The organism is Azospirillum sp. ST 5-10, from assembly GCF_051225715.1.
In the GTDB taxonomy this organism is placed as follows: domain Bacteria; phylum Pseudomonadota; class Alphaproteobacteria; order Azospirillales; family Azospirillaceae; genus Azospirillum.
In genome coordinates this window covers 27,042-80,181 of the sequence record NZ_JBPJSP010000019.1, presented here as the reverse complement: position 1 = coordinate 80,181, position 53,140 = coordinate 27,042, and the positions used below count along the sequence as shown (strand labels likewise).

The 53,140-nt window shown below is 73.1% G+C and carries 58 protein-coding genes, 1 pseudogene and 1 riboswitch (1 of these 60 running past the window's edge); of the genes and pseudogenes, 33 read left to right on the top strand and 26 right to left on the bottom strand.

Features of this window, described 5'->3' with window-relative positions:
* The 3 genes in view from ACSBPG_RS20195 to ACSBPG_RS20185 are tightly spaced (at most 1 nt apart) and all read right to left on the bottom strand, a layout consistent with a single transcriptional unit that may run on beyond the window.
* Positions 1–705, bottom strand: partial view of an MFS transporter gene (locus ACSBPG_RS20195; protein ID WP_435539006.1) — the 5' end (the start) only. The gene continues 795 nt to the left of window position 1, outside the view; 705 of the gene's 1,500 nt are visible here — the first part of the coding sequence; its start codon is at positions 703–705; the stop codon falls past the left edge of the window.
* Complete coding sequence (locus ACSBPG_RS20190) at positions 702–1,613, bottom strand: sigma-70 family RNA polymerase sigma factor (protein WP_435539005.1); 912 nt, start codon at positions 1,611–1,613, stop codon at positions 702–704. Before ACSBPG_RS20190 ends, ACSBPG_RS20195 begins: the two co-directional genes overlap by 4 nt.
* Before the next feature lies 1 nt (position 1,614).
* Complete coding sequence (locus ACSBPG_RS20185; protein ID WP_435539004.1) at positions 1,615–2,046, bottom strand: carboxymuconolactone decarboxylase family protein; 432 nt, start codon at positions 2,044–2,046, stop codon at positions 1,615–1,617.
* Positions 2,047–2,263: 217 nt separating this feature from the next.
* Between ACSBPG_RS20185 and ACSBPG_RS20180 the strand changes: the two genes are divergently transcribed.
* The 3 genes from ACSBPG_RS20180 to ACSBPG_RS20170 all read left to right on the top strand — a co-directional run bounded on the left by ACSBPG_RS20180 (position 2,264) and on the right by ACSBPG_RS20170 (position 4,597).
* Entirely contained in the window at positions 2,264–2,704 is a 441-nt protein-coding gene (locus tag ACSBPG_RS20180) for a hypothetical protein (RefSeq protein ID WP_435539003.1), read from the top strand.
* A 138-nt stretch (positions 2,705–2,842) separates the two neighbouring features.
* On the top strand, positions 2,843–3,265 hold the full coding sequence (locus tag ACSBPG_RS20175; protein ID WP_435539002.1) for a YciI family protein: 423 nt from the start codon (positions 2,843–2,845) through the stop codon (positions 3,263–3,265).
* A gap of 72 nt (positions 3,266–3,337) precedes the next feature.
* Positions 3,338–4,597 (top strand): RNA polymerase sigma factor, encoded by a 1,260-nt coding sequence (locus ACSBPG_RS20170; RefSeq protein ID WP_435539001.1) that lies wholly within the window; start codon positions 3,338–3,340, stop codon positions 4,595–4,597.
* Between the two features lie 82 nt (positions 4,598–4,679).
* Here the strand turns inward: ACSBPG_RS20170 and ACSBPG_RS20165 are convergent, their stop codons facing one another.
* The gene (locus ACSBPG_RS20165) at positions 4,680–5,801 is read right to left on the bottom strand and encodes a 2-aminoethylphosphonate--pyruvate transaminase (RefSeq protein ID WP_435539000.1); all 1,122 of its coding nucleotides are present in this window, start codon (positions 5,799–5,801) and stop codon (positions 4,680–4,682) included.
* Positions 5,802–6,118: 317 nt separating this feature from the next.
* Here ACSBPG_RS20165 and ACSBPG_RS20160 point away from each other — a divergent pair, with 317 nt between their 5' ends.
* The 4 genes from ACSBPG_RS20160 (at position 6,119) to ACSBPG_RS20145 (ending at position 11,122) form a co-directional block, all read left to right on the top strand.
* A complete protein-coding gene (locus ACSBPG_RS20160) occupies positions 6,119–7,144 on the top strand; it encodes a putative 2-aminoethylphosphonate ABC transporter substrate-binding protein (protein WP_435538999.1) in 1,026 nt (341 codons plus the stop codon).
* 7 nt (positions 7,145–7,151) lie between these two features.
* Complete coding sequence (locus ACSBPG_RS20155) at positions 7,152–8,264, top strand: putative 2-aminoethylphosphonate ABC transporter ATP-binding protein (RefSeq protein WP_435538998.1); 1,113 nt, start codon at positions 7,152–7,154, stop codon at positions 8,262–8,264.
* Entirely contained in the window at positions 8,261–9,970 is a 1,710-nt protein-coding gene (locus tag ACSBPG_RS20150) for a putative 2-aminoethylphosphonate ABC transporter permease subunit (RefSeq protein ID WP_435538997.1), read from the top strand. Before ACSBPG_RS20155 ends, ACSBPG_RS20150 begins: the two co-directional genes overlap by 4 nt.
* Positions 9,971–10,016: 46 nt before the next feature.
* Positions 10,017–10,124: riboswitch (SAM-I-IV-variant riboswitch) on the top strand.
* A 56-nt stretch (positions 10,125–10,180) separates the two neighbouring features.
* Positions 10,181–11,122, top strand: a complete 942-nt coding sequence (locus tag ACSBPG_RS20145; protein ID WP_435538996.1) for a homoserine O-succinyltransferase — start codon at positions 10,181–10,183, stop codon at positions 11,120–11,122.
* A 24-nt stretch (positions 11,123–11,146) separates the two neighbouring features.
* Here the strand turns inward: ACSBPG_RS20145 and ACSBPG_RS20140 are convergent, their stop codons facing one another.
* On the bottom strand, positions 11,147–12,019 hold the full coding sequence (locus ACSBPG_RS20140) for a LysR substrate-binding domain-containing protein (RefSeq protein ID WP_435538995.1): 873 nt from the start codon (positions 12,017–12,019) through the stop codon (positions 11,147–11,149).
* A gap of 89 nt (positions 12,020–12,108) precedes the next feature.
* On the opposite strand from ACSBPG_RS20140, the gene phnX reads away from it, so the two are divergent.
* Positions 12,109–12,936, top strand: a complete 828-nt coding sequence (gene phnX / locus ACSBPG_RS20135; protein WP_435538994.1) for a phosphonoacetaldehyde hydrolase — start codon at positions 12,109–12,111, stop codon at positions 12,934–12,936.
* The gene (gene pbfA / locus ACSBPG_RS20130; protein ID WP_435538993.1) at positions 12,933–14,294 is read left to right on the top strand and encodes a (R)-1-hydroxy-2-aminoethylphosphonate ammonia-lyase; all 1,362 of its coding nucleotides are present in this window, start codon (positions 12,933–12,935) and stop codon (positions 14,292–14,294) included. Before phnX ends, pbfA begins: the two co-directional genes overlap by 4 nt.
* Positions 14,295–14,484: 190 nt before the next feature.
* Here pbfA and ACSBPG_RS20125 read toward each other — a convergent pair whose 3' ends face one another.
* The gene (locus ACSBPG_RS20125) at positions 14,485–15,684 is read right to left on the bottom strand and encodes a hypothetical protein (RefSeq protein WP_435538992.1); all 1,200 of its coding nucleotides are present in this window, start codon (positions 15,682–15,684) and stop codon (positions 14,485–14,487) included.
* A gap of 75 nt (positions 15,685–15,759) precedes the next feature.
* Positions 15,760–16,476 (bottom strand): GntR family transcriptional regulator, encoded by a 717-nt coding sequence (locus ACSBPG_RS20120; RefSeq protein WP_435538991.1) that lies wholly within the window; start codon positions 16,474–16,476, stop codon positions 15,760–15,762.
* Positions 16,477–16,895: 419 nt separating this feature from the next.
* Here ACSBPG_RS20120 and ACSBPG_RS20115 point away from each other — a divergent pair, with 419 nt between their 5' ends.
* The 8 genes from ACSBPG_RS20115 (at position 16,896) to ACSBPG_RS20080 (ending at position 24,391) form a co-directional block, all read left to right on the top strand.
* On the top strand, positions 16,896–17,900 hold the full coding sequence (locus ACSBPG_RS20115) for a TRAP transporter substrate-binding protein (RefSeq protein WP_435538990.1): 1,005 nt from the start codon (positions 16,896–16,898) through the stop codon (positions 17,898–17,900).
* Positions 17,897–18,448, top strand: coding sequence for a TRAP transporter small permease (locus ACSBPG_RS20110; RefSeq protein WP_435538989.1), 552 nt, complete (start codon positions 17,897–17,899; stop codon positions 18,446–18,448). The genes ACSBPG_RS20115 and ACSBPG_RS20110 overlap by 4 nt, the downstream gene beginning before the upstream one ends.
* Positions 18,445–19,725, top strand: a complete 1,281-nt coding sequence (locus ACSBPG_RS20105; protein ID WP_435538988.1) for a TRAP transporter large permease — start codon at positions 18,445–18,447, stop codon at positions 19,723–19,725. Before ACSBPG_RS20110 ends, ACSBPG_RS20105 begins: the two co-directional genes overlap by 4 nt.
* Before the next feature lie 12 nt (positions 19,726–19,737).
* The gene (locus ACSBPG_RS20100; RefSeq protein ID WP_435538987.1) at positions 19,738–21,132 is read left to right on the top strand and encodes an amidohydrolase family protein; all 1,395 of its coding nucleotides are present in this window, start codon (positions 19,738–19,740) and stop codon (positions 21,130–21,132) included.
* Positions 21,129–21,875, top strand: a complete 747-nt coding sequence (locus tag ACSBPG_RS20095; protein ID WP_435538986.1) for an aspartate/glutamate racemase family protein — start codon at positions 21,129–21,131, stop codon at positions 21,873–21,875. Before ACSBPG_RS20100 ends, ACSBPG_RS20095 begins: the two co-directional genes overlap by 4 nt.
* A 79-nt stretch (positions 21,876–21,954) precedes the next feature.
* Positions 21,955–23,403, top strand: a complete 1,449-nt coding sequence (gene hydA, locus ACSBPG_RS20090) for a dihydropyrimidinase (RefSeq protein WP_435538985.1) — start codon at positions 21,955–21,957, stop codon at positions 23,401–23,403.
* Between the two features lie 101 nt (positions 23,404–23,504).
* Positions 23,505–23,897: a DUF6152 family protein gene (locus tag ACSBPG_RS20085; protein WP_435538984.1), complete on the top strand. Its 393-nt coding sequence runs from the start codon at positions 23,505–23,507 to the stop codon at positions 23,895–23,897.
* Between the two features lie 8 nt (positions 23,898–23,905).
* Positions 23,906–24,391, top strand: coding sequence for a hypothetical protein (locus ACSBPG_RS20080; protein WP_435538983.1), 486 nt, complete (start codon positions 23,906–23,908; stop codon positions 24,389–24,391).
* Positions 24,392–24,398: 7 nt separating this feature from the next.
* Here ACSBPG_RS20080 and ACSBPG_RS20075 read toward each other — a convergent pair whose 3' ends face one another.
* The 11 genes from ACSBPG_RS20075 to atpD form a co-directional block, all read right to left on the bottom strand.
* On the bottom strand, positions 24,399–24,761 hold the full coding sequence (locus ACSBPG_RS20075; RefSeq protein ID WP_435538982.1) for a hypothetical protein: 363 nt from the start codon (positions 24,759–24,761) through the stop codon (positions 24,399–24,401).
* The gene (locus tag ACSBPG_RS20070) at positions 24,758–25,045 is read right to left on the bottom strand and encodes a toxin-antitoxin system TumE family protein (RefSeq protein ID WP_435538981.1); all 288 of its coding nucleotides are present in this window, start codon (positions 25,043–25,045) and stop codon (positions 24,758–24,760) included. Before ACSBPG_RS20070 ends, ACSBPG_RS20075 begins: the two co-directional genes overlap by 4 nt.
* Before the next feature lie 75 nt (positions 25,046–25,120).
* On the bottom strand, positions 25,121–25,945 hold the full coding sequence (locus ACSBPG_RS20065; protein ID WP_435538980.1) for a F0F1 ATP synthase subunit gamma: 825 nt from the start codon (positions 25,943–25,945) through the stop codon (positions 25,121–25,123).
* A gap of 109 nt (positions 25,946–26,054) precedes the next feature.
* Positions 26,055–27,566 (bottom strand): F0F1 ATP synthase subunit alpha, encoded by a 1,512-nt coding sequence (locus tag ACSBPG_RS20060; protein ID WP_435538979.1) that lies wholly within the window; start codon positions 27,564–27,566, stop codon positions 26,055–26,057.
* Complete coding sequence (locus tag ACSBPG_RS20055; RefSeq protein WP_435538978.1) at positions 27,541–28,299, bottom strand: F0F1 ATP synthase subunit B family protein; 759 nt, start codon at positions 28,297–28,299, stop codon at positions 27,541–27,543. Before ACSBPG_RS20055 ends, ACSBPG_RS20060 begins: the two co-directional genes overlap by 26 nt.
* 4 nt (positions 28,300–28,303) lie before the next feature.
* On the bottom strand, positions 28,304–28,546 hold the full coding sequence (locus ACSBPG_RS20050; RefSeq protein ID WP_435538977.1) for a F0F1 ATP synthase subunit C: 243 nt from the start codon (positions 28,544–28,546) through the stop codon (positions 28,304–28,306).
* A 10-nt stretch (positions 28,547–28,556) separates the two neighbouring features.
* Positions 28,557–29,228 (bottom strand): F0F1 ATP synthase subunit A, encoded by a 672-nt coding sequence (locus ACSBPG_RS20045; RefSeq protein WP_435538976.1) that lies wholly within the window; start codon positions 29,226–29,228, stop codon positions 28,557–28,559.
* Positions 29,225–29,500 (bottom strand): N-ATPase subunit AtpR, encoded by a 276-nt coding sequence (locus ACSBPG_RS20040; protein ID WP_435538975.1) that lies wholly within the window; start codon positions 29,498–29,500, stop codon positions 29,225–29,227. The genes ACSBPG_RS20045 and ACSBPG_RS20040 overlap by 4 nt, the downstream gene beginning before the upstream one ends.
* Positions 29,497–29,802: an AtpZ/AtpI family protein gene (locus ACSBPG_RS20035; RefSeq protein ID WP_435538974.1), complete on the bottom strand. Its 306-nt coding sequence runs from the start codon at positions 29,800–29,802 to the stop codon at positions 29,497–29,499. Before ACSBPG_RS20035 ends, ACSBPG_RS20040 begins: the two co-directional genes overlap by 4 nt.
* Positions 29,799–30,245: a F0F1 ATP synthase subunit epsilon gene (locus ACSBPG_RS20030; RefSeq protein ID WP_435538973.1), complete on the bottom strand. Its 447-nt coding sequence runs from the start codon at positions 30,243–30,245 to the stop codon at positions 29,799–29,801. Before ACSBPG_RS20030 ends, ACSBPG_RS20035 begins: the two co-directional genes overlap by 4 nt.
* Complete coding sequence (gene atpD / locus ACSBPG_RS20025; protein WP_435538972.1) at positions 30,242–31,672, bottom strand: F0F1 ATP synthase subunit beta; 1,431 nt, start codon at positions 31,670–31,672, stop codon at positions 30,242–30,244. Before atpD ends, ACSBPG_RS20030 begins: the two co-directional genes overlap by 4 nt.
* A 123-nt stretch (positions 31,673–31,795) precedes the next feature.
* Between atpD and ACSBPG_RS20020 the strand changes: the two genes are divergently transcribed.
* The 3 genes from ACSBPG_RS20020 (at position 31,796) to ACSBPG_RS20010 (ending at position 33,975) form a co-directional block, all read left to right on the top strand.
* Positions 31,796–32,197: a hypothetical protein gene (locus ACSBPG_RS20020; protein WP_435538971.1), complete on the top strand. Its 402-nt coding sequence runs from the start codon at positions 31,796–31,798 to the stop codon at positions 32,195–32,197.
* An 11-nt stretch (positions 32,198–32,208) separates the two neighbouring features.
* The gene (locus ACSBPG_RS20015) at positions 32,209–33,135 is read left to right on the top strand and encodes a L,D-transpeptidase family protein (protein ID WP_435538970.1); all 927 of its coding nucleotides are present in this window, start codon (positions 32,209–32,211) and stop codon (positions 33,133–33,135) included.
* 138 nt (positions 33,136–33,273) lie between these two features.
* Positions 33,274–33,975 carry a class I SAM-dependent methyltransferase gene (locus ACSBPG_RS20010; protein WP_435538969.1) on the top strand — a complete coding sequence of 234 codons (702 nt, stop codon included), beginning with the start codon at positions 33,274–33,276 and terminating at the stop codon, positions 33,973–33,975.
* Positions 33,976–33,993: 18 nt separating this feature from the next.
* Here the strand turns inward: ACSBPG_RS20010 and ACSBPG_RS20005 are convergent, their stop codons facing one another.
* The 6 genes from ACSBPG_RS20005 to ACSBPG_RS19980 form a co-directional block, all read right to left on the bottom strand.
* Positions 33,994–34,233: an alanine-zipper protein gene (locus ACSBPG_RS20005; RefSeq protein WP_435538968.1), complete on the bottom strand. Its 240-nt coding sequence runs from the start codon at positions 34,231–34,233 to the stop codon at positions 33,994–33,996.
* 218 nt (positions 34,234–34,451) lie between these two features.
* Positions 34,452–35,156 carry an SDR family oxidoreductase gene (locus tag ACSBPG_RS20000; RefSeq protein WP_435538967.1) on the bottom strand — a complete coding sequence of 235 codons (705 nt, stop codon included), beginning with the start codon at positions 35,154–35,156 and terminating at the stop codon, positions 34,452–34,454.
* Positions 35,157–35,311: 155 nt separating this feature from the next.
* Positions 35,312–36,310, bottom strand: a complete 999-nt coding sequence (locus ACSBPG_RS19995; protein WP_435538966.1) for an MBL fold metallo-hydrolase — start codon at positions 36,308–36,310, stop codon at positions 35,312–35,314.
* A 13-nt stretch (positions 36,311–36,323) separates the two neighbouring features.
* The gene (locus ACSBPG_RS19990; protein WP_435538965.1) at positions 36,324–37,634 is read right to left on the bottom strand and encodes a TRAP transporter large permease; all 1,311 of its coding nucleotides are present in this window, start codon (positions 37,632–37,634) and stop codon (positions 36,324–36,326) included.
* Positions 37,631–38,176: a TRAP transporter small permease subunit gene (locus ACSBPG_RS19985; RefSeq protein ID WP_435538964.1), complete on the bottom strand. Its 546-nt coding sequence runs from the start codon at positions 38,174–38,176 to the stop codon at positions 37,631–37,633. Before ACSBPG_RS19985 ends, ACSBPG_RS19990 begins: the two co-directional genes overlap by 4 nt.
* 51 nt (positions 38,177–38,227) lie before the next feature.
* Positions 38,228–39,301, bottom strand: a complete 1,074-nt coding sequence (locus ACSBPG_RS19980; protein WP_435538963.1) for a C4-dicarboxylate TRAP transporter substrate-binding protein — start codon at positions 39,299–39,301, stop codon at positions 38,228–38,230.
* Positions 39,302–39,410: 109 nt separating this feature from the next.
* On the opposite strand from ACSBPG_RS19980, the gene ACSBPG_RS19975 reads away from it, so the two are divergent.
* From ACSBPG_RS19975 to ACSBPG_RS19915, 13 genes and pseudogenes are all read left to right on the top strand, one after another.
* Positions 39,411–40,094 (top strand): TetR/AcrR family transcriptional regulator, encoded by a 684-nt coding sequence (locus ACSBPG_RS19975; protein WP_435538962.1) that lies wholly within the window; start codon positions 39,411–39,413, stop codon positions 40,092–40,094.
* Between the two features lie 20 nt (positions 40,095–40,114).
* A complete protein-coding gene (locus ACSBPG_RS19970) occupies positions 40,115–41,080 on the top strand; it encodes a fumarylacetoacetate hydrolase family protein (RefSeq protein WP_435538961.1) in 966 nt (321 codons plus the stop codon).
* Between the two features lies 1 nt (position 41,081).
* Positions 41,082–42,239 carry a thiolase domain-containing protein gene (locus tag ACSBPG_RS19965; protein ID WP_435538960.1) on the top strand — a complete coding sequence of 386 codons (1,158 nt, stop codon included), beginning with the start codon at positions 41,082–41,084 and terminating at the stop codon, positions 42,237–42,239.
* Positions 42,236–43,747: a class I adenylate-forming enzyme family protein gene (locus ACSBPG_RS19960; protein ID WP_435538959.1), complete on the top strand. Its 1,512-nt coding sequence runs from the start codon at positions 42,236–42,238 to the stop codon at positions 43,745–43,747. Before ACSBPG_RS19965 ends, ACSBPG_RS19960 begins: the two co-directional genes overlap by 4 nt.
* An 87-nt stretch (positions 43,748–43,834) precedes the next feature.
* Positions 43,835–44,911, top strand: a complete 1,077-nt coding sequence (locus ACSBPG_RS19955; protein WP_435538958.1) for a LacI family DNA-binding transcriptional regulator — start codon at positions 43,835–43,837, stop codon at positions 44,909–44,911.
* 135 nt (positions 44,912–45,046) lie between these two features.
* A complete protein-coding gene (locus ACSBPG_RS19950) occupies positions 45,047–45,718 on the top strand; it encodes an amino acid ABC transporter permease (protein ID WP_435538957.1) in 672 nt (223 codons plus the stop codon).
* Positions 45,719–45,734: 16 nt separating this feature from the next.
* The gene (locus tag ACSBPG_RS19945; RefSeq protein WP_435538956.1) at positions 45,735–46,388 is read left to right on the top strand and encodes an amino acid ABC transporter permease; all 654 of its coding nucleotides are present in this window, start codon (positions 45,735–45,737) and stop codon (positions 46,386–46,388) included.
* 23 nt (positions 46,389–46,411) lie between these two features.
* Positions 46,412–47,218 (top strand): transporter substrate-binding domain-containing protein, encoded by an 807-nt coding sequence (locus ACSBPG_RS19940; protein WP_435538955.1) that lies wholly within the window; start codon positions 46,412–46,414, stop codon positions 47,216–47,218.
* 22 nt (positions 47,219–47,240) lie between these two features.
* Positions 47,241–48,044, top strand: coding sequence for an amino acid ABC transporter ATP-binding protein (locus tag ACSBPG_RS19935; RefSeq protein ID WP_435538954.1), 804 nt, complete (start codon positions 47,241–47,243; stop codon positions 48,042–48,044).
* A gap of 135 nt (positions 48,045–48,179) precedes the next feature.
* Positions 48,180–49,121 carry a 2-hydroxyacid dehydrogenase gene (locus ACSBPG_RS19930; RefSeq protein WP_435538953.1) on the top strand — a complete coding sequence of 314 codons (942 nt, stop codon included), beginning with the start codon at positions 48,180–48,182 and terminating at the stop codon, positions 49,119–49,121.
* Entirely contained in the window at positions 49,121–49,771 is a 651-nt protein-coding gene (locus ACSBPG_RS19925; protein ID WP_435538952.1) for an HAD family hydrolase, read from the top strand. The genes ACSBPG_RS19930 and ACSBPG_RS19925 overlap by 1 nt, the downstream gene beginning before the upstream one ends.
* 100 nt (positions 49,772–49,871) lie before the next feature.
* The gene (locus tag ACSBPG_RS19920; protein WP_435538951.1) at positions 49,872–50,423 is read left to right on the top strand and encodes a cytochrome b; all 552 of its coding nucleotides are present in this window, start codon (positions 49,872–49,874) and stop codon (positions 50,421–50,423) included.
* Positions 50,420–51,010 (top strand): annotated as a pseudogene (locus ACSBPG_RS19915) (MlaA family lipoprotein); the annotation flags it as partial. The gene ACSBPG_RS19920 and the pseudogene ACSBPG_RS19915, both read left to right, overlap by 4 nt.
* A 56-nt stretch (positions 51,011–51,066) precedes the next feature.
* Here ACSBPG_RS19915 and ACSBPG_RS19910 read toward each other — a convergent pair.
* Entirely contained in the window at positions 51,067–52,449 is a 1,383-nt protein-coding gene (locus ACSBPG_RS19910) for a sensor histidine kinase (RefSeq protein ID WP_435538950.1), read from the bottom strand.
* Positions 52,446–53,105: a response regulator transcription factor gene (locus tag ACSBPG_RS19905; RefSeq protein ID WP_435538949.1), complete on the bottom strand. Its 660-nt coding sequence runs from the start codon at positions 53,103–53,105 to the stop codon at positions 52,446–52,448. The genes ACSBPG_RS19910 and ACSBPG_RS19905 overlap by 4 nt, the downstream gene beginning before the upstream one ends.
* Positions 53,106–53,140: the final 35 nt, after the last annotated feature.

Genomic DNA, 53,140 nt, shown 5'->3' with positions numbered 1-53,140 from the left:
TGACGGATCCGTGCCCACCCCGCCCGCCGACAGGACCAGCACGGCGAGGGAGAGCAGCAGCAGTTGGCCGGCCGGGAGCGCTCCGTCCGGCCGTGCCCCGTCCTCCCGTGCGCCCGCCGTTCCGGGAAGCGTCGCCCACGCCAGGGCGGCGAACAGGGCGGTGGCCGGCAGCAGCGTCCAGAAGGCGGCGCGCCAGGCCCCGGCCGCGGCGAACACGCCGCCCAGCGCCGGTCCGATGAGCGTCGCCACCCCCCACAGGGTGGAGATCAGGCCGATGGCGCGGGCCCACAGCGGTTCCGGAAAGACGAGGCGGACGACGCCGTAGGCCAGCGCGTAGAGCAGCCCGCCGCCCAGCCCCTGGACGAAGCGGCCGGCCAGCAGCACGGCCATCGACGGCGCCGCGGCGCAGGCGAGCGAGCCGGCGCCGAACAGCAGCGCCGCGACGGCATAGGCGCCGCGCCCGCCGGAGCGGCGCAGCAGCCGTGCCGACACGGCGGCGCCGAGGATGGACGCGACGACGAACAGGGTCGTGCTCCAGGCGTAGTAGTCGAGGCCGCCGATGTCGCGGACGACCGACGGCATGATGGTGGCGGCGACGTAGATGTTGACCGCCTGGAGCAGCACCCCGCCGCCGAGCACCAGGGAGTGGGCGGCGTTGCGTCCGGCGAACAGCGCCGCCCAGCCGGCGGGCACCGCGGCGGTCATCGGATCGGCTCCCCGGCGAGCGCGGCGAGCTTGTCCGGGTTGCGGACGATGAAGACGTCGGTCGCCCGGCCGGCCTCGTCGAAGGCGAAGCCGACGCTGGCCGCGACGCCGCCCACTCCCTGGTGCTTGGCGGACCGCAGCAGGAAGCCGCGCCCGCCGTTGATGTCCGCCGGCACCCAGCGGTAATCGGCCCAGTAGCCGCCGAGCCGGTCGGTCAGGAAGGACAGGACCGCCGTCTTGCCCTGCAGCACGTCCAGCAGCGTGGCCACCTTGCCGCCGCCGTCCGCGCTGAGCCGCACGTCGTCGGACAGGAGGGCCGCCAGCGGGGCGGTGATCCCGTCGGTGACGGCGGTCCGGAACGCGTCGAGCAGGCGGTCCTGGCGGTCCGGAGCGACCACGTGCCGGACCTTCGTCCGGTCGACGTTGGCCTTGGCGCGCTGCACCAGCTTGCGGCACGCCGCCTCACCGACGCCGAGCGCCGCGGCGACCTCCGGGTAGGGGCGGTCGAAGACCTCGTGCAGCAGGAAGGCGGCCCGTTCCTTGGGTGCCAGCCGCTCCAGCATCAGGAGGAACGCGGTGGTGAGCGAGGCCGCCAGCTCGCGCCGGTCTTCCGCGTCGTCGACCGCGGTGGGGACCGCGGTGTGGACCGGCTCCGGCAGCCACGCGCCGACATAGTCGACGCGGGCGCGGTGGGCGGCCCGGAGCAGGTCGAGGCAGCGGCGGGTGCAGGCGGTCGTCAGCCATCCCGCCGGATTGTCGATCGCGGCGCGGTCGGCCGCCTGCCACTTGAGGAAGGTGTCCTGCACGGCGTCCTCGGCGTCGGCGCGCGAGCCCAGGATGCGGTAGGCCAGCCCCAGCAGCGTGGGGCGGGCCTCCGCGAACGCCGCGACGGGGTCGCGTCCGTCCATCTCAATGCCCCGAGATCTGGATGCGGTTCCACAGATTGATCATCGCGACCGTCCCGGTGATGATGCCGATCTCCGCCTCGGTGAAATGGCGCCGCAGCTCGGCGCGCAAAGCCCCGAGGTCGGCCCGGCCGTCGAGGACGGTCAGCGCCTCGGTCCAGGCCAGCGCCGCCTTCTCCCGCGCGGTGAAGTCGCCCACCTGGTCCCAGACGATGATCCGGTCCAGCCGCTCGTTGGTTTCGCCGTCGTCGCGGGCCTCGCGCGTGTGCATCTTGACGCAGAAGGCGCAGCGGTTGATCTGCGAGGCGCGCAACTGGACCAGGTGGTGGATGGTCCGGTCGAGCCCGCGGGCGTCCATCGCCTGGTGGACGGCGGCCAGCGCCTTGAGGACGTCGGGGATCTCCAGATCGTAGCGGATTGCCCTGGTGTCGTTCATGGTCCGTCTCCGTGGCGGTCGGCCGATCCGACCTTCGTTCCGGTGACGAACGGCGGCACCGCCCTGTGACGTGCCCGACGCTTTTTCCCGATGGGGCGACCGGCGCCCGGCCGCCGTCACGGCGAACGCACTTGCCGCCGTTCCATGAAGGGCGATGTTCCTGTCGTCGCCCGGAGACCGCCCGGGGGGCGGACGGAACGGTTCGGGAGGCTCTGCCATGGCCGCACTCAGGACGCTTGCCCTCGTGCTGGGCGCCGTCATCCTCGTGCCGGCGGGCGCGCACGTCCTCGAACTGCCTGGCAAGATCGGGATGGACCGGGATGCCTACGCCCTCGTCCAGTCCATCTACCGGGGCTGGGCCCTGTTCGGCATCCCGATCGTCGCGGCGGTGCTGGCGAACGGCGCCCTTTTCGTCGCCCTGCGGCGCCGGGAACCGGCGCAGGCCCGCTGGGCGCTGGCGGCATGCCTGCTGATCCTGGCGAGCCTCGGTGTCTTCTTCGTCTGGGTCTTCCCGGCCAACCAGGCGACGGCCAATTGGACCACGCTGCCGGACGTGTGGGAGAACCTGCGGCGGGACTGGGAATACGGCCACGCCGCGGCCGCGCTGCTCGTCGCCGCCGCGTTCCTGGCGACCGTCATGGCGACGGTGCGGCGGTAGGGCGGTTTCCGACCGGACCCGACCGCCGGCGTCGCGATGCCGGAGAGAAATTCCGCCGCCCTTGTCGAATCCGCCGGGGCCCGTTCGTCGTGGAGGCAGGGAGGCCATCGGGGCCGCCCACGCAAGGGGAGACAGACGATGCGCGTGATGGTGATGGTCAAGGCGACGCAGGACAGCGAAGCGGGCGCGATGCCCTCCGCCGAGCTGGCCGAGGCGATGGGCAAGTACAACGAGGAACTGATCGCCGCCGGCATCATGCTGTCCGGCGAAGGCCTCAGGCCCTCCGCGCAGGGCAAGCGCGTCGCCTTCGACGGGCCGAGCCGCACCGTGATCGACGGTCCCTTCGCGGAAACGCGCGAGCTGGTCGCCGGCTACTGGTTGTGGGAGGTTAAGGACATGGACGAAGCGGTCGCGTGGGTGAAGCGCTGTCCCAACCCGATGCCGGGGCCGAGCGAGATCGAGCTCCGCCCGGTGGTGGAGATGGCCGATTTCGCCGAGGTGCTGACCCCCGAGGTCGCCGAGCTCCACGAGCGCAACCGCAAGCAGCTCGAGAGCCGCTGACGGCCGCCGATGGCGTCCGGTCGCCGCCGGGTCTTGTCGAACGGGGGGACGCGTCCCCGGTCTGGAGGTGTGGTGGCGACCGAGGTCCATCGGACGGTCGAGACGGTCTTCCGGATCGAGCGGGCCCGGCTCATCGCCGGCCTCGCCCGGATGACGCGCGACGTCGACCGGGCCGAGGAGCTGGCGCAGGACGCGCTGGCGACCGCTCTGGCCGAATGGCCGGCGACCGGCGTTCCCCGCAACCCCGGCGCCTGGCTGCTGGCCGTCGCCAAGCGCCGCGCGATCGACGCCGGGCGCCGTGAGCGGATGCGCGACCGCAAGCACGCCGAGATCGCCCGGCACATCGAGGCGGACCGCGATGGCGGCGTCGCGGCGCTGGAGGCGGCGATGGACGACGACATCGGCGATCCCCTGCTCGGGCTGATCTTCACCGCCTGCCACCCGGTGCTGTCCAGGGAGGCGCGGGCGGCGCTCACGCTCCGGCTGGTCGGCGGCCTCACCACCGGGGAGATCGCGCGCGCCTTCCTGACGAGCGAGCCGACGATCGCCCAGCGCATCGTCCGCGCCAAGAAGACGATCCGCCAGGCCGGCCTCGCCTTCGAGGTGCCGCGCGGCCGCGAGCGCGCCGCACGGCTCGCCTGGGTGCTCGAGGTGGTCTACCTCATCTTCAACGAGGGCTATGCCGCCACCGCCGGCGAGGACCTGGTCCGCCCCGCGCTGTGCGCGGAGGCGCAACGGCTCGGACGCATCCTCGCCGGGCTCGCGCCGGCGGAACCCGAGGTGTTCGGCCTGCTCGCGCTGATGGAGATCCAGGCCTCCCGCCTCGCCGCGCGCCAGGACCCCGACGGCGGCTTCGTCCCGATCACGCGGCAGAACCGCGCGCGCTGGGACCGGCGGCTGATCCGCCGCGGCCTCGCCGCGCTCGCGCGGGCCGAGGCGCTGGGCGGCGCCGACGGACCCTATGCGCTCCAGGCGGCGCTGGCCGCCTGCCATGCGCGGGCGCGGAGCGCCGAGGACACCGACTGGCTGGAGATCGCCGGCCTCTACGACCGGCTCGCCGCGGTGGCGCCCTCGCCGGTCGTCGAACTCAACCGCGCGGTGGCCCACAGCATGGCCCACGGCCCGGACGCCGGCCTCGCGCTGCTCGACGCGATCGTCCAGACCGCCGCGCTGGAGGACTACGCGCCGCTGCCGGCGGCGCGGGCCGACTTCCTCTTTCGCGCGGGGCGGCTCGCCGAGGCCCGCGGCGAGTTCCTGCGGGCCGCCGCGCTGACCGGCAACGCGCGGGAGAGGCAGTGGCTCCTCGCCCGCGCCGCCGCCTGCGCGCCCTGAAGCGGCCGCCGGCCGGCCGAACGCCGCGGGCGTGTTTGGAGCAAGACCGCGTTTGACCGGATCGGCCAAGCGCGGTCTTGCTTTAGGCGCCGGGCAGCGCCACGCCCATCTCCGCCATCGCCTCGGCGCAGGCCGCCGCACAGCCCCGCATGACCTCCGCGTCGACGGCGCCGATGCAGCCCAGGCGGAAGCTCTCGACCGCCGTCATCTTGCCGGGATAGATGACGAAGCCGCGGCGCTTCATGGCCTCGTAGAAGGCGGGAAAGCGGTAGGCCGGGTCGTCGGGGGCGAGGAAGGTGACGATGATCGGCGACTGCAGGGCGTCGGGCAGCAGGGTGCGCAGGCCGAGCCGGCGCATCGCCGCCACCAGGGCGTCGCGGTTGGCGGCGTAGCGGGCCAGCCGCGCCGGCTGCCCGCCCTCGGCGTCGAACTCGTCGAGCGCCTGGCGGAACGCCGCCAGGACGTGGGTGGCGGGGGTGAAGCGGAACTGCCCGGTGCGCTCCATGTAGGCCCATTGCGCCGCCAGATCGAGGCTGAGCGGGGCGGTGCCGTGCCGCGCCGCCGCCGCCAGGGCGTCGCTGCGGACGATGACGAAGCCGAGGCCGGGCACGCCCTCCAGGCACTTGTTGGTGGAGAAGACGATCGCCTCGTAGGGGTGGCGCACGGGGTCGAGGGGCAGGGCGCCGAAGGCGCTCATGGCGTCGACGATCAGGCGCACGCCGCGGGCGGCGGCGAGGTCGGCAACGGCCGCGGCCTCGTTGAGGATGCCGGTCGAGGTCTCGACCTGCACCACCGCCAGGTGGGTGACGTCGGCGTGATCGTCGAGCGCGCGGTCGACGGCGGCGGCGGTCAGCGGCTCGCCCTCGTCCAGCCCCAGCGCGGCGTGGGCGATCCCGGCGCGGCGGCAGATCTCCACCATGCGCTGCCCGTAGGCGCCGTTGACGCCGATCAGCACGCGGCCGCCGCCGCCCGCCAGGGTCAGCAGCGCCGCTTCCACCGCGAAGGTGCCGCTGCCCTGCATCGGCACGCAGGCGTAACGGTCTTCCGGCGCCGCGGCGATGGCGAGCAGGCGGCGGCGCACCTCGGCGGTCAGCGCGCGGAAGTCGCCGTCCCAGGAGCCCCAATCCTCCAGCATCGCCCGCTTGACGCTGTCGGTGGTGGTCAGTGGGCCCGGGGTGAGCAGCCAGCGGCGTGGGCCGGTCATGATGGATCGTCCTGCGGTCTGTGGTCGGGACGGAGCCTGCCGGACCCGATCCCATCAGTCAAAACGCGTTCTACGATGCTCGCATAGACAAAACCTATGGATCGCTGCTCCCGGAAAAGCCGAGCCCGCCCAGCGGCTTGGGCGCGGCCGGGCGGTGCCCGGGGGTGGCCGGGCGGGTGCCGGGCGCGGGAATCCGGCCGTCTTTGGTCGTGGAACGTCACGAAAACATACGGGCCCGGTCATCAAACGGTCGTTCGCCGTCCGGATGATGCCGACGCACCGCGACCACGCCGTCGCCACAGGAACCGGGGGAAGAGATGGGGATCAGGACGCTGCTGGCCGCCACCGTGGCGGCGGCCGCGCTCGGCATCGCGCCGGCGCACGCCAAGACCGAGCTGACCGTCTACACCGCGGTCGAGCCGGAAGAGCTGGACGGGTTCGAGAAGGCCTTCGAGGCCGCCCACCCCGACGTCGACATCCGCTGGGTCCGCGACAGCACCGGCATCGTCACCGCCAAGCTGCTGGCGGAGAAGGACAACCCCCGCGCCGACGTGATCTGGGGCCTGGCCGCCACCAGCCTGCTGGTGATGGACAAGGAGGGCATGCTGGAGCCCTACGCGCCCAAGGGGGTGGAGGCGCTCGACAAGAAGTATCTCGACACCCGCCACGACACGCCGCACTGGGTCGGCCAGCGCGCCTGGATCGCCTCGATCTGCGTCAACACCGCCGAGGCCGAGGCGAAGAAGCTGCCGATCCCGGCCTCCTGGGACGATCTGGCGAAGCCGGTCTACAAGGGCGCCATCGTCATGCCCAACCCGAACTCCTCGGGCACCGGCTTCCTCGACGTCTCCTCGTGGATGCAGATGTGGGGGGCGGACAAGGCCTGGGCCTACATGGACAAGCTGCACGAGAACGTGGCGGTCTACACCCACTCCGGCTCCAAGCCCTGCAAGATGGCGGCGAAGGGCGAGTTCCCCATCGGCATCTCCTTCGCCTACGTCGGCGCCCAGCTGAAGGAGAAGGGCGCACCGCTGGAGGTGGTGGCGCCGTCCGAGGGCGTGGGCTGGGACCTGGAATCCTTCGCCCTGGTCAAGGGCTCGAAGAACCTGGAGGCGGCCAAGACGCTGGCGGACTGGTCGGTCTCCCGCCAGGCCAACGAGATGTACAACGAGGCCTACGCCGTCGTCGCCATGCCGGGCGTCGCCAAGCCGGTGAAGCATTTCCCGGCCGGCATCCAGGACCGGATGATCGACAACGACTTCGCCTGGGCGGCGGAGCACCGCGCCGACATCCTGAAGACCTGGCAGGAGCGCTACGGCGCCAAGAGCGAGCCGAAGAGCTGAGGCCGGCATGACCCGCTCCCCCCCGCCACCGGCCCTGCACGTCGAGGACGTCGTCAAGAGCTACGGGCGCTTCCGGGCGCTCGACGGCGTGTCACTCGCGGTGGCGGAGGGGGAATTCGTCTGTTTCCTCGGCCCGTCGGGCTGCGGCAAGACCACGCTCCTGCGCGTCGTCGCCGGGCTGGAGCGGCAGAGCGCCGGCCGCGTCTTCCAGCGCGGCGTCGACGTCTCCGACCGGCCGCCGGCGGCGCGCGACTTCGGCATCGTCTTCCAGTCCTACGCCCTGTTCCCCAACCTGACGGTGGCGCGCAACGTCGCCTACGGGCTGGAGCACGGGCCGCGCGCGGCGCGGCGCCCGCGCGGCGCGATCGCCGCCCGCGTCGACGAGCTGCTGGACCTGGTCGGGCTGGCCGACCAGGCCGCCAAGTACCCGGCGCAGCTCTCGGGCGGGCAGCAGCAGCGGGTGGCGCTGGCCCGTGCCTTGGCCTCGTCGCCGGGCCTGCTGCTGCTGGACGAGCCGCTGTCGGCGCTCGACGCCAAGGTGCGCCAGCGGCTGCGCGGCGAGATCCAGAACCTGCAGCGCCGCCTCGGCGTCACCACCGTCATGGTGACCCACGACCAGGAGGAGGCGCTGTCGGTCGCCGACCGCATCGTCGTCATGAACCGCGGCCGCATCGAGCAGGTGGGCACGCCGGCCGAGATCTACGCCCGGCCGGCGACGTCCTTCGTCGCCGGCTTCGTCGGCGCCGCCAACTTCCTGGCGGGCCACCGGACGCCCGACGGGCGGCTGCGCCTCGGCCCGCCCAACGGCGCCGGCGGCGAGCCGCTGACCCTGTGCCTGCGGCCGGAGGACGTCGCCTGCGAGCCGGCCGACGAGGGCGCGGCCGGGCCGGACGTCCTGATCGGCACCGTCGCCGGGGCGGAGTTCCTCGGCCCCGTCTACCGCACCCGCGTCGCCGTGCCGCGGCTGGCCGCCGAGCCCATCCTCGCCGACCTGCCGGCGGCCCACGCGCTGGGCCTCGGGCTGGAGCCCGGGCGGCGGGTGCGCATCCGGGTGGCCGAGGACCGGCTGCGCGCCTTTCCCGTGGACGCGGGGCCCGTGGACGCGGGGCCCGTGGCGTGACCGCCCAGGCCGACACGGCGCCGCTCGCCACGGCTCCCGCGCCCGCGCGGGCGCACGACGGCGAGCTGTGGGCGCTGCGGGCGGCGCTGCTCGCCGTCGCCGGCTTCCTCGCCGTGTTCGTGCTGCTGCCGCTCGGATCGCTGCTGGTCCGCGCCGTGCTCGACCGCGGCGGCGCCTTCGTCGGGCTGGCCAACATCCGCGACTATCTCGCCTCGCCGGCCCTAGCGGTGTCGCTGGGCAACTCCCTCCTCGTCGCCGGGGCGACCACGGCCCTGGTGGTGCCGCTGGCCTTCGTCTACGCCTACGCCCTGACCCGCTCGCGGCTGCCGGGGCGGGGGCTGCTGCGGCACGTCGCGCTCTTGCCGCTGCTGGCGCCGTCGCTGCTGCCGGCGATCGCGCTGGTCTATCTTTTCGGCAACCAGGGCGTGCTGCGCGGCCTGCTGATGGGGCACAGCGTCTACGGCCCCATCGGCGTGGTGATGGGGATGGCGTTCTACGTCTTCCCCCACGTGCTGATGATCCTGGTGACGGCGCTCGCCACCGCCGACGGCCGGCTCTACGAGGCGGCCGAGGCGCTGGGGGCGGGGCGCTGGACGGTGTTCCGCACGGTGACCCTGCCGGGTGCCCGCTACGGGCTGGTCAGCGCGTCGGTGGTCGCCTTCACCCTGGCGATCACCGATTTCGGCGTGCCCAAGGTGATCGGCGGCTCCTTCGACGTGCTCGCCACCGACGTCTACAAGCAGGTGGTGGGGCAGCAGAACTTCTCCATGGGCGCGGTGGTGGGGCTGGTGCTGCTGGTGCCGGCCGTGGTCGCCTTCGCCATCGACGTGGCGGTGCAGCGCCGGCAGAGTGCGGCGGTGAGCGCCCGCTCGGTGCCGCTCGTGCCGCGCCGCAGCCGGCGGCGCGACGCCGCCCTGCTGGCGGTCTGCCTGCCGGTGGCGGCGGCGGTGCTCGGCATCCTCGGCACCGCCGCCTGGGCCTCGACCATCAGCTTCTGGCCCTACAACCTGGCGCCGACCTGGCGCCACTACGACTTCGCCGCGAACTCCCCGGACGGCTGGCTGCCCTACCTCAACAGCCTGGAGATGGCGGGCTGGACGGCGCTGGCCGGCAGCGCGGTGATCTTCACCGGCGCCTATCTCATGGAGAAGGGGCGGGGGCACGCGGCGCTGCGCCACGGCATCCGGGCGCTCGCCATGGTGCCGCTGGCGGTGCCGGGGCTGGTGCTGGGCATCGCCTACATCTTCTTCTTCAACGCCCCGGCCAACCCGCTGGGGTTCCTCTACGGCACCATGGCGATCCTGGTGCTGTCGACCGTCGCCCACTTCTACACCGTCGCCCACCTCACCGCCGTGACCGCGCTGAAGCAGGTGGATGCGGAGTTCGAGGCGGCCTCGGCGTCGCTCAAGGTGCCGTTCTGGACGACCTATCTCCGGGTGACGGCGCCGGTGTGCCTGCCGGCGATCCTCGACATCGCCGTCTATCTCTTCGTCAACGCCATGACGACGGTGAGCGCGGTCGTGTTCCTCTATGCCCCCGACACCAAGCTGGCCTCCATCGCCGTCCTCAACATGGACGACGTCGGCGACACCGCGCCGGCCGCCGCCATGGCCATGCTGATCTTCGCCACCGCCTTCGCCGTGCGCGTGCTGTTCCTCGCCGCCGCCCGCACCCTGGTGGCGCGCACCCAGGCATGGCGGGGATGACCGCGGGCGCGGGCGTTGCCAAACGGCGCGGCGTGCTGTAGAACCGCTTCCGCATCGAGAGTTGGGGCGACGCCCAACGCCAACCTGCCGATCCGGGCAAGGTGGCGCTTCCGCAAGGAAGGATGTGGCCGAGCCGGCAACCAAACGGACAAGGGCCACGGCGTCCACCCCAATGAAGGGGCCCAGTAAAGGGGAAGGACGCACGCGACCATGCCGATCAAGATTCCCGACGATCTGCCCGCCCGCCGCACGCTCCAGGCGGAAGGCGTCGTCGTGATGCGCGAGACCGACGCGGTGCGCCAGGACATCCGGCCGCTGCGCATCGGGCTGCTCAACCTGATGCCGAACAAGATCAGCACGGAAACCCAGCTCGCGCGCCTGATCGGCGCCACGCCGCTGCAGGTGGAGCTGACGCTGGTGAGGATCACCAACCACGTCGCGCGGAACACCCCGGCCGATCACATGGAGTCCTTCTACCGGCCCTGGTCCGACGTCCGCACCGAGCGCTTCGACGGCTTCATGATCACCGGCGCGCCGGTGGAACGGATGCCGTTCGAGGCGGTGACCTACTGGGACGAGCTGCGCCGCATCCTCGACTGGACGCAGAGCCACGTCCACCACTGCCTGACCATCTGCTGGGCGGCCCAGGCGGCGCTCCACCACTTCCACGGCATGCCCAAGCACGACCTGCCGCGCAAGGCCTTCGGCGTCTTCCGGCACCGGACGCTGGTGCCGACCTCGCCCTATCTGCGCGGCTTCTCCGACCGCTTCCCGGTCCCCGTCTCGCGCTGGACCGAGGTCCGCCGCGAGGACATCCCGGCCGGCTCCGGCCTCACCGTGCTGGCCGAGAGCGACGAGACCGGGCTGTGCCTGGTCGACGACCCGGCGCATCGCGCGCTCCACATGTTCAACCATCTCGAATACGACACGTCGTCGCTGGCCGACGAGTACCGCCGCGACCTCGCCGCCGGGGTGGACATCGCGGCGCCCTCCGGCTATTTCGCCGGCGACGACCCGCGCCAGCCGCCCGAGAACTCCTGGCGGGGCAGCGCCCATCTCCTGTTCGGCAACTGGATCAACGAGATCTACCAGACCACGCCGTTCGACCTCGCGGCGATCGGCCGCGAGACGGCCGAGGCGTGCCGGGCGTGACGGGACACGGCGCGGGACGGCGGGTCACCCGCCATATTCCCGCGCCACGTCCATGAAGGCGCGCACGGTGCGCAGGCGGCGGCGCTCGCGCAGGCACACCGCGTACTCGGTCATGCTCAGCTGGGCGCCGGTGATCGGCAGCTTCACCAGCCTGGTGTCCTTGCCCATCTCGCTCTCCACCACCACGCCGGCGCCGAAGCCGGCGGCCACCGCCTCGCGCGCCGCCTCGCGGGTGTTCACCTCCATCACCACGTCGGGCTCGATGCCGCGCTCGGCCAGCGCTCGCTCGATCACCCGGCGGGTCACCGAGCCGCCGCTGCGCCACACCACGGGCTGGCCGGCGAACTCCTCGATGTCCACCGAGCGGCGGCCGGCCCAGGCGTGGTCGAGGGGGACGAAGGCGACCACCTTCGGGCTCGCCAGCGGCACCGCCACCAGCCGCGGGTCGCCGTAGACGTCGGCCAGCACCGCCACGTCGGTGCGGTAGTCGTAAAGGGTCTGCAACACCTCGGCCGAGCTGCCCAGCGCGATCTCGTAGCGCAGGTCGGGGTGGCGCCGCCGCAGGCGGCTGAGCAGCGGCATCACCGCGAAGGGGCTGTCGGCGCCGAGATGCAGGCGCCCGCCGTCCAGCTTCATGCGCGCGTCCAGCAGCTCCTCCGCCTCCTCCTGCAGGGCGAACAGGCGCGAGGTCACGGAGAAGAGCTGCCGGCCGAGGTCGGTCAGCGCCACCTTGCGGCCCTGGCGCTCGAACAGGCGCACCCCCGACGCCTCCTCCAGAGCCCGCACCTGGCCGGAGATGGTCGGCTGGGTGACGTTCAGCGCCTTGGCCGCGCGGGTGAAGCTGCGCTCCGTCGCGACCATGTGGAAGGCGCGGAGCTGGGCGGTGTTCATAGGCATGGATCTATGGAAGGCGCCGATTTCCCGATTTGATTTATGGTATCGCGGGTGGTTCGCTGGCGCCAACAGATTGTCCGGGAGGCCCGCCGATGACGCCCTTCGCCTATCGCCGCCGCTACGTGGGACCGCTCCGCCTCGTCGTCTTCGACTGGGCCGGCACCTGCATCGACCATGGCTGCCGCGCCCCGGCCGCCGTCTTCCAGGCGGCCTTCGCCGAGCTCGGCGTGACCATCGACGAGGCCGAGGCGCGCGCCCCCATGGGCCTGCCGAAATGGCAGCACATCCGCGCCATCGGCAGCGCCATCGACGCGCGCTGGCGGGCCGCCACGGGGGCCGGCTTCGGCGACGCCGACGCCGACGCGGTGTACGAGCGCTTCCTGCCGCGCCAGATCGCCGTGGTCGCCGACTACGCCGACGTCATCGCCGGCGTGCCCGAGGCGGTGGCGGCGCTGCGGGCCAGGAGGATGCGCATCGGCTCCACCACCGGCTACACCCGCGACATCATGGCGGCCTGCGTCGGCAAGGCGGAGGCCCAGGGCTACGCCCCCGACGCCATGGTGTGCGCCGGCGACCTGCCGACCGGCCGACCCGGCCCGCACATGGTGTTCCGCCTGATGGCCGAGTTCGACGTCTACCCCCCGGCCGCCGTGGTCAAGGTGGGCGACACGCCGGTCGACGTGGAGGAGGGACTGAACGCCGGCGCCTGGACCGTCGCGGTCGCCGCCACCGGCAACGAGGTCGGGCTGACCGCCGAGGCGCTCGCCGCCCTGCCGGCCGCCGAGCGCGAGGGGCGCATCGGCCGGGCCGCGGCGAAGCTGGCCGCCGCCGGCGCCCATTACGTGATCCCGTCGGTGGCCGACCTGCCGCCCGTGATCGCCGACATCGAGGCGCGGCTGGCCCGCGGCGAGACGCCGTGAGCGTCCGCCAGGAGCGGCAGGAGGGCGACACCAACCGCTCCGGCCGGCGCGCCGCCTGGGCGGCGGAGCACGTCGGCCCGCGGGCCGCCGGGCTGGTGGCGCGCGACGCCGCGGCGTTCCTCAGCCAGTCCCTGTCGACGCCCTGCCTGTCGGCGGTGCGCAAGGCCGAGGGCATCTGGATCGAGGACGCCGACGGCCGCCGCTTCATGGACTTCCACGGCAACAACGTCCACCACCTCGGCTACGGCCATCCCCGCCTGAGGCGGGCGCTGGCCGGGCAGCTCGACGACCTCACCTTCAGCCCGCGCCGCTTCACCAACGCCGTGGCGGTGGAGCTGGCGGAGACCCTGACGGCGCTGGCGCCGGGCGGGCTCGACCGGGTGCTGTTCGCCACCGGCGGCTCCGACGCGCTGGAGATCGCGCTGAAGCTGGCCCGGGTGGCGACCGGCCGGCACAAGACGGTGAGCTTCTGGGACTCCTTCCACGGCGCCGGCTTCGGCGCCGCCAGCGTCGGCGGCGAGGCGCATTTCCGCAGCCACGGCCTGGGGCCGCTGCTGGCCGGCGCCGAGCACGTGGCGCCGTTCGCCTGCTACCGCTGCCCCTACGGCCATCCCGGGCCGGCGGCCTGTGGGCTGGCCTGCGCCGGCATGGTGCGCTACGTGCTCGAGCGCGAGGGCGACGTCGCCGCCGTGGTGGCGGAGCCGGTGCGCTCGGTCCCCTACCTGCCGCCGCCGGGATTCTGGCCGGCGGTGCGCGCCGCCTGCGACGCCGTCGGCGCGCTGCTGATCTTCGACGAGATCCCCAACGGCCTGGGCAAGACCGGCCGCCTCTTCACCGCCGAGCACGTCGGCGTGACGCCGGACCTGCTGGTCCTCGGCAAGGCGCTGGGCGGCGGCATGCTGCCGATCGCCGCGGTGCTGGCGCCGGCCCGCCTCGACGTCGCCGGCCACCTCTCGCTCGGCCACTACACCCACGAGAAGAACCCGCTGACGGCGCGGGCGGCGCTGACCACCCTGGAGATCATCCGCGACGAGGGGCTGGTGGAGAACGCGGCGCGGGTCGGCGCCCACGCGCTGGAGCGGCTGCACGACCTGCGCGACCGCCATGCGCTGATCGGCGACGTGCGCGGCCTCGGCCTGCTGATCGGCGTGGAGCTGGTGCGCGACCGTGCCAGCCGCGCGCCGGCCGACGACGCGGCGGAACGGGTGCTCTACGCCGCCCTGGCGCGCGGCCTGTCCTTCAAGACGACCATGGGCTCGGTGCTGACCCTGACGCCGCCGCTGGTGACCACCATCGCCGAGATGGACCGCGCGATCGACATCCTGGACGCCGCGCTGGCGGAGGTGGGATGCCGTTAGGCCCCTCCCCCGGCGCCGCCGGGGGAGGGTGGCGCCACAGGCGCCGGGTGGGGGCAAGGCCCGGCAAGACCATCGGACGCCCATCGGTTCTCAGCGGGAGCGCCGGCTCACCCGCCTGCACCTTGCCCCCACCCTCCCGGCCTTCGGCCGGGCCCCGCCCTCCTCCGGCGGGGCCGGGGGAGGGGTGCGATCATTGCCCCTGCGCCGGCTGCTGCGCCGGCTGCTGCTCCGGTTGTTGTTGCTGCTGCCCCTGGGCCGGCGCGTCGGCGTCGTCGGGCTGCGCCTGGCCGGTCTCCTGCTGCACCCGCTCCAGGTCGGCGATGGCCTGGCGCAGGGTCTGCTCCTTCTCGGTGATCGCCTGCAGGTTGGCGGAGGCCTGCTGGTAGGTCTGGCTCAGCTCGGCGAGCACCTGGCGCTGCTGCTGGATCTCGGTCTTCAGGGTGTCGAGGTTCTGGCTGGCCTCCTGCTCCCCCTGCCGGGCCTGGCTCAGGCGCTGCTCGGTCGCGGCGAGCTCGTCGCTGCGGGCGGCGACGTTCTGGCGCAGCTCGCTCAGCGCCTGGCGCTGCTGCTGGACCTCGGCGGTCAGCGACTCCAGGGCCTGGTTGGCCTCCTGCTCCGCCTGCTGGGCCTGGGTCAGGCGCTGCTGGATGGTCGACAGCTCCTCGGTGCGTCCCGCCAGGTCCTGGCGCAGACCGGTCAGCGATTCCTGGAGCTTCGCCTGCTCCTCGCGCAGGCCGCCCACCTGGTCCTGCAGGCTCGCCACCTCCTGGTTGCGGGTCTGCAGGGTCTTGGTCGCCTCGTCGATCTGCCCTGTCAGCGTCTCCTGGGCCTTGCGCAGCTCCTCCAGGCGGGCCGCCGCCTGCTCGACCTGGGCGGTGCGGTCCTGGAGCTGCTTGTCGAGGCCGCCGGTCTGCTCCTGGAGGGCGGCGAGGCGCTGCTCGGTCTCGGGAACGTCCTGGTGGAGCTTGTCGCGCTGCTGGCGCAGCAGGTCGAGCTCCTGCTGGGCGCTGGCGGTCTCGGTGCGCAGCGTCTCCAGGTCGCCGGTCAAGGCATCGCGCTCGCCGACCTGCCGGCGGAGCTGCGCCATCTCGTCGGCCACCCGGTCGCGCTCCTGGGTCGCCGCCAGCACCTCGTCCTGGAGCCTGGGGATCTGCTCCTCGCGCAGGGAAGTGGCGGTCGCCACCGCCTCGTCGCGGGCCGAGGTCACGGTGGTCAGCTCCTGGCGCAGGGCGGCCGCCTCGTCGCGCGCGTTGCCCGCTGCCGCCCAGCCCCACACCGCGGCGATGATGGCGACGGCCGAGACGGCGCCGAGACCGTAGACGGTCCAGCGGTTGGCCCAGGACGGATGCTCGGGATCGATGGTGGGGGTCGTGTGCGGTGCGTCGCTCATGGCGCGTGGCCCTCCCGTTCGCGTGACGTCAGCCTTGGACAAGCACAACGGCCGAGGTCACGCCCGGTTCCGGACCTATCCCGAGGGGAGGGGCGCCTCCGCCTCCAGGCTGGCGCGGACCACCTCGCCGGTCTTCAGGACGTGGTTGAAGAGGATGTCGCCGGCCGAGCGGCTGTCGCGGATCTCCAGCGCCGCCATCAGCAGCTCGTGCTCGCGCACGGACTCGTCCCAGCGCTCCTGGGAGGTGATGGCGATGTAGCGCGGCCGGCGCGCCCGCGTCATCAGGTCGGCGTGGGTGCGGATCAGCACCGGGTTGCCGGTCAGCGCGATCACCGTCTCGTGGATGCGCTGGTTCAGCGCGAAGTACTCCTCGCGCCGGCCGGCGCGGTACATCCGCACCATCTCGTCGTGGTCGGCGCGCAGCATCCGGAGGTCGGCCGCCGGGGCGGAGGCCGCCGTCAGCTCGGCCGCCAGCCGCTCCAGCGCGGCGATCACCTGGAACAGGCGGGCGATGTCGGCGCCGCTGGGCTTGGCGACGCGGGTGCCGCGGTTGGGCAGCAGCTCCACCAGCCCCTCCACGGCCAGCACCTTCAGCGCCTCGCGGATCGGCGTGCGCGACAGGCCGAAGGCCTCGCACAGGCCGCGCTCGTCGATGCGCTCGCCGGGCTTGAGCTGGCCGGTGACGATCATCTCGCGCAGGCGCTCGCGCGCCTCCAGGTGCATGGCGGTCGGCCCCGTGCGCTTGCGCCGCCGCCCGCCGCTGCCCTTCCCGTCGTCCACCGTCGTCAGCAACCGCCACCTCCGCCCGAGCGGGCGTCTCCGAATCCGGCCGCCGACCATACGGGCTTTTCCCAGCCGGGAGAAGCGCGTGCGCGTCAGAGGCCGACACCCGCAAACATAATTCAAATCGCCCCAGACCTCAACCTCATCCGGACCCGCCGCCGGTCCCGGGAACGTGCGCCCAGGCGATTGCGGGAGGGAAAAGCTCCGCAAGAATCCGTGAGATCCGGCCGAAATTGCCGCATCTGCACAGCGCGTGCGCAGACCGGTGCACAATGAGAAGGCAAGCGGTTCAATCGGTCATCATAATTATATTTTGCTTGCGAAGGGCTGCCCCCTTGCGACACGATCCCGGTGGCGCGGCCCTTTCCGGAGAGCGGCACGCCGCCATCGCCCATCCATCGATCGCCCGCAGCAGACTGGAGGACCCGATGCTCAGCAAACGCCGCCTTCTCTCCACCATCGCCGCGCTGGCCTGTGGCGCCGCCCTGTCGCTCGCCACCGGCGCGGCCGCGGCGGCGGAGCATCTCCGCCTTGCCGGCAACTTCCCGGTCGACCACACCGCCAGCCAGGCGATGGAGATCTTCAAGACGGAGTTCGAGGCCGCCACCAACGGCGCCTTCACGGTCGACCTGTTCCCGGCCATGCAGCTCGGCGGCGCCCAGGAGAACGTCGACCAGGTGCGCTCCGGCACCATCTTCGGCGTCGTCACCTCCATCGCCTACTTCACCCGCACCGTGCCGGAGTACGAGGCGGTCAGCCTGCCCTTCCTGTTCGACAGCCGCGAGGACGCCTTCCGCGTCATGGACGGGGAGGCCGGCCAGCTCTTCGACGCCAAGATGGCCGAAAAGGGCTTCGTCAACCTGGGTTACGGCGAGCTGGGCTTCCGCCACGCCACCAACAACGTGCGCCCGCTGGAGAGCGCGGACGACTTCAAGGGGCTGAAGATCCGCCTGCAGCCCAACGAGGTGCATCTCGAGACCTTCCGCGCCCTGGGCGCCAATCCCATCGCCATGGACGTCAAGGAGCTCTACGCCGCCCTGCAGCAGGGTGTGCTGGACGGCCAGGAGAACCCCTACAACATCATCGCCACCCGCCGCTTCAACGAGGTGCAGAAGCACCTGTCCAACAGCGGACACTTCTACGACTTCATCAACGTCGTGGTGAACAAGCGCCAGTTCGAGAAGCTGTCGCCGGAGACCCAGACGGCCATGCGCGCCGCCATGCGCAAGGCCATGCTGTGGCAGCGCGAGGAGGCGGCCAAGCGTGACGACGGCTGGCGCCAGGAGCTGATCAAGAGCGGCATGGTGTTCACGCCGATCACCGACGAGACCCGCGCGGCGCTGCGCAAGGCGACCGCCTCGGTGGTCGACGGCGTCAAGAAGCGCGTCGATCCGAAGGTGGTCGACATGGTCCTGGCCGAGGCGGCGCAATGACCGACCGGCCGGCCGCCGGCGTGGCGGAGCAGGGGGAGGGGCCGGCGCCCGCCGCCGGCCTCGCTCCCGTCAAGGCGGCTCTGGGATGGCTCGACCGCCTGACCTACGGGGTGATCGTCGTGGTGATGGCGGCGATGGCGATCATCGTCTCGCTGCAGGTGTTCTGGCGCTACGTGTTGGGCTCCTCCATCGATTCCGCCGACGAGTTGTCCCGGCTGTTCTTCGTCTGGGCGATCTTCCTGGCGATCCCCCACGGCGTGAAGTACGGCATGCACGTGGGCATCGACCTGCTGGTCACCCAGCTGCCCCGTGCCGCCCAGGACGCCCTGTTCCGCGCCGTGGCCGCCGCCGGCGCGCTCCTCATGCTGGTGGTGCTGACGGTGGCGTGGACCGCCACCCTCGACAAGTGGCCGGAGCTGATGCCGACCCTGCCCGTCTCGGCGGGCATCTACTACGTCGCCGTGCTGGCATGCACGGTCCATTCCTTCCTGCACCTGTCGCTGCTGGCCTGGGGCGGCCCCCGCACCTGGGAGGGAGACACCCTATGACCGTGATGGTGATCGCCGTCTTCCTGGCGCTCTCGGCGCTGGGCATGCCGCTGGCCTTCGCGCTGGGCTTCGCCTCCCTGGGCGCGCTGTGGTTCGCCGATTTCGAGCTGGTGGTGCTGCCCCAGCGCATGCTGCACGCGGTGGACAACTTCCCGCTGATGGCGATCCCGCTGTTCATGCTGGCGGGGGAGCTGATGGTGCGCGCCGGCATCATGGACCGGCTGGTCGCCTTCGCCAACAGCCTGGTCGGACGGGTGCACGGCGGGCTGGCCCACGTCACCGTCCTCTCCGGCATGATCCTCGCGGCCGTGAGCGGCGCCGCGGTCGCCAGCGCCTCGGCGCTCGGCTCTTCGCTGGTGCCGGCCCTGCGCAAGCACTATCCCGACACCTATTCCAGCGCGGTCATCGCGTCCGCCGCCAATCTCGGGCCGGTGATCCCGCCGTCCAACGCCATGATCGTCTATGCCCTGATGGCCGGCTCGTCCGTGTCGGTGGGTGGGCTGTTCATGGCCGGCATCGTGCCGGGCATCATCCTCACCGTCGGCTTCATGGCCCTGGCGAGCTGGATCTCCTGGCGCCGGGGCTACGCCCTGACCGGCGAGGCGGTTTCCCTGCCCAACGTGCTGCACCAGGCGCGCCGGGCGCTGGTCATCCTGCTGATGCCGGTGATCGTCGTCGGCGGCATCGTCGGCGGCATCTTCACGGCGACCGAGGGGGCGGCCATCGCGGTGGTCTACTCCGCCGCCATCGGTTTCTTCGTGACCCGCCAGCTCCGCCTGTCGGACCTGCCGGTCTGCCTGTTCCGCGCCGCGGTGACGGCGGCCATGGTGGGGGCGCTGATCGCGTTTGCCGCCACGGTCACCTTCATCTTCACCATCGACATGGTGCCCCAGCGCCTGTCCGAGGCGATCCGCGACCTGACGTCGGATCCCATGACCTACATCCTGCTGACCATGGCGCTGCTGGTGGTGGTCGGCATGCTGATCGAATCCAACGCCGCCTACATCATGCTGGTGCCGCTGTTCGCGCCGGTGGCGCTCAACTACGGCATCGACCCGCTCTATTTCGGCTTCCTCTTCATGTACAACCTCGTGGTCGGCATGATGACGCCCCCCGTCGGCGTCCTCTTCTTCGTCATGAGCGGCATCACCCGCGTGCCGATGATGACGCTGGTGAAGGAGGCCACCCCCTTCGTGATCCTGCAGTTCGCCGTGCTCGGCCTGTGCATCGCCTGCCCCTGGCTGGTGAAGGCGCTGCCGACGGCGCTCGGCTATTAGGAGAGACCCGTCATGACGGCCCCCGATATCGCCGATCTCGTCCTGCACGGGGCGACGGTTCTCACCGCCGACCCCGCCCGGCCGCGCCTCGACGACGCGGTGATCGTGGTGCGCGGCGGCCGGCTGGCGGCGGTGGAGCCCCGCACCCCCGGCACGCCGCTGCCGCCGGCCCGGCGCACCCTCGACCTGACCGGCCACCTCGTCACCCCCGGCTTCGTCAACGTCCACACCCACGCCATCCTCACCATGGTGCGCGGCGTCGCCGAGGACATGGGCTTCGCCCCGGCCTACACGCCGGGCGTGCCGCACGGCCACGAGGTGACGCCCGACGAGGCGGTGGCGCTGGCCCGCCTCGGCGCCCTGGAGGCGCTGCTGTTCGGCTCCACCCTCATCAACGACAGCTACGTCCACGCCGACCGCATCCTGCCGGCGATGGGGGAGCTGGGGCTGCGCGTGGTCGCCTGCGGGCGCATCCACGACGTCGACTTCTCGCGCGTCCACGAGGGGGTGTGGGAGCACCGCGACGCCATCGGCGCGCAGACCCTGGGCGAGGCGGTCGACCTGCACACCGCCTTCCACGGCGCCATGGACGGGCGGCTGAGCGTGCACCTCACCCCCCACGCCCCCGACACCTGCTCGGCCGCCCTCCTGGGCCGGGTGCGCGAGGAACGCGACCGGCTGGGCGTACGGGTCAACACCCACCTGTCGCAGAGCCGGCTGGAGAACGAACGCATCGCCGCCCGCGACGGGCGCACGCCGACCGAGCTGCTGGACGAGGTCGGGCTGCTCGACCACCGCCTCACCGCCGCCCACTGCATGCACGTGACCGACGACGACATCCGCCGCATCGGCGCCGCCGGGGTCAGCGTCGCCCACGTGCCCAAGGGCAACGCGACCGGCGGCCGCATCGCCCCGACCGCCGCCCTGCGCGCCGCCGGCGCCAACCTGGCGCTCGCCACCGACAACATGCACGCCGACATGATCGAGGTGATGCGCTGGGCCCTCAACGTCGGCCGCGTCCAGGCCGGGCGGATCGACGACGTCTGGCAGTCGGCCGACGTCTTCCGCATGGCGACCATGGGCGGCGCCGAGGCGCTGGGCATGGAGGGGGAGATCGGCTCGCTGGAGGTGGGCAAGCGCGCCGACCTCGTCGCCATCGACCTGCGCCGGCCGCACCTGGTGCCGGTGCTCGAGCCGCTCGGCACCCTGGTGCACACCGCCCAGGGGCGCGACGTCGTCCTGGTGGTGGTGGACGGCCGCGTGGTCGTCGAGGACGGCCGCGCCGTGCACGCCGACACCACCGCCATCCTGGCCGACGCCCAGCGGGCCGCCGAGGCGCTGTGGGCGCGCGCCCGCGCCTCGGTCGGGCGGACGGGCGGACGGCCGGCCGGGGGAGCCGCGGCATGAGGCTGCTGATCGTCAACCCCAACATCTCCGACAGCGTGTCGGCGCTGATCGAGGCGGAGGCGCGCCGCGCCGCCTCCCCCGGCACGGCGGTGACGATGCTGACCGCCCCCTTCGGCGTCGCCTACATCGAGACGCGCAGCGAGGCGGCGGTCGGCGCCTACGCCGCGCTGACCCTGCTGGCCGAGCACCACGAGGGCCACGACGCCGCGGTGATCGCCGCCTTCGGCGACCCCGGCCTGGCCGCCGCCAAGGAGATGCTGCCGATCCCGGTGGTCGGGCTCACCGAGGGAGCGCTGCTGTCGGCCTGCGCGCTCGGCGGGCGCTTCTCCATCGTCGCCATCTCCGCCCGCATCCGCGCCTGGTACCGCGAGACGGTGGAGGCGCACGGGCTGCTCGGCCGGCTGGCCAGCATCCGCGGCCTCGACGAGGGCTTCGCCGACGTCGGCCGGGTGCAGGAGGACAAGGGGGAGCGGCTGGTCCAGCTCTGCCACGACGCGGTGACGCGCGACGAGGCCGACAGCATCGTCCTCGCCGGCGCGCCGCTCGCCGGGCTCGCCCGCACGGTCGCCGGCCGCATCCCGGTGCCGCTGGTGGACGGCGTGGCGAGCGCCGTGCGCCACGCCGAGGCGCTGGCCGGGCTGGAGCGCCGCCCCGCCACGGCCGGCAGCTTCGCCCCGCCGCCGGAGAAGCCGCACCGCGGCCTGCCGCCGGCGCTCGCCCGCCTGATCGGCCGGGCGGTCTGATGCGGCGGCGCGGAGATCCCGCCCGCCCCGGGGGAGGGCGGGCACGGCGGTTCGACCAGCAACCGAGGAGCAGACACCCATGAGCAAGCCGTTCGATCTGGTCGTCCGCAACGGGACGGTGGCGACCGCCGGCGACGTGCAGCGCTGCGACGTCGGCATCCGCGACGGGCGGATCGCCGCCCTCGGCGAGGCGCTGCCGGAGGGGGGGCTCGAGATCGACGCCACCGGCCGGCTGGTGCTGCCGGGCGGCGTCGACGCCCACTGCCACTTCGACCAGCCCACCGGCGACGGCTCGGAGATGGCCGACGACTTCGCCTCGGGCACCCGCTCGGCGGCGTGCGGCGGCACCACCACGGTCATCCCCTTCGCCTGCCAGATGAAGGGCCAGTCCCTGCGCGCCGCCGTCGAGGACTACCATCGCCGGGCCGACGGCAAGGCGGTGATCGACTACGCCTTCCACCTCATCGTCACCGACCCGACGACGACGGTGCTGGGGCAGGAGCTGCCGCAGCTCATCCGCGAGGGCTACAGCTCGTTCAAGGTCTACATGACCTACGACGACCTCAAGCTGAACGACCGCCAGATCCTCGACGTGCTGTCGGTGGCGCGCGCCGAGGGCGCGCTGGTGATGATCCACGCGGAGAACACCGACTGCATCGCCTGGCTGACCGAGCGGCTGGAGCTGGCCGGCCGCACCGCGCCCAAGTTCCACGCGGTGGCGCGCCCGGCGCTGGTCGAGCGCGAGGCGACCCACCGCGCCATCACGCTGGCCGAGCTGGCCGACGTGCCGATCCTCATCGTCCACGTCTCCGGCGCCGAGGCGGTGGAACAGATCCGCTGGGCCCAGGGCCGGGGCCTGCGGATCTACGCCGAGACCTGCCCGCAGTACCTGTTCCTCACCGCCGAGGACCTCGACCGGCCGGGGCACGAGGGGGCGAAGTGCATCTGCTCGCCGCCGCCGCGCGACAAGGCCAACCAGCGGGTGATCTGGGACGGTCTGGTCAACGGCGCCTTCCAGGTCTTCTCCTCCGACCACGCGCCCTTCACCTACGCCGGCCCCAAGGGCAAGGGGGTGCACGGCGCCGACGCCCCGTTCTCGAAGGTCCCCAACGGCATTCCCGGCGTCGAGACGCGGCTGCCCCTCCTCTTCTCCGAGGGGGTGGGCAAGGGCCGGCTGTCGCTGGAGCAGTTCGTCGCCCTGACCTCGGCCAACCCGGCGCGCCTCTACGGCCTCTACCCGCGCAAGGGGACGATCGCCGTCGGCTCCGACGCCGATCTGGCGATCTGGGACCCGACGCGGGAGGTGACCATCACCAACGCCATGCTGCACCACAACGTGGACTACACGCCCTACGAGGGGATGAGGGTGACCGGCTGGCCGGTCCTCACCCTGTCGCGCGGCGTGGTGGTGCAGGAGGACGGGACGCTGCGGGCCGAGCCCGGGCGCGGCCGCTTCCTGCCCTGCGCCACCCTCGCCGAGCCGGCCCGCGGCACCCCGGCGGCGGGGAGCCTGCCGGCCCTGGGGTGAGCGGAGCGGCCGCCGCCGCGGCGCCTTTCCCGGCGGCGGCGGCGCCCCATCTCTCTTGCGACGCCGGGCAGCGGAGCCCGGGCGTGGCAAGGAGGACGACCATGACGACACCGACGCCATTCCGCCGCCTGCTGCCGGTGGTGCCGCTCGGCGCCCTGCTGCTGGCGACCGCCGCCCACGCCCATCACGGCTGGTCGTGGGCGGAGGAGGAGCAGACGGAGCTTTCCGGCACCATCCGCGACGTCTATGTCGGGCCGCCGCACCCGGCGTTGAAGGTGGAGGCCGCCGACGGGACGGTGTGGACGGTCGAGCTGGCGAACCCGCGGCAGACCGAGCGGTCCGGCTTCACCGCCGACGCGGCGGCGGCGGGCGACGCGGTGCGGGCGCTGGGCAACCGCTCCAGCGATCCCAAGGAGACGCGGATGAAGGCGGTGCGCATCACCGTGCGCGACAAGACCTACGACCTCTATCCCGAGCGCATCCGCGGCAACTGAGCGCCGCCGTGGAGTGGCTGCCGGAGACGCTGCGGGCGCTCGGCGACTGGCCCGGCGCCGTGGCCCTGCGCGCCAGCAGCACGGCCTACATGCTGGTCAACGCGGCGCACATCCTCGCCTTCGCCCTGCTGGTGGGGGCGATCGCGACCCTGGACCTGCGCCTGCTCGGCGCCTTCCGCGCGGCGCCGCTGGCGGGTTTCGCGCCGCCGCTGGCGCGGGTCGCCGCCACCGGCCTGGCGCTGGCCGTCCTGACCGGGCTGGCCCTGTTCAGCGTGCGCCCCGTTGCCTACGCCGAGACCCCGGCCTTCCTCGCCAAGCTGGCCCTGGTCGGCGCGGCGACGGCCAACGCGCTGATCCTGCGCCGCACCGCCGGCTGGCGCGCGGCTCTGGCGGGCGGGGAGCCGGGTGCCGCGGTGCGCGCCTCGGCGCTGCTGTCGCTGGCCCTGTGGGCCGCCACGGTGCTGGCGGGGCGGTGGATCGGCTTCGTGCTGTAGTGCGCCCTTACGCGGCATCCGATCGCAACGAGATCGAGGTCCGGATCTCGTCGTAGTCGGCTCGGATCATGCCGCCCGCGCGTTCGACGAGGCCGACGGATTCCAGCGCGGCAACGTCCTCGTGCACGCGCCTGAAATCGCGTCCCAGGGCGCGGGCGAGGGCGCGGACGCTGGCCGCCGGGTGGTCGTGCAGGTGTCGCAGCAGTTCGTAGCGCCGATCGGTCATCACCGATGCCAGGGCCGACCAGGTCTGGAAGGTCACGGTGTCGCGGGGTTCGACCGCCTCGCCGCGTTCGGCCCGATGCCAGGCATCGACGACCCGGGCGGCAGCCTCCCGCAGGGTGCCTCCGACGATGACGGTCTTCTTCATCGGTTTCTCCTGTACGCTTCAACGTCGGCGATGAACCGCTCCAGCAGGTCGTCGACGGACACGAACCGGAAGGGTTCCTCGGCATCGCCGACGTGGCGGTGGTCACCCTTTCCACGTTCGTTGTCGTATCCAAGAACGCGCCGGCCGCCGGCGACGTAGGCGAACCGGTACTTGAGCCCGTGCGTCGTCGGCGGCACCGGGGTCGGGACCCGCCAGACGACCATGTCCGCCACGTCTCCGTCCGGATAGGTGAACCGTTCACGGATCAGCAGCGTCGCCTTCATGATGGCGCATGATGCCATCGGCGGCCGGGGGCGTCAAAGGCGGTCCGGGCCCTCGACCCACCGGCCGGGAGCTCCTCACCCCACGCCGCCCACCAGCTCCAGCAGTTCCGCGGTGATCGCCTCCTGGCGCAGGCGGCGTTCCAGGCGGGTCATCGCGTCGAGGCGCTCCGCCACGTTCTGGCTGGCCGACAGCATGACGCTGAGGCGCGCGGCGTTCTCGCTGGCGAAGCTCTCCACGGCGGCGTGGGCGAGCTGGGCGAAGACGTACTCGTCGGCCAGCCGCTCGACCAGCGCCGCCGCCGGCAGGCCGAGCAGGGGTGGGGCGCCGGGCGAGGGGCCGAGGCGGGCGGGATCGACGGGGAACAGCGGCTGGCGGTACACCGCGCCGTCGGGGCGGCGGCGGTAGAGCAGGTCGACCCGCCGCACCGTGCCGGCGGCGGTGAGGTCGTAGAGGCGGTCGGCGAGGCGGCGGGCCACCGCGGTGACGCCGGCGGGCTGGGTCGCCATGGCGAAGGCGTGGTCGACCCGCAGGCCGCGCTCCTCCAGCGCCGCCGCGGCGCGGCTCCCGGCCGCCAGCAGCACGTCGGGGGCGCCGTCGGCGGCCACCCGCTCGGCCAGCGGGTCGTTGAAGGCGCCGACGAAACCGTGCTCGGCGCCGAACAGCACCAGGCCGCGCGCCGTGCGGTGGCCGTTGCCCGGCGGCGGGGCACCCTCGGCCAGGGCGGCGAGCGCCCGCGCCAGGGCGTCGCCGACCACCCCGGCGTAGGCCCGCGTGCCGCCGAGGGCGGCGGTCGCCTGCTGCAGGCGCACCGCCGCCAGCGCCCGCATGGCGTCGACCACCCCGCCCAGCTCCTCCATGGAGGCCCGCCGGGCCTCGACCTCGTTCAGGCGCTCGGTCATGGGGGGAGACTCCCGGCGGGCGAATGGTCGCGGCGGTCCCCCACCCAACCCTCCCCCGCGCAGTGGGGGAGGGTTGGGTGGGGGACCGCCGCGACCACGTCTACCACCATCACGGCGCCCCTCCCACCGCCCGCCGCGCCGCGTCGAGCAGCGCTGCGCGGGTGGCGTCGTCGAGGGGGCCGCCGGCGGCGACGTGGGCGGCGGCGGCGGCCCCCTCGGCGAGGCGGGCGGCGAGGGCGGTGCGGAAAGGGGCGATCCGCTCCACCGGCACCCCGTCCAGCAGCTTGTCGTCGAGCGCCAGCAGCAGCGCCACCTCCAGCACCACCGGCAGAGGCGCCAGGCGGGGCTGGGCGAGCAGGGCACGCAGGCGGCGGCCGTGCTCGACGACGCGGCGCGTGCGCTCGTCGGCCATGCCGCCGAAGCGGGTGAAGGCCTCCAGCTCGGTGAACTGGGCGTAGTCCAGGCGCAGGCTCTCGGCCAGCGGGCGCAGGGCCGGCGCCTGGGTCTTGCCGCCGACCCGCGACACGCTGCGGCCGACGTCGACCGCCGGCTTCTGGCCCTCGTGGAACAGCTTGGCGTCGAGCACGATCTGCCCGTCGGTGATCGAGATCAGGTTGGTCGGGATGTAGGCGCTGAGGTTGCCGGCCTGGGTCTCGGCGATCGGCAGGCAGGTCAGCGAGCCGCCGCCGCGCGCATCGGACAGCTTGGCCGAGCGCTCGAGCAGCCGGGCGTGCAGGTAGAAGACGTCGCCGGGATAGGCCTCGCGCCCCGGCGGCTGGCGCAGCAGCAGGGAGATCTGGCGGTGGATGGCGGCGTGCTTGGTCAGGTCGTCGACCACCACCAGGGCGTGGCCGCCGCCGTCGCGCACGAACTCGGCCATGGTGAAGCCGGCGTAGGGGGCCAGCCACTGCAGCCCGGGGGCGGCGTCGGGCGAGGCGACGACGACGATGCAGCGCTCCAGCATGCCGCGCGCCCGCAGCGCCTCCACCACCTCGCGCACCGAGGACGCCTTCTGGGCGACGGCGACGTAGACGCAGACGACGTCGCCGTCCCGCTGGGCGAGGATGGCGTCGAGCGCCAGCGCCGTCTTGCCGACGGCGCGGTCGCCGACGATCAGCTCGCGCTGGCCGCGGCCGATGGGGAACATGGCGTCGATCACCGTCAGGCCGGTGTGCAGCGGCTCGGTCACCGGGGCGCGGTCGACGATCGACGGCGCCGGCTGCTCCACCGGATCCAGCCGGTCGTGGGCCGGCGGCGGCCCGCCGTCGAGGGGCCGGCCGAGCGGATCGAGGATGCGCCCGAGCAGCCCCGGCCCCACCGGCACGCGGACGATGGCGCCGGTGCCGTGGACGCGCCCGCCCGCCGCCACCTCCGGCCCGTCGCCCAGGAGGACGCAGCCGATCGCCTCGGGTTCCAGGATCATGGCGAGGCCGGGCACGCCGCCGGGCAGGCGCAGGATCTCGTCGGCCCGCACCTCGGGCAGACCCGACACCAGGGCGATGCCGTCGCCGACCCGCTCGATGCGGCCGACCTCCTCGACCCGGGGCCCGAGCGCGGCCGCGCCGGCCCGCCGCCGCGCCTCGTCCAGCCAGGAGTCAAGCGCGTTCGAGAGCGTCGGCATGGCCGTCGACCTCCAGGCCCAGGCGCTCCAGGGCGTCGCGCCAGCTGTCGCGGATCACGGTGTGGGTGAAGTGCACCTCGACCCCGGCCAGCAGCGCCTGATCGTCGGCGAAGGCCACCGGCCCGTCGACCCCCAGCGCGTCGAGGAGCGCGGCGCGGCACCGGGCCTGCGCGGCGGCGTCCAAGGGGGAGGCGGTGACGATCCGCACGCCCTCGGCCGCCTGCGCGCGCAGGGACCGGCGCTCGGCCTCGGGCAGGGCGTCCAGACGGCCGCACACGCGGGCGAGGAACGGCTCCACCGCAGCGCCGGGGGCGGCGGTGCGCAGCAGCGCCGTCGCCATGCCGCCGGCCAGCCCGACGGCGCGCGCCCTGAGGGTGGCGAGTGCCGCCTGGCGCTCCTCCTCCAGGCGCTTGCGGGCGTCGGCCAGCAGGGCGTCGGTCTCGGCACGGGCGCGGGCCAGGCGCGCCTCGGCCTCGCGGTCGGCCGCGGCGCGCGCCGCCGCGCGCAGGCGCTGGGCCTCGGCGTCGAGGCCGGCGCGCGCCGCCGCCGCCTCGCGGCGCACCGCCTCGGCCTGGGCGGCCGCGGCGGCGGCGTCGTCCAGCATGCGCCCGGCCTCGGCGCGGCGGCGGTCGATGGCGGCCAGCACCGGGCGGTAGAGGAAGTGACGCAGCAGCAGGACCAGGATCAGGAAGTTGATGGCCTGGAGCGCCAGCGTCCAGCCGTCGACGTGCATGGCGTCAGCCGACGAAGGGGTTGGCGAACAGCACGAGCAGCGCCACCACCAGGCAGTAGATCGCCATGGTCTCGATCATCGCCAGCCCGACGAACAGGGTGCGCGACAGCACGTTGGCCGATTCCGGCTGGCGGGCGATCGCCTCCATGGCGGCGGCGACGGCGCGCCCCTCGGCCAGCGCCGGGCCGATCGCCCCGAAGGAGACGGCGATGGCGGCGGCGAGGATGCTGATCATCTCGATGGTCATGGGGACTCCTTCAGCCCTTCTCGATGCTGCCGATGGCGCCGCCGATGAAGACGGCGGCGAGGATCGTGAAGATGTACGCCTGCACGAGGCCCGTCAGGACCTCCAGCGCCATCAGCGGGATGGGAACGAACAGCCCGGCCAGCGCCAGCACCAGGCCGATGACGAACTCGCCGCTCATGACGTTGCCGAACAGGCGCACCATCAAGGAGAAGGCGCGCGTCACCTCCGACAGCAGGTTGAGCGGCAGCATCAGCGGCGTCGGCCGGGCGAAGCCGGCGAGGTAGCCGCGCACCCCCAGCCGCCGCACCCCGGCGACGTGGACCGACAGGAACACCAGCAGGGCCAGCGCCGCTGCCGTCTCCAGATAGGCCGTCGGCGCCTTGAGGCCGGGCACCAGCCCGGTCAGGTTGGCCAGCGCCAGATAGAGGAACAGGGTGCCGAGCAGCGGCAGATAGGGGCGCGAGCGCGTCTGCATGGTCTCGTCGAGCTGGCGCTCGATCGTCTCCACCACCGTCTCGGCCAGCGCCTGGGCGGCCGACGGGCGGAGATTCAGCCGCCGGGTCAGCAGCGCCGCACCCAGGGTGGCCAGCGCCATCAGCCCCCAGGTGGTGACCACCGGCAGGGTGACCGGCACCGGGCCGAGGTGGAAGAGGACCGGCGTGAGCAGCGGCGATCCGGTCATGACGGTGCCTCCGGCCGCACCAGGACGGCGCGCGCCGCCAGGAAGCCGGCGAGCGCGCCGAACAGGGCGGGGGCGCCGGCCAGCGCCGCGCCGACGAACAGCGCCACCGCGGCGGCGAGGCGGGCGAGGTGCAGGACGAGCGGCAGCGCCAGCCCGCGCCCGGCCAGCCACAGCCGGGCGTTGAGGCGCAGGCCGCGGAAGTAGAGCAGGCCGAAGGCGGCGCCGGCGAGCGCCGCGAGCACCGCGGTCCCGAGGTCGGGCAGGGCGGTCATGTGTCCTCCTGACGGATGCGCAGCCACGCCATCCAGCAGCCCCAGGCCAGCCCCGCCACCAGCAGCGACAGGGTCCAGAAGATGCGGCCGGAGCCGCCGTCCAGCCAGCGGCCGAGGAACAGGCCGGCCAGCGTCGGCACAACGATCAGCCAGCCGAGCGAGCCGATCAGCGCCAGGTTGCGGCCCATCGGGCGCTCGCCCTCGGCGCGCCAGCGGCGGCGGCGGTCGCACTGGCGGCGCACCGGGTCGGCGAGCCGGCCGCTGCCGTTACCGCTGCCGTGGTCGGGGCGGGGCGCCGTCACGGCTCGCCTCCCCGCGCCGGCGGCGGCGCCTTGGGGTGGCCGGCCGCGTCGGGGCGCAGATAGGCCAGCATGTGGCGCAGGGCCGAGACCTGCAGGCGCCGGGTGCCGCTGCGCGCCTCCTCCTCCTCGGCGCGGGTGCGGGCGAAGCGGGTGAGCACCTCGTGCTCCAGCACCTCCAGGTCGTCGCCGGGCACCGCCTCGCGGGTCGCCACGGTGACGGTGGTGCCGCCGGACACGGTCAGCAGGCCGCCGCGCACGGCGCAGAACCCCTCGCGCCCGTCGGCGAAGCGCCACATCAGCACCGTCGGCACCAGGGCGGTGAGGAAGTCGGCGTGGCCGGGACGGATGCCGAAGCCGCCCGCGGGATCCTCGGCGCGCACCTGCGCCACGCCGGCGACGGCGACGGCGACCGCCTCCGGGGTGGTGACGGTGAGCGCGATCATGGCGCCGTCTCCTTGGCGCGGGCGTCGGCCAGGGTGCCGACCATGTAGAGCGAGGATTCCGCCCAGTCGTCGGTCTCCCCGTCGAGGATCGCCCGGCAGCCGGCCAGGGTGTCGGCGACCGGCACGGAGGCGCCGCGGTGGCCGGTGAAGGCCTCGGTCACCGCGAAGGGCTGGGTGAGGAAGCGCTGCAGGCGCCGCGCCCGGCGCACCGCCTGGCGGTCGGCGGCGCTCAGCTCCTCGATCCCGAGCAGGGCGATGATGTCCTGCAGTTCGCGGTAATGGGCGATCAGGCCGCGCACGGCCTCGGCGGTGCGGTAGTGCTCCTCGCCCACCACCAGCGGATCGAGCAGGGTCGAGTTGGAGGCCAGCGGGTCGATCGCGGGGTAGAGCCCCTCGGCCGCCATGGCGCGCGACAGCACGATGGCGCTGTCGAGATGGCCGAACAGCTCGGCCACCGCGGGGTCGGTGAAGTCGTCGGCCGGCACGTAGACGGCCTGGATCGCCGTCACCGTGGCGCCGGGCACCGAGGCGATGCGCTCCTCCAGCTCGGCGATCTCGGTGATCAGGGTGGGCTGGTAGCCGACCCGCGACGGCAGGCGGCCGAGCAGCCCCGACACCTCCGCCCCGGCCTGGACGAAGCGGAAGACGTTGTCCATCAGCAGCAGCACGTCGCGGCGGTCGGCGTCGCGGAAGCGCTCGGCCATGGTCAGCGCCGTCAGCCCGACCCGCCAGCGCGCCCCCGGCGGCTCGTTCATCTGGCCGAACACCAGGGCGGTGCGCTCCAGCACGCCGGAGCGGCGCATCTCCTCGAACAGTTCCTGGCCCTCGCGGGAGCGTTCGCCGATGCCGGCGAACACGGAGATGCCGGTGTGGCGCGCCACCATGGTGTGGATCAGCTCGGTCACCAGCACCGTCTTGCCGACGCCGGCGCCGCCGAACATGCCGCCCTTGCCGCCCCGCGCCAGCGGCGCCAGCAGGTCGATCACCTTGATTCCCGTTTCGAAACGGTCGCGGTGGGGCGTCTGCTCCACCAGCTTCGGGGCGGCGCGGTGGATGGGCCAGCGCGGCGTGTCGGCGGGGAAGGGCGGGCCGCCGTCGCCGGGCCGCCCCAGGGTGTCGACCAGCCGCCCCAGCACGGCGTCGCCCACCGGCACGGCGATCGGCCCGCCGGTGGCGCGCGCCGGGGTGCCGCGGGCCAGCCCGGCGGTGGTGCCGAGGGCGATGGCGCGGACCGTCGCCGGGTCGAGGTGGGCCTGGACCTCGCAGATCAGCGGGGCGGGGGCGTCCCACAGGACCTCCAGCGCCTCCATGAGCGCGGGCAGGGCGTCCGGCGGAAAGGCCAGATCGACGACGGAGCCGCGCACCGCGACCACGCGGCCGGCCCCGTCCCCGGCGGGAGACGCATCCGTGCTGTCCGTTCCGGGCATGAACGGATCCGTTTCTGGTTCACAGATCGGAAAAGCTTGGCATCTCGGGACCGCGATGTCTTGATCGGGATTGGCATGGGGGAACTGTGGAATGGGCATGCGACGGCGGGGAGGGAGGCGGCGATGGGCACGGACCGCGGGCGGACCGCACTGACGATGCGCATCCTCGGCGTGGCGGCCATCCTGTTCGGCGTCGCGACGCTGCGCGCCGGGGTGCCGCGGCTGGCCGGGGGCGACACCGCGTCGCTGCTGCCCTGGCTCGACGTGGCGGTCGGCCTCGCCTACGCTGGGACCGGGGTGGGGCTGCTGCTGGCCCGGTCCTGGGCAGCGCGGCTGGCCGTGCTGCTGGCCTTCCTCACCGCCGCGGTGTCGGCGGCGCTCGGCGCGCGGATGGCGCTGGCCGGCGGGTTCGAGGTGGCGGCGGTGGCGGCCCTGGTGCTGCGCGCCCTGTTCTGGGCGGTCGTCGGGCTGTTCGCCTGGCGCACGGCGGCGGCCGGGACGCGGGGCGACGCCGCCGACCTCTGAAGGGGCTGCGGATGCGCCGGCGGACGGCCTGGGCGACGCTGCTGCTGCTGCTGGTGCTGGTCGCGGCCGGCGCCCGTGCCGGCGACGACCTCGTCGGCACGCTGCCCTTCGGCGTCCACTTCGCCCGCTACGAGGACACGCTGCCCGACCTGGCCGTCGCCTACGGCGTCGGCTACACCGAGCTGGTGACCGCCAACCCCGCGGCCGACCCCTGGCTGCCCGGCCGCGGCACCCTGCTGCTGCTGCCGACCGCCCACATCCTGCCCGACGCCCCGCGCCGGGGCATCGTCATCAACCTGGCGGAGCAGCGCCTCTACGTCTTCCCCGCGCAGGGGCCGGTGCGCAGCTTCCCCATCGGCATCGGCACCGAGGCGGCGGGCGTGCGCACCGGCCAGACCCGTGTGCGCGCCAAGCGGATCGACCCCACCTGGGTGCCGACCGCGAGCGTGCGCCAGGAGATGCCGGAGCTGCCGGCCGCGGTGCCGCCGGGGCCGGACAACCCGCTGGGGCCCTTCGCCCTCGACCTGGAGTGGACGAGCATCGTCATCCACGGCACCAACCGGCCCTACGGCATCGGCCGGCGCGTCAGCCACGGCTGCTTCCGCCTCTACAACCCCGACATCGCCGCGCTGTTCGCCCTCGTCGCCGTCGGGACGCCGGTCAGCGTCGTCGACCAGCCGGCCAAGCTGGGCTGGCACGACGGCGACCTCTACCTGGAGGTCCATCCCACCGTCGCCCAGGCCGACGAGCTGGAAGCCGAGGGCCGCATCACCCCGGGACCGCTGCCCGGCCTGAACGAACTGCTGCTGCGGGTCGCCGGACCGCGCGCCGCCGATCTCGACTGGGGGCTGGTCCGCAAGGCCGAATGGGAACGCACCGGCCTGCCGGTCCGCATCCTGGTGGCGGAGCGTGCCGGACCGGCCGTGTCTACGGAGTGACGTTCGAGGCCGCCGTTGACGGCCGGACCATTACGTAATATTACAAGTTACATGATGCGGGATGAGCGGTCGTCGGGCACGTGCCACGCGCGGCGGCCCGAGGCGCCGTCCCGTGCCCTTCATCGATGGAGATCCCCGATGCCGGCCGATGCGGGCCCGAAGGACTTTCTCGACGCGTTCTCCAACCCGGAGGCCGTGGCGCGCTACGCCGACGGTGTCCGGCGCTTCGTGCCCGGGGTCGACGACCTCCACCGCATGGCGGGGGTGCTGCTGGCGGAGCGGGCGCCGCGCGACGCGCGGGTGCTCGTCCTCGGGGCGGGCGGCGGTCTCGAACTGCGGGCGCTGGCGGCGGCCCATCCCGATTGGACCTTCGTCGGCGTCGACCCCTCGGCGGCGATGCTGGGGCTGGCCGAGCGGACGCTCGGGCCGCTCGGCGCGCGCGTGCGGCTCGTCCAGGGGGTCATCGACGACGCGCCGGACGGGCCGTTCGACGCCGCGACCTGCCTGCTGACGCTCCACTTCTTCGATGCGGCGGAACGGCGGCGCACGGCGTCCGGAATCCGCCGGCGGCTGCGGGCCGGCGCGGCGTTCGTGGCCGCCCATGCCAGTTTCCCGCAGGACGCGGGCGAGCGGCGCCTGTGGCTGTCGCGCTACGCGGACTATGCCGTCGCGTCGGGCGCCGACCCGGAGCATGCGGAGCGGGCCCGCGCGGCGGTCGACGCCAGCCTGGATCTGCTCGCCCCGGACCAGGACGAGGCGGTGCTCCGCGACGCCGGATTCGCCGACGTCACCCCCTTCTTCGCCGCCTTCATCTGGCGCGGCTGGGTGGCCTACGCCTGAGCGGGCGGAGCCCCCGGCCTACTGCACCTTGCGCTGGCTGCGGGCGAACATCCGGTCGGCCCGCTCGCTGGCCGCGCGGGCCTCGGCGGCGGCGGCTTCGGCGGCGGCGGCGGCGCGGGCGGCTTCCAGCTTCGCTTCGCGGGCGTCGGTCTGGGCCTGCTGGATCATGGCGCGGTCCTGCTCCGACAGCTCGGTGGCGCATCCGGCCACGAGGAGCGGCACGGCGAGAGCCCCCAGGACGACGAACATGCGGCGCATGGCGACCTCCTCTGACGTGGACCGGCGGCATGCCACCCGCGGCGGCACGCCGGCGGCCGTTCGATCATACGGGTACCGCTCACATGCTGCGCCCGGAGGCGTGCCGGGGCAAGGGAGCGCGGCTGCGACCCGCTGTCCCACCGCGCGGCGCCCCGAATCGATCGCCTCCGGCGGCGTGGTCGCGATCCACCGGGAACAGAGGCGTCACACCGCCCGCGTCACACCGCCCGCATGAGGCCACCGTCGACGCGGATGTTCTGGCCGGTGATGTAGCCAGCCCCCTCCGAGGCGAGGAAGGCGATGGTCGCGGCTACCTCCTCGCTCGTGCCGTAGCGCTTCATCGGCACGCTGTCGCGCCGCTCCTCGGTGGCCGGCAGGCTGTCGATCCAGCCGGGCTGGACGTTGTTCATCCGGACGTTGTCGGCTGCGTATTGGTCGGCGAAGATCTTGGTGAAGGCGGCGAGCCCGGCCCGGGCGACGGCCGAGGTCGGGAACATGGCGCTCGGCTCGAAGGTCCAGGCCGTCGAGATGTTGATGATGGAGCCGGCCTTCTGCCGCACCATGATCGGAGCCACCAGCCGGGTCGCACGGACCACGTTCATGAAGTAGACGTCGAGGCCCTGATGCCATTGCTCGTCGGTGATCTCGAGAATGGGCGCGCGCGGGCCGTGGCCGGCGCTGTTGACCAGCACGTCGATCCGGCCCCACCGCTCCGTCGCCCCGTCGACGAGACGCTTCAGGTCCTCGTCCGACTGGTTCGATCCGGTCACGCCGATGCCGCCGAGCTCCTGCGCCAACGCCTCGCCCTTGCCCGAGGAGGAAAGGACCGCGACCTTGAATCCGTCGGCGGCCAGGCGGCGGGCGGCGGCGGCGCCCATGCCGCTGCCGCCCGCGGTGATGAGCGCCACTTTTTCCACGGGCATTCCTGTCTCCGTTTCTGCGGTGGGGCGCGGATCCGGCCATCGTCCCGCGGCCGTCCGACCGTGATATCAGGAATGGACCGGCCGCATGAACGGGTTTCGCTCTCCTTTGGCTCTCCTCATCCGGTCGCGGACCGGCCGCAGGGCGGCCGCCACGGTCAGTGGTCGTGGTCGCAGTAGCCGTGATGGACCGGCGGCTTGCCGAGCCAGCTCCGCATGTCCTTCATGAACTCGAAATAGGGGATCGGTGCGCGCACCGGCCGCTCCGGCGCGGCGGCGAAGTCGTCGTAGAGGGTCTGCAGGGTGACGACCACCCGCTCGGCGTCGGCCCAGTCGCGGTAGCCGCCGAGATCGATGCGGTAGGCGGCGTTGAGGAAGTCGACCCCCTGCTCGTAGAAGGGGCGGGCCTTCTCGGTGACGTCGAGCAGATAGTCGCGCATCCGCCGCACGTCCGCCTTGGTCGAGATCGGCCCGTGGCCGGCGACGACGGTCTCGACGTCCATCTCGAGGATGAGGTCGCAGACGCGGATCCAGCGGCTCACCGGCCCGTACCAGGCGATCGGCGTGCCCTCGGAGAAGAGGATGTCGCCGGTGTAGACGACCTTGTCCGCCGGCACGTGGATCAGCGCGTCGCCCAGCGAATGGGCCGGGCCGACCTCGATCAGCTCGACCCGCTTGTCGCCGACGCGCAGGCCCATGCACTCGCGGAAGGTCTCGGTCGGCGGGGTCAGCACGATGTCGGAGAAGTCGAAGGGACGAAAGCATTCGGCCATGAATTCGCCGGCGCGGCCGTACTTGGCGGGGTCCTTCATGATGGCGTCGAGCACCTTCGGGTCGAAGCGGGCGAAATCGGCCACCGTGCCCTCGGTGGCGATGATCCGGGCGCCCTCGACGAGCTGGTTGCCGAAGGTGTGGTCGCCGTCGGCGTGGGTGTTGACGAGGACGCCGATGCGCTCCGCCCCCGGGATCGAGGCGCGCATGGCGGCCAGCATCTCGCGGGTGCACTTGAGGTCGAACAGCGTGTCGACGAGCACGTTGGCCTCGCCGTCGGCGATCATCCCGGCGTTCGACCAGCCCCAGGAGCCGTCCGGCACCAGATAGGCCCAGCAGCCGTTGCCGAGGTCGTGCAAGCCCTTGCGGAACTGCCATTTGGTCACGGAAGTATCCTCCTCACAGCAGGAACGTCGCGAGCGACGGGAACAGGAAGACGAGGGCGAGGACGAGCAGCATCATCGCCGCGAAGGGGGCGGCACCGAGGAAGATCTGGCCCAGCGTGATGCCGCTGCCGGGCTCGAGCGTCGCCTTGATGACGTAGACGGCGATGCCGAAGGGCGGGGTCAGCAGGCCGATCTCCACCGCCAGCACCGCGACCACGCCGAGCCAGACGAGATCGACGCCGAACCCCTTGAGGATCGGCACGGCGATCGGCAGGACGAGGAGCATGATCGACGAGCTGTCGAGGATCGTGCCGAGCAGGATGACGACGGCGATCATGGCGAGCACCACGCCGTCGCCGGAGACGCCGGAGGCGAGGACGGTGCTGCCCAGCCACCCCGGCATGCCGGACAGCGCCAGCATCCGCGAATAGAGGCTGGCCCCCATGATGAGGAAGCAGATCGAGGCGGTGACGTGCCCGGTCTGCATCAGGACGCCGCGGAACTCCGACCAGCCGAGGCGGCGCTTGGCCACCGCGACGAGGAGCGCGCCGGCCGCCCCCGCCGCCCCGGCCTCGGTCGGCGTGAAGACGCCGCCGTAGAGGCCGCCCAGCACCAGCAGGATGAGCACGGCGATCGGCGCGATCTTGGCGGCGATCGCCCGGCCGGACAGGCGCGGGACGTCGTCCGCGGTCGCGGCGCCGCCGACGAAGCCCGGGGTCAGCCGGCCCATGACGACGATGCCGGCCGCGTAGGTCAGCGCCAGGAGGAGCCCCGGGACGATGCCGGCGAGGAAGAGCGAGCCCACCGACTCCTCGGTCAGGATGCCGTAGAGGATGAAGAGGAGCGAGGGCGGGATCAGCATCCCCAGCACCGAGGAGCCGGCGACCACGCCGACGGCGAAGTGCGGCGTGTGGCCGTGGCGCAGCATCTCCGGCACCGCCACCTTGGTGAACACCGCGGCCGAGGCGATGGAGATGCCGGTGATCGCGGCGAAGACGGCGTTGGCGGCGATGGTGGCGATGCCGAGCCCGCCGCGCACCCGCCGGAACGCCTGCTGGGCGACGTCGAAGGTGTCCCGGCCGATCCCGGAGACCGAGACGACGAGGCCCATCAGCACGAACAGCGGCACCACGCCGAACAGCTGGTCGGCGATGGAATCCTTGAAGGCGACGACGAGCATCTTGGCGGCCAGCGCGACGCTTCCCTTGAGGAGCCAGACCCCGGCGAAGCTGACGAGGATCAGGGCCACCGCCACGTGCAGGCCGCTCATGATCAGCAGGACCATGGCGACGACCGAGGCCAGCGCGATGCCGACGCCGGTCATGGCCGGTCCCCCGGTTCGACCCCGTGCAGGTCCGCCAGGGCGGAGGCGACGAACTGGGCGACGGTCGCCGCCATGCCGGTCGCCATCAGCAGGTAGAGGGGCCAGGTCGGGACGCGGAAGAAGCCGGGATTGCCCATGAAGTTGCGCTCCGGCCGGGCCCAGGCGTCGGCCAGCGAGGGCAGGAAGAACCACAGCGTGAGCCCGATCATGCCGGCCCCCGTCAGGTCGAAGAGGCACAGCAGGAGACGCCGCAGCCGCGGCGCCCGGCGCGCGAGAAGGTCGAGCACGAGATCCGAGCGGGTGAGCGCGCCGTTCCTCAGGGTGTGGGCGAGCTGGAGGAAGACGATGCCGACGATGGAGAAGGCCACCATCTCGGCGACGCCGGCGATCGGCGCCGCGGCGAGGGTGCGCAGGGCGATGTCGGCGCAGACGAGGAGCATGAGGGCGATGATCCAGACGGTGCCGAGCGCGTTGAGCGCGGCGACCAGCAGCGCCAGGGCACGGTGCCCCCGCGCCGCGGAACGGGAGTCGAGCAGCGGCATGTCACATTCCCGATGGGACGGCGGCGGCGCGCGCGGCGCCGCGGCGGCCGGTCAGTTGGCGAGGTAGTCGCGCGGGAACGCGAAGCCCGCCTTGGCGAGGGCGTCGCGATAGGCGGCGAGGAGCCGGTCGACCGGCTCGCCCCGCGCCGCCGCGGCGTCGCGCCAGGCGGTGACCGGGTTCGCCATCCCGGCGATCCAGGCGGCGCGCTCGGCCGGGTCCATGACGACCACCTGGCCGCCGTTCGCCTCCAGGGTCGCCCGGGCGGCCTCGTGGCGGGCGGCCTGCTCCTTGAAGAATCCCGCGGCATAGGCCCGGGCGCCGGCGCGGAAGGCCGCCTTCGTCGCCTCGGAGAAGCCGTCCCAGCGGTCCTTGGCGACGCCGATGCCGCCGATGTACATCGCCCCGAAGTCGACCCGGTTCCAGTAGGGTGCCACCTCGTGGAGCCGGGCCGGCACGTTCGCCGTCATCCAGCCGATGTTGCCGTCGTACACCCCGGTCTTGATGTCGTTGTAGAAGGTGACGTAGCTGCCCTGCACGCCGACGGCACCGGTGCCGTCGAGCCAGGCGAGGTTGGGGCCGGCGCCGCCGATCTTCAGGCCCTTCAGGTCGGCGCGGCCGTGGACCGGCCGGGTCGCCGCGATGTTGTAGCCGTCGATGACGACGCCGCCGCCGACGTAGACGACGCCGGTGGCGTCGGCGACCTGGTCGAGCAGCCCGTCGGTCGCGACCAGCGCGCCCTCCACCGCCGCCGCCACCAGCTCGGGGTCGGTCGGACCGAAGGGCATGGCGTAGGTGATGTTGAGGATGCCCAGCTCGGCCGGCGAGAAGACCCCTGACGCCATCGCCACGTCGACGATGCCGGAACGCATCGCCTCGGCCTCCGAACCCAGCTTCACGAGCGTTCCGCCATAGGCCTCGGTCCACTCGATCTCCACCTCGCCGGTCTTGGCCAGCTCGGCCTTCACCGTGGGGATGAAGCTCTCCTTCATGTGCTTGACCCAGAGGAAGACCTCCGGATGCCCGGAGGCGATGGTCAGCCGCAGCGTCTCCTTGGCCGGTGCCGTGGCGGCCGAAGCCAGCACGAGCCCGCCGGCGAGCGCCAGGCACGAGACGATCCTGTTCATTCGTTCCTCCCTCGTTCGGCACCGCTTAGGGTGCCTTGGCACAGACACTAAATGCGCTTGAACAAGCGTTCAAGATTTTTTATGGTTTGTTCAACAGAGGAAGGCACCCGTGCGGAAAGACATCCCGGCCGCCACCGGCAAGGCTTTGAAACAGAACGATTCAGCGAAGGAGCGCATCCTCGACGCGGCGGAGACGCTGTTCGGCGAGCTCGGCTACGGCGGCGCCACGGCGCGCCGCATCGCCGACGAGGCCGGCGTGCCGGTGGCGCTCATCAACTACCACTTCGGCTCCAAGGAAGGGCTCTACCGGGCGATCTTCGAGAAGCGCACGCCGGCGATCTACGACCAGCGCGTCGTCGGCCTGCAGCTCGCCCGCAGCGAGCCGAACCGCGACCGGCGGATCGAGCTGGTGATCAAGGCGCTGATCGTGCCGATGCTGGGCCTGCGCGGCGGCGGCAAGGCCTCGGCCTTCGGCCGCATCCTGGCGCGCGAGCTGTCCGACCCGGCCGCCGAGAGCCGCGGCATCTTCCGCGAGATGTTCGATCCCGTCGCCCAGATGATGATCGACGCCATCGCCGAGTGCTTTCCAGAGTGGACCGCCGCCGAGGTCCACTGGGCCTACCACACCATGCTCGGCGCCATGATGATCGTGATGATGGACAACGGGCGCATCGCCCGCCTCTCCGGCGGCGCCGCCTCGGCGGAGAACCACGAGGAGGCCGCCCGCCACATCGTCGCGATCCTCACCGCCGGGCTCAAACACCGCGACCGGTCGCAGACCGCCGCGGACTGACGCCGCAAAGGGAGGAACGCATGAAACTGGTCACCTACGACATCGGCGACGGGATCGCCCGCCCCGGTGCGCTCGTCGCCGACGGCCACCGCATCGTCGACCTGGCGCGCGCCACCGACGGGGCGGTGGGCTCGATCCAGGGTCTCATCGAAGCGGGCGAGGCGGGGCTGGAGCGCGCGCGCCGGGCCGAGGCCGCGGCCGCGCACACCGTGGCCCGCGACGCCGTGCGGCTGCGCGCGCCGATCCAGCCGCCGATCCAGATGCGCGACTGCCTGTGCTTCGAGACCCATCTCCGGCAGGCCTTCCGCAACGCCCGCACCCTGCGTGCCCGGCAGTTCGCCGACCCCGAGGCGGCGGAGCGCGACATGGAGGCCAAGGGCATCCTCGCCGTGCCGCAGACCTTCTACGAGCAGCCGATCTACTACAAGGCGAACCGCTTCGCGGTGATCGGCCACGACGAGGACGTGATCTGGCCCGCCTATTCCCGCTTCCTCGATTTCGAGCTGGAGTTCGGCGTCTATCTCGGCCGCACCGCCAAGGACGTGCGCAAGGAGGAGGCGCGGCCCTACATCTTCGGCTACACCATCTTCAACGACATCACCGCGCGCGACGCCCAGGCGGCGGAGATGGGCGGCCAGCTCGGCCCGGCCAAGGGCAAGGACTTCGACACCGCCAACCCGATGGGCCCCTGCCTCGTCACCGCCGACGAGATTCCCGACCCCTACGCCCTCACCATGATCTGCCGGGTGAACGGCGAGGAATGGGGGCGCGGCTCGACCTCGACCATGCACTGGTCCTTCGAGGACCTGATCCAGCACATCTCCGCCTCGGAGACGCTGCATCCCGGCGAGTTCCTCGGCTCCGGCACGGTCGGCAACGGCTGCGGGCTGGAGCAGATGCGCTTCCTCGAGCCGGGCGACGTCGTGGAGCTGGAGGTCGAGCGCATCGGCGTGCTGCGCAACCGCATCGTGAAGCCGGGGGCCTGAGATGGCGGCGATCATCGGTTGGGGCCACACGCCCTTCGGCCGCCGCCCGGAGACGCTGGAGGAGCTGATCGCCGCCGCCGGGCGCGAGGCGCTCGACCACGCGGGGATCGGCGGGGCCGACGTCGACGGCGTGTGGCTGGGCCACTTCAACGCCGGGATGGTGCCCGACGCCTTCGCCTCCTCGATGGCGCTCGGCATCGACCCGGGGCTGCGCTACACGCCGGCGGTGCGGCTGGAGAACGCCTGCGCCTCCGGCTCGGCGGCGCTCTACGCCGCCCTCGACGCGGTGGAGGCGGGGCGGGTGCGCATCGCCCTGGTGGTGGGGGTGGAGAAGATGACCCACCTGCCGCGCGAGGCGGTGACCGCCGGCCTCGCCGGCGCGTCCTACCAGCGCGAGGAGGCGGGGCTCTCCTTCCCCGAGATCTTCGCCCGCTTCGCCCGCGCCCACCGCGACGCCTTCGGCGACAGCGGCGAGGCGCTGGCGCGGATCGCCGTGAAGAACCACGCCAACGCGCTGAACAACCCGCTCGCCCAGATGCACAAGCCCCTCGACCTGGCGTTCTGCGCCGCCGTGTCGGAGCGCAACCCGATGGTGGCCGAGCCGCTCAAGGTCTCGGACTGCTCGCTGGTCTCCGACGGCGCGGCGGCGCTGGTGGTCGCCGCGGACGAGGTGGCGCGGGGCGCCCCCCGGGCGGCGCGCATCCGCGCCCGCGCCCAGGTCAACGATCTTCTGCCCATGGCGGGGCGCGACCTGACCGAGCTCACCGGCGCGCGCATCGCCATCGCGCGGGCGCTGGAGCGCGCCGGGCTCGGCCTGGACGACGTCGACATCGCCGAGGTGCACGACTGCTTCACCATCGCCGAGCTGATGCTCTACGAGGCGATGGGCCTGGCCGCCAAGGGCCGCGGGCGCGAGGCGATTGCGGAGGGGACGGTGCTGCCGGACGGTCGGCTGCCGGTGAACCTGTCCGGCGGGCTCAAGGCCAAGGGTCATCCGGTGGGCGCCACCGGCGTGTCGATGCACGTCCTGGTCGCCCGGCAGGTGCTGGGCGCCGCCGGGGCCATGCAGCGCCGCGGCGCCACGCGCGGCCTGGTCGTCAACATGGGCGGGTCGGGCGTCGCGACCTACGCGACCGTGCTGGAGGCGATGGCGGCATGAACATCGCGCTTTGGCTGGAACGGGCGGCCGCCGACCGGCCGGCGGCGCCGGCCCTGCTGCACGGAACGGCGACCGTCGCCGACTACACCGCCTTCCGGCGGCGGGCGGCGGGCTTCGCGTCGTGGCTCGGCGAACGGGGGATCGGACCGGGCGAGCGGGTGGCGCTGTTCCTGAAGAACCGTCCGGACTACCTCGTCGCCCTCTACGGGTGCTGGATCGCCGGCGTCGCGGCGGTGCCCGTCAACGCCAAGCTCCACCCGCGCGAGGTCGACGGCATCCTCGACGATGCCGGGGCGCGGCTGGTGGTCGTCGACGACGGGGCGGGGCGGGAGGTCACCGGCGCTCCCCGGCTCGACGTGACCGGGCCGGACTTCGCCGCCGCCTGCGCCCGGCCCGACCGCCGCGCCGAGAGCCTCGGGCCGGAGGCCCTGGCCTGGCTCTTCTACACCTCGGGGACGACGGGGCGGCCGAAGGGGGTGATCATCACCCACGGCATGCTCGCCGCCATGTCGCTCGCCTACCTGCGCGACGTCGACGCGGTGCGGCCGGAGGACGCCGCCTACTACGGCGCGCCGATGAGCCACGGCGCCGGGCTCTACAGCCCCGTCCACACGCTCGCCGGCGCGGCGCACCTCAGCCCGCCCTCGGGCGGATTCGACGCCGACGAGATGCTGGGGATCGCCCGCGCCCACGGCTCCCTCAGCGCCTTCATGGCGCCGACCATGGTGCAGCGCCTCACCGCCGCGGCGCGGGCGGCGGGCGCCGACGGCGCCGGCATCCGCACCATCGTCTACGGCGGCGGGCCGATGTACCGGGCCGACATCGAGGAGGCGCTGGCGGTCCTCGGCCCCCGCTTCGTGCAGATCTACGGCCAGGGCGAGTGCCCGATGGCGATCACCGCCCTGCCGCGCGCCGCCATCGCCGACCGCCACGACCCGCGCTGGGCGGACCGCGTCGCCTCCGTCGGGCGGGCGCAGTCGGCGGTGGAGGTGCGGGTGGTGGACGAGGCCGGGCGGCCGGTGCCGCCCGGCGAGACCGGCGAGATCGTGGTGCGCGGCCTGCCGGTCATGCCCGGCTACTGGCGGGCGCCCGAGGCGTCCGCCGCGGCGCTGCGCGACGGCTGGCTGTGGACGGGCGACCGCGGGACGCTCGACGCCGACGGCCACGTGACCCTGAAGGACCGCTCGAAGGACGTCATCATCTCCGGCGGCACCAACATCTACCCGCGCGAGGTGGAGGAGGTGCTGCTCACCCACCCCGGCGTCGTCGAGGTCTCCGTGATCGGCCGGCCCTCGCCGGAATGGGGCGAGGACGTCGTCGCCTACGTCGTCCGCCGGGATGCCGGTGCTGCCGACGCACCGGCGCTCGACGCCCACTGCCTGTCCGCCATGGCGCGCTTCAAGCGGCCCAAGGCGTACCGGTTCGTCGACGCCCTGCCGAAGAACGCCTACGGCAAGGTCCTGAAGACCGCGTTGCGAACGCTCGAGGCCGCGACCGAAACCGGCTGAGGCCCGGCGGCGGAAACGCCCCCGCCCTTGACAGGGGCGGGGGCGCGGCGCAGACTTTGGATCGATCCAACAATCGGTCCATGCAGCATGGCGGGTGGGGTGGACACGGGCGCGCGCGGGCGGGTGACGTTGCAGGACGTCGCCGCGGACGCGGGGGTGTCGCGGTCGACGGTGTCGCTGGTCCTGCGCGAGAGCCCGCTGGTGGCCGAGGAGACGCGCCGGCGGGTGCTGGCGTCCATGGAGGCGCTGGGCTATGTCTACAACCGCGGCGCCGCCAACCTGCGGGCCAGCGGCAGCAAGACCGTCGGCCTGCTGGTCACCAACATCGCCAACCCGTTCTTCGCCGAACTGACGGCCGGCGTCGACCACGTCATGGACGCGGCCGGCGTGGCGGTGTTCCTCGCCAACACCACCGAGGCGCTGGACAAGCAGGAGCGCTTCTTGCGGCGCATGCGCGAGCAGAACGTCGACGGGGTGATCCTCTGCCCCGCCGCCGGCAGCGACAAGGACCTGGTCGCGCGCATGCGCCAGTGGCGCATGCCGTGCATCCAGACGCTGCGCTACCTCGAGGCGCGCGACGGCGACTACGCCGGCTGCGACTACCGCCTCGGCATGGTGATGGCGGCCGAGCACCTGATCCGCCTCGGCCACCGCCGCATCGCGCTGGTCGGCGGCGAGCTCGTCCATTCCGCGCTGACCGACCGCCGCGCCGGCTTCGCCGACGCGCTGCGCCGCCACGGGCTGCCGGCCGACCTCGTCCTCAGGACGCCGCTGACCCGGCGGGCCGGGGCCGAGGCGGTGACCGCGCTGCTCGACCGGCCGGATCCGCCGAGTGCCGCCATCGCCTTCAACGACGTCGTCGCCTTCGGCATGCTGGGCGGCCTCGCCGACCGCGGGCTGGAGGTGGGCCGCGACTTCGCCGTGTGCGGCTTCGACGACGTGCCCGACGCGGCGTTGTCGCGCCCCGCGCTCACCACCGTGTCGACCCAGCCCTTCCAGATCGGCAAGGAGGCGGCCAAGCTGCTGCTGCGCCGCATCGCCGACCCCGACGGGGCGCCGGAGCGGGTGATCCTGCCGACCCGACTGATCGTGCGCGAATCCTGCGGCGGCGGCGGCCGGCGGACGCCGGCGCGGCGGCCGGCCCCGGCGGCCGGGGGGGTGTGACGATTTTCGGGGTTGCGTGATTGGATCGATCCAATTACCGTTGGCTCATTCAGAGCCACGGACAATCCGGAACGAAACGTCTGCAAGCGACGTTCGCCCGCCCGGTCGCCAGGCGGGGACCGGGGGAGGGGCGAGGTGGACTACACGTTCCGGTTCGGCGAGCTGCTCGCCTACACCGACGTCCTGCTGGCCGGCGCTTGGCTGACGGTGCGGCTGTCGGCGGCCGCCATGGTGCTCGGGCTGCTGGTGGCCGTCGTCTGCGCGCTGGGCAAGACCTGGGGGCCGCGGCCGGTGCGCTGGCTGGTCCAGGCCTACATCGAGGTCATCCGCAACACGCCGTTCCTGGTGCAGATCTTCCTCGTCTTCTTCGGCCTGCCGTCGCTCGGGCTGCGGCTGTCGCCCGACACGGCGGCGCTCCTGGCGATGGTGGTCAACGTCGGCGCCTACGCCACCGAGATCCTGCGCGCCGGCATCGAGTCCATCCACAAGGGGCAGATCGAGGCGGGGCTGGCGCTCGGGCTGAAGCCGCTCCAGGTGTTCCGCTACGTCGTGCTGAAGCCGGCCCTGCGCACCGTCTACCCCGCGCTGACCAGCCAGTTCATCCTGCTGATGCTGGGCTCCAGCGTCGTCTCGGCGATCTCGGCGGAGGAGCTGACCTCGGTCGCCAACAACATCCAGTCGCAGACCTTCCGCGCCTTCGAGGTCTACATCGTCGTCACCGTGATGTACCTCGGGCTGGCGCTCGCCTTCTCCGGCCTGTTCGCAGCGATCCGCCGCGCCGCGTTCGGCTACGCCGACCGCCGCTGACGGGGAGCCGCACGCCATGATCCGCCCCTTCACCATGAACGAGGTGTGGTTCCTGATCAGCGCCGTGCAGTGGACGCTGGCGCTGTCGGCCATCGCCTTCCTCGGCGGCGCCCTGGTCGGGCTGTTCGTGGCGCTGGCCCGCACCGCCGAGGTGCGGCCGCTGCGCCTTGCCGCCATCGGCTACATCCAGCTCTTCCAGGGCACGCCGCTGCTGATGCAGCTCTTCCTGGTGTTCTTCGGCGCCACCGTGCTGGGCTTCGACGTCAACCCGTGGGTCGCCGCCGCCCTCGGCCTCACGCTCAACGCCAGCGCCTTCCTCGGCGAGATCTGGCGCGGCTGCATCGAGGCGGTGCCCAAGGGGCAGTGGGAGGCGGCGCGCGCGCTCGGCATGGGCTACGTCACGCGGATGCGCTACGTGGTGCTGCCGCAGGCGGTCAAGGTGGCGGTCCCGCCCACCGTCGGCTTCTCGGTGCAGCTCATCAAGAGCACCTCGCTGGCCGCCATCATCGGCTTCACCGAGCTGACCCGGGCCGGGCAGCTCGTCAACAACGCCACTTTCAAGCCCTTCCTCGTCTTCAGCATCGTGGCGCTGCTCTACTTCGTCCTGTGCTGGCCGCTGTCGCTGCTCAGCAGCCACCTGGAGCGGCGGCTCGCCGCCCCCACCCGATAACAAAGCCTGGAGAGGACACGCTCATGAACGCCGCCTTCACCCGCCGCCTCGTCGTGGCGACCGGCCTGTTCGCCGCCGCCACGCTCGCCGCCGCCTCCTGGCCGGCCGCCGCCGACACGCCCCAGGAGATCAAGGAGCGCGGCAAGCTGGTGGTCGGCATGCTGGTCGACTTCCCGCCCTTCGGCATCACCGACATCCAGGGCAAGCCCGACGGCTACGACGCCGACGTCGCCAAGCTGATGGCCAAGGAGATGGGCGTGCCGGTGGAGATCGTGCCGGTCACCGGCCCCAACCGCATCCCCTACCTGCAGACCGACAAGGTGGACGTGCTGGTCGCCTCGCTGGGCATCACGCCGGAACGGGCCAAGCAGGTCGACTTCTCCGACCCCTACGCCGCCATCTCCATCGGCGTCCTGGCGCCGGGCAAGACGGCGATCTCGGGCCCCGACGATCTCAAGGGCAAGAGCGTCGGCGTGGTGCGCGCCAGCACCCAGGACACCGCCGTCACCCGCGCCGCCCCCGAGGGCGCCACCATCCGGCGCTTCGACGACGACGCCAGCGCCGTGCAGGCGCTGCTGTCCGGCCAGGTCGACGCCATCGGCGTCTCCAACGTCGTCGCTAGGGAGATCAAGAAGCTGGACAGCTCGGCCAACTACGAGATGAAGTTCGAGCTGAGCCGGCAGGTCCAGGGCATCGCGCTGCGCCAGGGCCAGCCCGAGCTGATGAAGTGGGTCAACGACTTCGTCGCCAAGATCAAGCAGAACGGGGAGCTCAACGCCGTCCACCGCAAGTGGCTGGACAGCGACCTGCCCGAGCTGAAGAAGTCCTGACGCCCACCCTCGCGAGGATGCCATGACGGCGATGCCCGCCCAGCCCACCGACCGCACCCCCGGACGCCGGCCCGACCGGCGGCTCGGCGACGAGCCGATCATCGTCATGGAGGGGGTGCAGAAGTGGTTCGATTCCTTCCAGGTGCTGAAGGACATCGACCTGACGGTGCGGCCGGGCGAACGCATCGTCGTCTGCGGCCCTTCGGGCTCCGGCAAGTCGACGCTGATCCGCTGCATCAACCAGCTCGAGCACCACCAGAAGGGGCGGATCGTCGTCGATGGCAAGGAGCTGGGGCAGGGCCTGCGCCACATCGACGCCGTGCGCCGCGAGGTCGGCATGGTGTTCCAGTCCTTCAACCTGTTCCCCCACCTGACGGTGCTGGAGAACTGCATGCTGGCGCCGCTCAAGGTGCGCGGCGTGCCCAAGGCGGAGGCGCGGGCCACCGCCATGCGCTACCTGGAGCGGGTGCGCATCCCCGAGCAGGCGGACAAGTACCCCGGCCAGCTCTCCGGCGGGCAGCAGCAGCGCGTCGCCATCGCCCGCGCGCTGTGCATGAACCCCAAGATCATGCTGTTCGACGAGCCGACCTCGGCCCTCGACCCGGAGATGGTCAAGGAGGTGCTGGACACCATGATCGCGCTGGCCGAGGACGGCATGACCATGCTGTGCGTGACCCACGAGATGGGGTTCGCCCGCTCGGTCGCCGACCGCGTCATCTTCATGGACCGCGGGGAGATCGTCGAGGTCGCCCCGCCCGAGGAGTTCTTCGCCAACCCGAGGTCGGAGCGCACCCGCACCTTCCTCGGCCAGATCCTGTCCCACTAGAGCAAGACCGCCTACGGCCGATCCGGCCGTAGGCGGTCTTGCTCTAAACATTTGAATTTGGAGCGGGATCACTCCAGGTGGTTCGACCTGGAGTGATCCCGCTCCAGTCCCGCCGCACCGAGGTCTGTCTTGCCTATGAAACCGGAAATCCTGCTGGTCGAACGGATGATGCCGTCGCTCGAGGCGGCGCTGGACCGTGCCTACACGGTGCACCGCCTGCCGCCGCCCGGGGAGGAGCGCGACCGGCTGCTGGCCGGGGTGGCGCCGCGGGTGCGCGCCGTGGTCACCGGCGGCTCCACCGGCGTGCGCAACGAGGTGGTGAATGCCCTGCCGGAGCTCGGCGCGATCACCGTCTTCGGCGTCGGCACCGACGCGGTCGACCTGGAGAACGCCCGGGCGCGCGGCGTGCGGGTGACCAACACGCCGGACGTGCTGACCGACGACGTGGCCGACATGGCGATCGGCCTGACCATCATGACCCTGCGCCGGCTGGCCCAGGGCGACCGCTTCGTGCGCGCCGGCCGCTGGCCGCACGAGCGCATGCCGCTGTCCCGCAAGGTGACCGGCAAGCGGATGGGCATCCTCGGCCTCGGCCGCATCGGCCGCGCCATCGCCGCGCGCGCCGAGGCCTTCGGCATGAGCATCGCCTACACCAACCGCAAGCCGGCCGATGGCGCGCCCTGGCCCTTCGTGGCCGACCCGGTGGAGCTGGCGCGCGGCTGCGACGTGCTGGTGGTGGCCGCCGCCGCCGGCCCGTCGACCCGGAACATCGTCGGCCGCGCCGTGCTCGACGCCCTGGGGCCCGACGGCGTCCTGGTCAACGTCGCCCGCGGCAGCGTGGTCGACGAGCCGGAGCTGGTGGCGGCCCTGCGGGAGGGGCGGCTGGGCGGCGCCGGCCTCGACGTCTTCGCCGACGAGCCGCACGTGCCCGAGGCGCTGTTCGCGCTCGACAGCGTGGTCCTGGCGCCGCACCAGGCGAGCGCCACCGTGGAGACGCGCACCGCCATGGGCGACCTGGTGCTCGCCAACCTGGAGGCGTTCTTCGCCGGCGCGCCGCTGCCCACCCCGGTGGTGTGATGGCGCGGCCCCGCTACGGCGCCGTCGTCTTCGACTTCGACGGGGTGATCGTCGATTCCACGCGCCTCAAGCTCGACGCCTTCGCCACCCTGTACCGGCCGCACGGCGCCGCGGTCGTCGCCGCGGTGACCGCCTACCAGCGCCATCACGGCGGCCTGTCGCGCTTCCTCAAGTTCAAGCACTTCGAGGAGGAGCTGCTCGGCCGGCCGCTGAGCGGCGAGCGTATGTCCGAGCTGTCGGCCCGCTACAACGCGCTGGTGGAGGACGCGGTGGGAGCGGCCCCCGCCGTGCCCGGCGCCGAGGAGGCGCTGCGCGCGCTGTCCGGCACGCTGCCCCTGTTCGTCGCCTCCGGCACGCCGGAGGAGGAGCTGCGGCGGATCGTCGAGCGGCGCGGGCTGGCGGGGTACTTCACGGACGTGCGCGGGGCGCCGCGGGTGAAGGAGGATCTGGTCGGCGACATCGTCGCCGGGCACGGGCTCGACGCCGCGCGCACCCTGATGGTCGGCGACGCCATCACCGACCATGACGCCGCGGCGGCGCACGGCCTGCCGTTCCTCGGCGTCGTGCCGGCGGGGGAGGAGGACCCGTTCCCGCCGGGCACGCCGACCGTCCCGGACCTGCACGGACTGGCCGAGCGGGTGCTCGGCTGAGCGCCGTGCCGGCGCCGGCGACAGCCCGCCGTTCATCCCCGGTTCAGCCGGCAGGGCGTAAGTGACCTCCTGAAACCGAACCCGCCGGGAGGCCCTGCCTGTGACCGAGAAGAACCGATACGACCTGGGTTTCCAGGCCCTGCACTGGGGGATGGCGCTGGTCATCCTCGCCGCCTGGCTGATCCCCTCCCTGGCGGAGGACCTGCCGCGCGGCCCGGAGCGGCTCGAACTGATGGCGCTGCACAAGTCGCTGGGCGTCACCCTGCTGGCGCTCCTGGTGCTGCGGGTCGTCTGGCGTGCCGTCAACCCGCCGCCTACCCCGTCCCCGCGCATCACCCCGTGGATGCACCGCGCCGCCCTCGTCGGACATCTCGCGCTCTACGCCGTGATGCTGGCGCTTCCCGTGGTCGGGGTGCTGATGAGCCAAGCCAAGGGGCAGCCGGTGTCCGCCTGGGGGCTAGTCACCCTGCCCACCCTGCTGGCGGAGGACCGCGACCTCGGCCACACGCTGGAGGAGGTGCACGAAGTGCTCGGCAATGCCATCCTGGTGCTGGCCGGCCTGCACGCCGCGGCCGCCCTCGTCCACCAGTACGTCCTCAAGGATGGCGTCCTGGCCCGTATGCTGCCCTGGGAGACGAAGCCGCAGGTATGACCGCCCCATCCGCCAAACGCACGCTGGCGCTCGCCGCCGCGCTGATCGTCGTCGGCGCGGCGGAGGCGCGCGCCGACGATCCGCTCGAGCCCTTCAACCGCGCCATGTTCGCCGTCAACCGGGCAGTCGTGCACCACGTCGTCGACCCGGCGGTGGCGGCCGTCGGCCCCTGGCTGCCGGGCCCGGTGGCGACGGGACTCGGCAACGCCTATTCCAACCTGACCGAGATCGAATTCGTCCTGAACAACGCGCTGGTGGGCGATCTGCCGGGGGTCGGCGTCTCGGTGGCCCGATTCGCGGTCAATTCCACGGTGGGCCTGGCCGGGCTGTTCGACGTCGCCGGCGCCGCCGGGCTCCGGCGCACCGAGCGCGACTTCGGCGAATCCCTCTGCCGCACCGGCCTGCCGCCCGGCCCCTACGTGGTGCTGCCCCTGGTCGGCTCCACCAGCGTGTTCAACGCCGCGGCGCTGGCCGGCGGCGTGGCGCTGGAGGTCTACGCGCTGAGCTTCATCTCGACCACGCTCGCCATGGCCGACTTCATCATCATCGACCTGGGCGGCTCGGCCTCGGCCCTGCGCTACTCCACCGACGTCACCGCCGACGCCGCCGACCCCTACGCCGCCAAGCGCGACGAGTATTTCGCCTACCTGGACGCCGCCTGCGGCCCCGGGGCGGAGGCTGTGCCGGAGACGGCCGCCGGCAACGTCAAGGTGGCCTTCAGCCCGCCCATCGGCGAGTCGCCGAGCGTCAGCGTGCCGCCGTAAAGCCCGGCGAGATCGCTCACCACCGCCAGTCCCAGCCCGGTCCCCGGCACCGCCTCGTCGAGGCGCACGCCGGGGCCCAGAACGTCGCGCCGGCGCTCCGGCGGCAGGCCGGGGCCGTCGTCCTCCACGGCGAGGACGATGTGCATGTCGTCGGCGGCGGCGCTCACCCGCACCCGGGCGCGGGCCCATTTGCAGGCGTTGTCCATCAGGTTGCCCAGCATCTCCTCGAGATCCTGGCGCTCTCCGGCGAACACCGAGCCGGGGTCGGCTGCGGTGGCGATCGCGAGGGAGCGTTCCGCGTACAGGCTTGAGAGCGTACGGGCGAGGCGGTCGACGGCGGGAGCGACATCGGTGCGTACGCCGGGCACGCCATGGGCGGCCGCCGCGCGGGCGCGCGCCATGTGGTGGTCGATGGCCCGGGTCATGCGCTCCACCTGGCGCAGGAGGCGCTCCGCCCCGGCGGGGGCGAGCTCGCGCGCGTCGTTGGCCAGCACGGCGAGGTCGGTCTTGAGCGCATGGGCCAGATTGCCGGCCTGGACGCGGGCGCGCGCCACCACCGTCTCGTCGTGGTCGAGGACGGCGTTGAGATCGGCGGCCAGCGGCCGCACCTCCGCCGGCACGTCGTCGGGCAGGCGCCGGCGGCGCCCGGCGCGGATGGCCGCCAGCTCGCGGCGCAGCCGGGCCAGCGGCCGCAGCCCCACCGTCACCTGGACCGTGGCCGCCGCGATCAGGGCCAGCCCCAGCACCGCCAGCGAGAGCGCCAGCGTGCGGTCGAACGCCGCTTCGGCGGCCGCCGTCTCGGCCTCGTCGCCGGCCACCACGAGGCGCACCGGGGCCGGGGCGTCGGGCAGCAGCACCGTGCGCTCCAGGGCCAGCAGGGTCTGGTCGCCGGGGCCGGCGACGGGGTGGCGGTGCAGCTCCCCGTCGGCCAGGGCGTCGGCGGGCAGCGCCAGGGTGGCGTCCCACAGGGAGCGGGAGCGCAGCACCGCCCCGCCACCCTCCACCTGCCAGTAGAGGCCGGACAGCGGGCGGCGGAAGCGCGGGTCGCTCAAAGGGCGGGGCAGGGTGGGGGCGCCGTCGCCGCCCGGCTCGATCCCGGCGGCGAGCTGGTCGAGGTGGGTGGCCAGCTCCGCCGCGAAGCGGGCCTGCACGTGCTTGTGGAACAGGTCGGAGAGCACGCCGCCGGCCAGGGTCAGGGCCAGCGTGATCCACACCGCCGCCCCGGCCAGCAGCCGGAAGCGCAGGGAGCCCGGCGCCCTCACGGCTCCTCGCAGCGATAGCCCTGGCCACGCACGGTGTGGATGACGGCGGCCCCGAGCTTGCGGCGCAGACGGCCGACGAAGACTTCGATGGTGTTGCTGTCGCGGTCGAAATCCTGAGCGTAGACGTGCTCGGTCAGCTCGCCGCGCGACACCACCTGCCCCTTGCGGTGCATGAGGTAGGACAGCACCCGGTACTCGTAGCCCGTCAGCTCCACCTCGCGGCCGTCCACGGTGACGCGGCCGGACCGGGTGTCCAGCAGCACCGGGCCGCAGGCGATCTCGGCCGAGGCGAAGCCCTTGGCGCGGCGGATGAGCGCGCGGATGCGGGCCAGCAGCTCCTCCGGGCTGAAGGGCTTGGCGAGGTAGTCGTCGGCCCCGGCGTCGATGCCCTCGACCTTGTCGTGCCAGTCGCCGCGGGCGGTGAGGATCAGCACCGGCACGGTGACGCCGTCGCGCCGCCAGGCGCGCAGCACCGTCAGCCCGTCCACCTTGGGCAGCCCGAGGTCGAGGACGATGGCATCGTAGGGCTCGGTGGCGCCGAGGAAGCCGCCCTCCTCGCCGTCACGGGCGAGGTCGACGGCGTGCCCCTCGCGCTCCAGCCGGCGGACGAGCTGCGCCCCCAGTTCCGGATCGTCCTCCACCACCAGCACGCGCATGGCTCACCTGCCGGTCCGGTGGGCGCCGCGGCCAC

Bases quoted from the DNA above. Each gene is read 5' to 3' on its own strand.
- ACSBPG_RS20190 (WP_435539005.1), bottom strand. From the start codon at position 1,613: ATGGACGGACGCGACCCCGTCGCGGCGTTCGCGGAGGCCCGCCCCACG.
- ACSBPG_RS20185 (WP_435539004.1), bottom strand. From the start codon at position 2,046: ATGAACGACACCAGGGCAATCCGCTACGATCTGGAGATCCCCGACGTC.
- ACSBPG_RS20180 (WP_435539003.1), top strand. From the start codon at position 2,264: ATGGCCGCACTCAGGACGCTTGCCCTCGTGCTGGGCGCCGTCATCCTC.
- ACSBPG_RS20175 (WP_435539002.1), top strand. From the start codon at position 2,843: ATGCGCGTGATGGTGATGGTCAAGGCGACGCAGGACAGCGAAGCGGGC.
- ACSBPG_RS20165 (WP_435539000.1), bottom strand. From the start codon at position 5,801: ATGACCGGCCCACGCCGCTGGCTGCTCACCCCGGGCCCACTGACCACC.
- ACSBPG_RS20160 (WP_435538999.1), top strand. From the start codon at position 6,119: ATGGGGATCAGGACGCTGCTGGCCGCCACCGTGGCGGCGGCCGCGCTC.
- ACSBPG_RS20155 (WP_435538998.1), top strand. From the start codon at position 7,152: ATGACCCGCTCCCCCCCGCCACCGGCCCTGCACGTCGAGGACGTCGTC.
- ACSBPG_RS20145 (WP_435538996.1), top strand. From the start codon at position 10,181: ATGCCGATCAAGATTCCCGACGATCTGCCCGCCCGCCGCACGCTCCAG.
- ACSBPG_RS20140 (WP_435538995.1), bottom strand. From the start codon at position 12,019: ATGCCTATGAACACCGCCCAGCTCCGCGCCTTCCACATGGTCGCGACG.
- phnX (WP_435538994.1), top strand. From the start codon at position 12,109: ATGACGCCCTTCGCCTATCGCCGCCGCTACGTGGGACCGCTCCGCCTC.
- ACSBPG_RS20125 (WP_435538992.1), bottom strand. From the start codon at position 15,684: ATGAGCGACGCACCGCACACGACCCCCACCATCGATCCCGAGCATCCG.
- ACSBPG_RS20115 (WP_435538990.1), top strand. From the start codon at position 16,896: ATGCTCAGCAAACGCCGCCTTCTCTCCACCATCGCCGCGCTGGCCTGT.
- ACSBPG_RS20110 (WP_435538989.1), top strand. From the start codon at position 17,897: ATGACCGACCGGCCGGCCGCCGGCGTGGCGGAGCAGGGGGAGGGGCCG.
- ACSBPG_RS20105 (WP_435538988.1), top strand. From the start codon at position 18,445: ATGACCGTGATGGTGATCGCCGTCTTCCTGGCGCTCTCGGCGCTGGGC.
- ACSBPG_RS20100 (WP_435538987.1), top strand. From the start codon at position 19,738: ATGACGGCCCCCGATATCGCCGATCTCGTCCTGCACGGGGCGACGGTT.
- ACSBPG_RS20095 (WP_435538986.1), top strand. From the start codon at position 21,129: ATGAGGCTGCTGATCGTCAACCCCAACATCTCCGACAGCGTGTCGGCG.
- hydA (WP_435538985.1), top strand. From the start codon at position 21,955: ATGAGCAAGCCGTTCGATCTGGTCGTCCGCAACGGGACGGTGGCGACC.
- ACSBPG_RS20085 (WP_435538984.1), top strand. From the start codon at position 23,505: ATGACGACACCGACGCCATTCCGCCGCCTGCTGCCGGTGGTGCCGCTC.
- ACSBPG_RS20075 (WP_435538982.1), bottom strand. From the start codon at position 24,761: ATGAAGAAGACCGTCATCGTCGGAGGCACCCTGCGGGAGGCTGCCGCC.
- ACSBPG_RS20070 (WP_435538981.1), bottom strand. From the start codon at position 25,045: ATGAAGGCGACGCTGCTGATCCGTGAACGGTTCACCTATCCGGACGGA.
- ACSBPG_RS20065 (WP_435538980.1), bottom strand. From the start codon at position 25,945: ATGACCGAGCGCCTGAACGAGGTCGAGGCCCGGCGGGCCTCCATGGAG.
- ACSBPG_RS20060 (WP_435538979.1), bottom strand. From the start codon at position 27,566: ATGCCGACGCTCTCGAACGCGCTTGACTCCTGGCTGGACGAGGCGCGG.
- ACSBPG_RS20055 (WP_435538978.1), bottom strand. From the start codon at position 28,299: ATGCACGTCGACGGCTGGACGCTGGCGCTCCAGGCCATCAACTTCCTG.
- ACSBPG_RS20050 (WP_435538977.1), bottom strand. From the start codon at position 28,546: ATGACCATCGAGATGATCAGCATCCTCGCCGCCGCCATCGCCGTCTCC.
- ACSBPG_RS20045 (WP_435538976.1), bottom strand. From the start codon at position 29,228: ATGACCGGATCGCCGCTGCTCACGCCGGTCCTCTTCCACCTCGGCCCG.
- ACSBPG_RS20040 (WP_435538975.1), bottom strand. From the start codon at position 29,500: ATGACCGCCCTGCCCGACCTCGGGACCGCGGTGCTCGCGGCGCTCGCC.
- ACSBPG_RS20030 (WP_435538973.1), bottom strand. From the start codon at position 30,245: ATGATCGCGCTCACCGTCACCACCCCGGAGGCGGTCGCCGTCGCCGTC.
- atpD (WP_435538972.1), bottom strand. From the start codon at position 31,672: ATGCCCGGAACGGACAGCACGGATGCGTCTCCCGCCGGGGACGGGGCC.
- ACSBPG_RS20020 (WP_435538971.1), top strand. From the start codon at position 31,796: ATGGGCACGGACCGCGGGCGGACCGCACTGACGATGCGCATCCTCGGC.
- ACSBPG_RS20015 (WP_435538970.1), top strand. From the start codon at position 32,209: ATGCGCCGGCGGACGGCCTGGGCGACGCTGCTGCTGCTGCTGGTGCTG.
- ACSBPG_RS20010 (WP_435538969.1), top strand. From the start codon at position 33,274: ATGCCGGCCGATGCGGGCCCGAAGGACTTTCTCGACGCGTTCTCCAAC.
- ACSBPG_RS20005 (WP_435538968.1), bottom strand. From the start codon at position 34,233: ATGCGCCGCATGTTCGTCGTCCTGGGGGCTCTCGCCGTGCCGCTCCTC.
- ACSBPG_RS20000 (WP_435538967.1), bottom strand. From the start codon at position 35,156: ATGCCCGTGGAAAAAGTGGCGCTCATCACCGCGGGCGGCAGCGGCATG.
- ACSBPG_RS19990 (WP_435538965.1), bottom strand. From the start codon at position 37,634: ATGACCGGCGTCGGCATCGCGCTGGCCTCGGTCGTCGCCATGGTCCTG.
- ACSBPG_RS19985 (WP_435538964.1), bottom strand. From the start codon at position 38,176: ATGCCGCTGCTCGACTCCCGTTCCGCGGCGCGGGGGCACCGTGCCCTG.
- ACSBPG_RS19980 (WP_435538963.1), bottom strand. From the start codon at position 39,301: ATGAACAGGATCGTCTCGTGCCTGGCGCTCGCCGGCGGGCTCGTGCTG.
- ACSBPG_RS19970 (WP_435538961.1), top strand. From the start codon at position 40,115: ATGAAACTGGTCACCTACGACATCGGCGACGGGATCGCCCGCCCCGGT.
- ACSBPG_RS19965 (WP_435538960.1), top strand. From the start codon at position 41,082: ATGGCGGCGATCATCGGTTGGGGCCACACGCCCTTCGGCCGCCGCCCG.
- ACSBPG_RS19960 (WP_435538959.1), top strand. From the start codon at position 42,236: ATGAACATCGCGCTTTGGCTGGAACGGGCGGCCGCCGACCGGCCGGCG.
- ACSBPG_RS19955 (WP_435538958.1), top strand. From the start codon at position 43,835: ATGGCGGGTGGGGTGGACACGGGCGCGCGCGGGCGGGTGACGTTGCAG.
- ACSBPG_RS19945 (WP_435538956.1), top strand. From the start codon at position 45,735: ATGATCCGCCCCTTCACCATGAACGAGGTGTGGTTCCTGATCAGCGCC.
- ACSBPG_RS19940 (WP_435538955.1), top strand. From the start codon at position 46,412: ATGAACGCCGCCTTCACCCGCCGCCTCGTCGTGGCGACCGGCCTGTTC.
- ACSBPG_RS19935 (WP_435538954.1), top strand. From the start codon at position 47,241: ATGACGGCGATGCCCGCCCAGCCCACCGACCGCACCCCCGGACGCCGG.
- ACSBPG_RS19930 (WP_435538953.1), top strand. From the start codon at position 48,180: ATGAAACCGGAAATCCTGCTGGTCGAACGGATGATGCCGTCGCTCGAG.
- ACSBPG_RS19925 (WP_435538952.1), top strand. From the start codon at position 49,121: ATGGCGCGGCCCCGCTACGGCGCCGTCGTCTTCGACTTCGACGGGGTG.
- ACSBPG_RS19905 (WP_435538949.1), bottom strand. From the start codon at position 53,105: ATGCGCGTGCTGGTGGTGGAGGACGATCCGGAACTGGGGGCGCAGCTC.